The 55968-nt window shown below is 73.6% G+C and carries 53 protein-coding genes and 1 tRNA gene (1 of these 54 only partly in view); 30 read left to right on the top strand and 24 right to left on the bottom strand.

The features are described from left to right. From ACWDD7_RS27035 to fdh, 3 genes are all read left to right on the top strand, one after another. On the top strand, positions 1–617 hold the 3' portion of the coding sequence (locus tag ACWDD7_RS27035; protein ID WP_450459321.1) for a 4Fe-4S dicluster domain-containing protein. 406 nt of this gene lie to the left of the window's left edge; the window shows 617 of its 1023 coding nt (coding positions 407–1023); its start codon lies off the left edge, out of view; the stop codon is at positions 615–617. Next, on the top strand, positions 617–1636 hold the full coding sequence (gene nrfD, locus ACWDD7_RS27040; protein ID WP_450459322.1) for an NrfD/PsrC family molybdoenzyme membrane anchor subunit: 1020 nt from the start codon (positions 617–619) through the stop codon (positions 1634–1636). Before ACWDD7_RS27035 ends, nrfD begins: the two co-directional genes overlap by 1 nt. A 377-nt stretch (positions 1637–2013) precedes the next feature. Further along, positions 2014–5274, top strand: a complete 3261-nt coding sequence (gene fdh, locus ACWDD7_RS27045) for a formate dehydrogenase (protein WP_450459323.1) — start codon at positions 2014–2016, stop codon at positions 5272–5274. Between the two features lie 13 nt (positions 5275–5287). On the opposite strand, the gene selD is transcribed toward fdh, so the two are convergent. Then, positions 5288–6307 carry a selenide, water dikinase SelD gene (selD, locus tag ACWDD7_RS27050; RefSeq protein WP_351878072.1) on the bottom strand — a complete coding sequence of 340 codons (1020 nt, stop codon included), beginning with the start codon at positions 6305–6307 and terminating at the stop codon, positions 5288–5290. A gap of 34 nt (positions 6308–6341) precedes the next feature. Between selD and ACWDD7_RS27055 the strand changes: the two genes are divergently transcribed. Next, positions 6342–6434, top strand: a tRNA-Sec gene (locus tag ACWDD7_RS27055). 83 nt (positions 6435–6517) lie between these two features. Here the strand turns inward: ACWDD7_RS27055 and ACWDD7_RS27060 are convergent. Then, a complete protein-coding gene (locus ACWDD7_RS27060; RefSeq protein WP_450459324.1) occupies positions 6518–8335 on the bottom strand; it encodes a SelB domain-containing protein in 1818 nt (605 codons plus the stop codon). Next, positions 8335–9714, bottom strand: a complete 1380-nt coding sequence (selA, locus tag ACWDD7_RS27065) for an L-seryl-tRNA(Sec) selenium transferase (protein WP_450459325.1) — start codon at positions 9712–9714, stop codon at positions 8335–8337. Before selA ends, ACWDD7_RS27060 begins: the two co-directional genes overlap by 1 nt. A gap of 194 nt (positions 9715–9908) precedes the next feature. Here selA and ACWDD7_RS27070 point away from each other — a divergent pair, with 194 nt between their 5' ends. Further along, positions 9909–10115, top strand: a complete 207-nt coding sequence (locus ACWDD7_RS27070; protein WP_351880822.1) for a hypothetical protein — start codon at positions 9909–9911, stop codon at positions 10113–10115. A gap of 14 nt (positions 10116–10129) precedes the next feature. Here ACWDD7_RS27070 and ACWDD7_RS27075 read toward each other — a convergent pair whose 3' ends face one another. The 4 genes from ACWDD7_RS27075 to ACWDD7_RS27090 form a co-directional block, all read right to left on the bottom strand. Next, the gene (locus tag ACWDD7_RS27075; protein ID WP_450459326.1) at positions 10130–11170 is read right to left on the bottom strand and encodes an MASE1 domain-containing protein; all 1041 of its coding nucleotides are present in this window, start codon (positions 11168–11170) and stop codon (positions 10130–10132) included. A gap of 204 nt (positions 11171–11374) precedes the next feature. Then, positions 11375–12205, bottom strand: coding sequence for a PP2C family protein-serine/threonine phosphatase (locus ACWDD7_RS27080; protein WP_351880828.1), 831 nt, complete (start codon positions 12203–12205; stop codon positions 11375–11377). 145 nt (positions 12206–12350) lie between these two features. Further along, complete coding sequence (locus ACWDD7_RS27085; protein WP_351880831.1) at positions 12351–12671, bottom strand: hypothetical protein; 321 nt, start codon at positions 12669–12671, stop codon at positions 12351–12353. 104 nt (positions 12672–12775) lie between these two features. Continuing rightward, positions 12776–13984 (bottom strand): hypothetical protein, encoded by a 1209-nt coding sequence (locus ACWDD7_RS27090; protein ID WP_450459327.1) that lies wholly within the window; start codon positions 13982–13984, stop codon positions 12776–12778. A gap of 216 nt (positions 13985–14200) precedes the next feature. On the opposite strand from ACWDD7_RS27090, the gene ACWDD7_RS27095 reads away from it, so the two are divergent. The 3 genes from ACWDD7_RS27095 to ACWDD7_RS27105 all read left to right on the top strand — a co-directional run bounded on the left by ACWDD7_RS27095 (position 14201) and on the right by ACWDD7_RS27105 (position 17597). Continuing rightward, positions 14201–15646: a glyceraldehyde-3-phosphate dehydrogenase gene (locus tag ACWDD7_RS27095; RefSeq protein ID WP_450459328.1), complete on the top strand. Its 1446-nt coding sequence runs from the start codon at positions 14201–14203 to the stop codon at positions 15644–15646. A gap of 180 nt (positions 15647–15826) precedes the next feature. Beyond that, on the top strand, positions 15827–16396 hold the full coding sequence (locus ACWDD7_RS27100) for a TetR/AcrR family transcriptional regulator (protein ID WP_450459329.1): 570 nt from the start codon (positions 15827–15829) through the stop codon (positions 16394–16396). Positions 16397–16430: 34 nt separating this feature from the next. Then, on the top strand, positions 16431–17597 hold the full coding sequence (locus tag ACWDD7_RS27105) for a GDSL-type esterase/lipase family protein (RefSeq protein WP_450459366.1): 1167 nt from the start codon (positions 16431–16433) through the stop codon (positions 17595–17597). Here the strand turns inward: ACWDD7_RS27105 and ACWDD7_RS27110 are convergent, their stop codons facing one another. Continuing rightward, the gene (locus ACWDD7_RS27110) at positions 17598–18260 is read right to left on the bottom strand and encodes a class F sortase (protein WP_450459330.1); all 663 of its coding nucleotides are present in this window, start codon (positions 18258–18260) and stop codon (positions 17598–17600) included. 498 nt (positions 18261–18758) lie between these two features. Further along, complete coding sequence (locus tag ACWDD7_RS27115) at positions 18759–19364, bottom strand: hypothetical protein (RefSeq protein WP_450459331.1); 606 nt, start codon at positions 19362–19364, stop codon at positions 18759–18761. A gap of 309 nt (positions 19365–19673) precedes the next feature. On the opposite strand from ACWDD7_RS27115, the gene ACWDD7_RS27120 reads away from it, so the two are divergent. From ACWDD7_RS27120 to ACWDD7_RS27140, 5 genes are all read left to right on the top strand, one after another. Then, complete coding sequence (locus ACWDD7_RS27120; RefSeq protein ID WP_351877144.1) at positions 19674–20552, top strand: SCO6745 family protein; 879 nt, start codon at positions 19674–19676, stop codon at positions 20550–20552. A 198-nt stretch (positions 20553–20750) separates the two neighbouring features. Further along, positions 20751–21587 (top strand): fructosamine kinase family protein, encoded by an 837-nt coding sequence (locus ACWDD7_RS27125; protein WP_450459367.1) that lies wholly within the window; start codon positions 20751–20753, stop codon positions 21585–21587. 118 nt (positions 21588–21705) lie between these two features. Further along, positions 21706–21897 carry a putative ATP-grasp-modified RiPP gene (tgmA, locus tag ACWDD7_RS27130; protein WP_046416733.1) on the top strand — a complete coding sequence of 64 codons (192 nt, stop codon included), beginning with the start codon at positions 21706–21708 and terminating at the stop codon, positions 21895–21897. An 18-nt stretch (positions 21898–21915) separates the two neighbouring features. Beyond that, positions 21916–22899, top strand: a complete 984-nt coding sequence (tgmB, locus tag ACWDD7_RS27135; RefSeq protein WP_450459332.1) for an ATP-grasp ribosomal peptide maturase — start codon at positions 21916–21918, stop codon at positions 22897–22899. A 35-nt stretch (positions 22900–22934) separates the two neighbouring features. Continuing rightward, positions 22935–23822: a Gfo/Idh/MocA family protein gene (locus tag ACWDD7_RS27140; protein WP_450459333.1), complete on the top strand. Its 888-nt coding sequence runs from the start codon at positions 22935–22937 to the stop codon at positions 23820–23822. Positions 23823–23868: 46 nt separating this feature from the next. Here the strand turns inward: ACWDD7_RS27140 and ACWDD7_RS27145 are convergent, their stop codons facing one another. The 5 genes from ACWDD7_RS27145 to ACWDD7_RS27165 all read right to left on the bottom strand — a co-directional run bounded on the left by ACWDD7_RS27145 (position 23869) and on the right by ACWDD7_RS27165 (position 28274). Beyond that, the gene (locus ACWDD7_RS27145; RefSeq protein WP_450459334.1) at positions 23869–24843 is read right to left on the bottom strand and encodes a class I SAM-dependent methyltransferase; all 975 of its coding nucleotides are present in this window, start codon (positions 24841–24843) and stop codon (positions 23869–23871) included. Next, entirely contained in the window at positions 24822–25466 is a 645-nt protein-coding gene (locus tag ACWDD7_RS27150; RefSeq protein WP_450459335.1) for a cysteine hydrolase family protein, read from the bottom strand. Before ACWDD7_RS27150 ends, ACWDD7_RS27145 begins: the two co-directional genes overlap by 22 nt. Continuing rightward, the gene (locus ACWDD7_RS27155) at positions 25463–26563 is read right to left on the bottom strand and encodes an isocitrate/isopropylmalate family dehydrogenase (protein WP_450459336.1); all 1101 of its coding nucleotides are present in this window, start codon (positions 26561–26563) and stop codon (positions 25463–25465) included. The genes ACWDD7_RS27150 and ACWDD7_RS27155 overlap by 4 nt, the downstream gene beginning before the upstream one ends. Then, positions 26560–27096, bottom strand: coding sequence for an EF-hand domain-containing protein (locus tag ACWDD7_RS27160; RefSeq protein WP_450459337.1), 537 nt, complete (start codon positions 27094–27096; stop codon positions 26560–26562). The genes ACWDD7_RS27155 and ACWDD7_RS27160 overlap by 4 nt, the downstream gene beginning before the upstream one ends. Positions 27097–27365: 269 nt before the next feature. Next, positions 27366–28274, bottom strand: coding sequence for a GNAT family N-acetyltransferase (locus tag ACWDD7_RS27165; RefSeq protein ID WP_351877150.1), 909 nt, complete (start codon positions 28272–28274; stop codon positions 27366–27368). 270 nt (positions 28275–28544) lie between these two features. Here ACWDD7_RS27165 and ACWDD7_RS27170 point away from each other — a divergent pair, with 270 nt between their 5' ends. Then, positions 28545–29657 carry a PP2C family protein-serine/threonine phosphatase gene (locus tag ACWDD7_RS27170; protein ID WP_450459338.1) on the top strand — a complete coding sequence of 371 codons (1113 nt, stop codon included), beginning with the start codon at positions 28545–28547 and terminating at the stop codon, positions 29655–29657. A gap of 34 nt (positions 29658–29691) precedes the next feature. On the opposite strand, the gene ACWDD7_RS27175 is transcribed toward ACWDD7_RS27170, so the two are convergent. Next, positions 29692–30132, bottom strand: a complete 441-nt coding sequence (locus ACWDD7_RS27175) for an Lrp/AsnC family transcriptional regulator (RefSeq protein ID WP_351877159.1) — start codon at positions 30130–30132, stop codon at positions 29692–29694. An 8-nt stretch (positions 30133–30140) separates the two neighbouring features. Further along, positions 30141–30533, bottom strand: a complete 393-nt coding sequence (locus tag ACWDD7_RS27180; protein WP_450459339.1) for a hypothetical protein — start codon at positions 30531–30533, stop codon at positions 30141–30143. Between the two features lie 306 nt (positions 30534–30839). Here ACWDD7_RS27180 and ACWDD7_RS27185 point away from each other — a divergent pair, with 306 nt between their 5' ends. Further along, positions 30840–31319, top strand: coding sequence for a hypothetical protein (locus tag ACWDD7_RS27185; RefSeq protein WP_450459340.1), 480 nt, complete (start codon positions 30840–30842; stop codon positions 31317–31319). On the opposite strand, the gene ACWDD7_RS27190 is transcribed toward ACWDD7_RS27185, so the two are convergent. Together ACWDD7_RS27190 and ACWDD7_RS27195 are read right to left on the bottom strand one after the other, a co-directional pair. Continuing rightward, on the bottom strand, positions 31290–31529 hold the full coding sequence (locus ACWDD7_RS27190; RefSeq protein WP_450459341.1) for a hypothetical protein: 240 nt from the start codon (positions 31527–31529) through the stop codon (positions 31290–31292). The genes ACWDD7_RS27185 and ACWDD7_RS27190 overlap by 30 nt on opposite strands. A gap of 336 nt (positions 31530–31865) precedes the next feature. Beyond that, positions 31866–33407: a helix-turn-helix domain-containing protein gene (locus ACWDD7_RS27195; protein ID WP_450459342.1), complete on the bottom strand. Its 1542-nt coding sequence runs from the start codon at positions 33405–33407 to the stop codon at positions 31866–31868. Between the two features lie 356 nt (positions 33408–33763). On the opposite strand from ACWDD7_RS27195, the gene ACWDD7_RS27200 reads away from it, so the two are divergent. The 3 genes from ACWDD7_RS27200 to ACWDD7_RS27210 all read left to right on the top strand — a co-directional run bounded on the left by ACWDD7_RS27200 (position 33764) and on the right by ACWDD7_RS27210 (position 36688). After that, positions 33764–34384, top strand: coding sequence for an L-threonylcarbamoyladenylate synthase (locus tag ACWDD7_RS27200; RefSeq protein ID WP_351877154.1), 621 nt, complete (start codon positions 33764–33766; stop codon positions 34382–34384). 155 nt (positions 34385–34539) lie between these two features. Continuing rightward, positions 34540–35304, top strand: coding sequence for a dienelactone hydrolase family protein (locus ACWDD7_RS27205; RefSeq protein WP_450459343.1), 765 nt, complete (start codon positions 34540–34542; stop codon positions 35302–35304). A 184-nt stretch (positions 35305–35488) separates the two neighbouring features. Beyond that, a complete protein-coding gene (locus ACWDD7_RS27210; protein WP_450459344.1) occupies positions 35489–36688 on the top strand; it encodes a glycoside hydrolase family 64 protein in 1200 nt (399 codons plus the stop codon). Between the two features lie 65 nt (positions 36689–36753). Here the strand turns inward: ACWDD7_RS27210 and ACWDD7_RS27215 are convergent, their stop codons facing one another. Further along, entirely contained in the window at positions 36754–39186 is a 2433-nt protein-coding gene (locus ACWDD7_RS27215; RefSeq protein ID WP_450459345.1) for a M4 family metallopeptidase, read from the bottom strand. Between the two features lie 292 nt (positions 39187–39478). On the opposite strand from ACWDD7_RS27215, the gene ACWDD7_RS27220 reads away from it, so the two are divergent. From ACWDD7_RS27220 to ACWDD7_RS27240, 5 genes are all read left to right on the top strand, one after another. Further along, positions 39479–40387, top strand: coding sequence for a serine hydrolase (locus ACWDD7_RS27220; protein WP_450459346.1), 909 nt, complete (start codon positions 39479–39481; stop codon positions 40385–40387). A 46-nt stretch (positions 40388–40433) separates the two neighbouring features. Further along, positions 40434–41414, top strand: coding sequence for an alpha/beta fold hydrolase (locus tag ACWDD7_RS27225; RefSeq protein WP_450459347.1), 981 nt, complete (start codon positions 40434–40436; stop codon positions 41412–41414). Positions 41415–41503: 89 nt separating this feature from the next. Then, on the top strand, positions 41504–42220 hold the full coding sequence (locus tag ACWDD7_RS27230; protein ID WP_450459348.1) for a DUF5701 family protein: 717 nt from the start codon (positions 41504–41506) through the stop codon (positions 42218–42220). 51 nt (positions 42221–42271) lie between these two features. Then, positions 42272–43771: a metallophosphoesterase family protein gene (locus ACWDD7_RS27235; protein WP_450459349.1), complete on the top strand. Its 1500-nt coding sequence runs from the start codon at positions 42272–42274 to the stop codon at positions 43769–43771. 105 nt (positions 43772–43876) lie between these two features. After that, positions 43877–44905, top strand: coding sequence for an LLM class flavin-dependent oxidoreductase (locus tag ACWDD7_RS27240; RefSeq protein ID WP_450459350.1), 1029 nt, complete (start codon positions 43877–43879; stop codon positions 44903–44905). A 69-nt stretch (positions 44906–44974) separates the two neighbouring features. Here ACWDD7_RS27240 and ACWDD7_RS27245 read toward each other — a convergent pair whose 3' ends face one another. Further along, positions 44975–45979, bottom strand: a complete 1005-nt coding sequence (locus ACWDD7_RS27245; protein ID WP_450459351.1) for a TauD/TfdA dioxygenase family protein — start codon at positions 45977–45979, stop codon at positions 44975–44977. A gap of 135 nt (positions 45980–46114) precedes the next feature. On the opposite strand from ACWDD7_RS27245, the gene ACWDD7_RS27250 reads away from it, so the two are divergent. The 3 genes from ACWDD7_RS27250 (at position 46115) to ACWDD7_RS27260 (ending at position 48138) form a co-directional block, all read left to right on the top strand. After that, complete coding sequence (locus ACWDD7_RS27250; protein ID WP_450459352.1) at positions 46115–46945, top strand: aldo/keto reductase; 831 nt, start codon at positions 46115–46117, stop codon at positions 46943–46945. 58 nt (positions 46946–47003) lie between these two features. Next, positions 47004–47612: a DNA polymerase ligase N-terminal domain-containing protein gene (locus ACWDD7_RS27255; RefSeq protein ID WP_450459353.1), complete on the top strand. Its 609-nt coding sequence runs from the start codon at positions 47004–47006 to the stop codon at positions 47610–47612. An 88-nt stretch (positions 47613–47700) separates the two neighbouring features. Continuing rightward, entirely contained in the window at positions 47701–48138 is a 438-nt protein-coding gene (locus ACWDD7_RS27260) for a cupin domain-containing protein (protein WP_450459354.1), read from the top strand. A gap of 8 nt (positions 48139–48146) precedes the next feature. On the opposite strand, the gene ACWDD7_RS27265 is transcribed toward ACWDD7_RS27260, so the two are convergent. The 3 genes from ACWDD7_RS27265 to ACWDD7_RS27275 form a co-directional block, all read right to left on the bottom strand. Further along, the gene (locus ACWDD7_RS27265; protein WP_450459355.1) at positions 48147–50489 is read right to left on the bottom strand and encodes a SpoIIE family protein phosphatase; all 2343 of its coding nucleotides are present in this window, start codon (positions 50487–50489) and stop codon (positions 48147–48149) included. 56 nt (positions 50490–50545) lie between these two features. Next, on the bottom strand, positions 50546–51013 hold the full coding sequence (locus tag ACWDD7_RS27270) for a peroxiredoxin (RefSeq protein WP_450459356.1): 468 nt from the start codon (positions 51011–51013) through the stop codon (positions 50546–50548). 200 nt (positions 51014–51213) lie between these two features. Then, positions 51214–51738, bottom strand: coding sequence for a MarR family winged helix-turn-helix transcriptional regulator (locus ACWDD7_RS27275; RefSeq protein ID WP_450459357.1), 525 nt, complete (start codon positions 51736–51738; stop codon positions 51214–51216). A 261-nt stretch (positions 51739–51999) separates the two neighbouring features. Between ACWDD7_RS27275 and ACWDD7_RS27280 the strand changes: the two genes are divergently transcribed. From ACWDD7_RS27280 to hemC, 4 genes are all read left to right on the top strand, one after another. Further along, a complete protein-coding gene (locus ACWDD7_RS27280; RefSeq protein WP_450459358.1) occupies positions 52000–52383 on the top strand; it encodes an SH3 domain-containing protein in 384 nt (127 codons plus the stop codon). A 191-nt stretch (positions 52384–52574) separates the two neighbouring features. After that, positions 52575–53354 carry an XRE family transcriptional regulator gene (locus ACWDD7_RS27285; protein WP_450459359.1) on the top strand — a complete coding sequence of 260 codons (780 nt, stop codon included), beginning with the start codon at positions 52575–52577 and terminating at the stop codon, positions 53352–53354. Between the two features lie 116 nt (positions 53355–53470). Continuing rightward, positions 53471–54427: an ATP-dependent DNA ligase gene (locus ACWDD7_RS27290; protein WP_450459368.1), complete on the top strand. Its 957-nt coding sequence runs from the start codon at positions 53471–53473 to the stop codon at positions 54425–54427. Between the two features lie 18 nt (positions 54428–54445). Then, positions 54446–55387 (top strand): hydroxymethylbilane synthase, encoded by a 942-nt coding sequence (hemC, locus tag ACWDD7_RS27295; protein WP_450459360.1) that lies wholly within the window; start codon positions 54446–54448, stop codon positions 55385–55387. Positions 55388–55411: 24 nt separating this feature from the next. Here the strand turns inward: hemC and ACWDD7_RS27300 are convergent, their stop codons facing one another. After that, positions 55412–55936 (bottom strand): hypothetical protein, encoded by a 525-nt coding sequence (locus ACWDD7_RS27300; RefSeq protein ID WP_351876556.1) that lies wholly within the window; start codon positions 55934–55936, stop codon positions 55412–55414. Positions 55937–55968 lie beyond the last annotated feature (32 nt).

Here is a 55968-nt window from a genome sequence, read left to right on the forward strand (position 1 = left end):
CACCGGCCGGCCGGATCTCCCCGCTCTCCCCCGACGGCCGCACCGAGCTGCGCTGGCTGATGGCCTCGGACGTGTGCAAGCACTGCACCCACGCGGCCTGTCTGGACGTGTGCCCCACGGGCGCGCTGTTCCGCACCGAGTTCGGGACGGTCGTCGTGCAGGAGGACGTCTGCAACGGCTGCGGGTACTGCGTGCCCGCCTGCCCCTACGGCGTCATCGACCAGCGCGAGGACGACGGCCGGGTGTGGAAGTGCACGCTGTGCTACGACCGGCTGGGCGTCGGCATGGAGCCCGCCTGTGCCAAGGCGTGCCCGACGGACTCGATCCAGTTCGGGCCGCTGGACGAGCTGCGCGAGCGGGCGCGGGGCCGGGTGGCGCAGCTGCACGCGGCCGGGGTCACGGACGCGCGGCTGTACGGCGAGAACCCGGAGGACGGGGTCGGCGGCGACGGCGCGTTCTTCCTGCTGCTGGACGAGCCCGAGGTCTACGGACTGCCCCCGGACCCGGTGGTCACCACCCGGGATCTGCCGGACATGTGGCGGCACGCGGCGCTGGCGGCGGTGACCCTGGTGGGGCTCGCGGTGGGCGGGTTCGCCGGTCGTTCGAGGAGGGCGTGATGAGCGGACCGGACGACACCCGGGGCGGTGCCGGGGGCCGACGGCCCGGCCGGGAGGCGCCGACCGGGACGTACGCGGGGCGGCGCAGGCGGCGGCGCGGTCGGGGCGAGCAGCCGATGGTGCCGGACGCGTCGTTCTCGTCGTACTACGGCAAACCCGTGCTGAACAAGCCGACGTGGAAGGCGCTGGACATCGCCGGGTACCTGTATCTCGGCGGCCTGGCGGGGGCCTCCTCGCTGCTGGCGGCGGGCGGCCAGCTGACGGGCCGGCCGGGGCTCGCGGCCCCGGCGAAGCTGGCAGCGGCCGGCGCCATCTCCCTCTCCCTCGCCGCGCTGGTGCACGACCTGGGCCGCCCGACCCGGTTCCTGAACATGCTGCGGGTGTTCAAGCCGACCTCGCCGATGAGCGTGGGCTCCTGGATCCTCGTGGGCTACGCGCCGCTGACCCTGGCCGCCGCGGCCGCCGAAGTGACGGGCCGGTACCGGCTGGCGGGCTCGGTCGCGACGGTGGCCGCGGCCGTGCTCGGCCCCGCCGTGGCCACCTACACCGCGGTCCTGCTCTCGGACACGGCGGTCCCCTCCTGGCACGAGGGCTACCGGCAGCTCCCCTTCGTCTTCGCGGGCTCTGCCGCGACCGCCGCTTCCGGCCTGGCCCTGGTCGCCGCCCCGACCGCGCAGGCGGGCCCGGCCCGTCGGACGGCCCTGCTCGGCGCGGCGCTGGAGCTGGGCGCCTTCCGGTTGATGAAACGCGGCATGGGACTCCCGGCCGAGCCGTTCGACCAGGGCAGGCCCCGCGTCCTGCTCCGCGCCTCCGAGGCCCTGACCGTCGCCGGAACCGGCCTGGCCCTCCTCTCCGGCCGCCTCCGCGACCACCGTGTGGCGATGGCGGCCGGCGCCGCCCTGCTCACCGGCTCGGCGGCCCTGCGCTTCGGCGTCTTCCACGCGGGGGTGGCCTCGGCGGAGGACCCGCGGTACACGGTGGTACCGCAACGGGAGAGGCTTACGCGGCGCGGGAGTTGAGCTTCCGCACCGGCTCGGGCGACGAGGTCGCGGTCACCTCCGGAGGGGCCTCGAACAGGTCGGTCGGGACGGCGCGGTCGAGGACGGCGCGGGTGGTGTCGGCGGCGCCGTTCGTCAGGGCGAGCGGCCGGGACCCGGCCGCGCAGGGCTCGTACGGGCACGCGCCTCGCGTTCCTCGCGGTCGGCCCAGGACCACGTGAGGGCCGCCGCCGTGACGCCGAAAAGCGGCATGCCGACGATCACGGCCTGGCCGGTCCGGGCGGGGCATGCCCGCCGCAGCCGTTTGCCCCCGGCCGGCCCGGGTACCCCGGCGTCGCACAAGATGCCGCGGCGGCATCGCCGCGGGAGAATCGGGACGACGACTGGGAGGAGTGGCCATGGGCGTACGCACCTGGATCGACTCCTGGCCGGTCTACCGCCAGCTCACCGGGACGGACCCGCTGGGCCGGGGCGCCGCCGCGAAGAGCGGCCGCAGCGAACGGCTCACCCCCCGCGTGGCCTCGGCCGACCGGGTGGTCAAGTCCGTCTGCCCGTACTGCGCGGTGGGCTGCGGCCAGAACGTGTACGTCCAGGACGAGAAGGTCACCCAGATCGAGGGCGACCCCGACTCCCCCGTCTCCCGCGGCCGGCTGTGCCCCAAGGGCTCGGCGAGCCTCCAGCTGACCACCGGCGACGCCCGCGAGCACCAGGTGCTCTACCGGCGCCCGGGCGCCACCGAGTGGGAGCGCCTCGACCTCGACACCGCGATGGACATGATCGCGGACCGGGTGATCGCGACCCGCCGGGCGGGCTGGGAGTGGGAGGTCGACCAGACCCGCACCCGGCGCACCGTGGGCATCGCGAGCCTCGGCGGGGCCACGCTGGACAACGAGGAGAACTACCTGATCAAGAAGTTGTTCACGGCCCTCGGCGCGATCCAGATCGAGAACCAGGCGCGCGTTTGACACTCCTCCACCGTTCCCAGTCTGGGAACCTCGTTCGGACGCGGCGGCGCGACCACCTTCCAGCAGGACCTGCAGAACGCGGACTGCATCGTCATCGAGGGCTCGAACATGGCCGAGTGCCATCCCGTCGGGTTCCAGTGGGTGATGGAGGCCAAGGCGCGGGGCGCGAAGGTGATCCACGTCGACCCGCGGTTCACCCGCACCAGCGCGCTCGCCGACCTGCACGTGCCGCTGCGCGCGGGCTCGGACATCGCGTTCCTCGGCGCGATCGTCAACTACGTGCTGGAGCAGGAGAAGTACTTCCGCGACTACGTCGTGGCGTACACCAACGCGTCGATGATCCTGCGCGAGGACTTCTGTGACACCGAGGACCTGTCCGGCGTCTTCTCCGGTCTGAACAGCGAGACCCGCTCCTACGACAACGCCAGCTGGCAGTACGAGGGTTCGGAGGTGCAGGCGGCCTCCGGCGAGCGCGACCTGGAGTACGACGAGCGCACCCGGGACGGCAGTTCGGTGGCCGAGGCGGCACGCGGCGAGGCGCACGGCGCCGGCGGTGCGGTGATCGGCGAGGGCGAGCCGGAGCGGGACGAGACGCTGACCCATCCGCGCTGTGTCTTCCAGGTGCTCAAGCGGCACTTCGCCCGCTACACACCGGAGATGGTGGAGCAGGTGTGCGGCGTGCCGCAGGACCTGTTCCGGCAGGTGTGCGAGCTGGTCACGGAGAACTCCGGGCGGGAGCGCACGACGGCCTTCGCCTACGCGGTGGGCTGGACGCAGCACACGGTGGGCGTGCAGTACATCCGCACGGCCTGCATCCTGCAACTGCTGCTCGGCAACATCGGCCGGCCGGGCGGCGGCATCCTGGCGCTGCGCGGGCACTCCTCCATCCAGGGCTCGACGGACATCCCGACCCTGTTCAACCTGCTGCCGGGCTACATCCCGATGCCGCACGCGCACCAGAACCAGGACCTGGCCGCCTTCGTGGAGGCGGAGGCGGCGCACAAGGGCTACTGGGGCAACATGCGCTCGTACCTGGTGAGCCTGCTCAAGGCCTACTGGGGCGACGCGGCGACGGAGGAGAACGACTTCTGCTTCGACTACCTGCCGCGGCTGACCGGTTCGCACTCGACGTACGAGACGACGATGGCCCAGCTGGAGGGCACCTGCAAGGGCTACTTCCTGTTCGGTGAGAACCCCGCGGTGGGCAACGCCAACACCAAGCTGATGCGGCTCGGCATGGCGAACCTGGACTGGCTGGTGGTGCGCGACTTCTCGCTGATCGAGTCGGCGACGTGGTGGAAGGACGGCCCGGAGATCGAGACCGGGGAGCTGCGCACCGAGGACATCCGCACCGAGGTGTTCTTCCTGCCGGCCGCCGCGCACACCGAGAAGGACGGCAGCTTCACCAACACCCAGCGGCTGCTCCAGTGGCACCACCAGGCGGTCGAGCCGCCCGGCGAGGCACGCAGCGATCTGTGGTTCGCCTTCCACCTGGGGCGGATCATCCGGGAGAAGCTGGCCGGGTCGGCCGACGAGATGGACCGGCCGGTGCTGGACCTCGCCTGGGACTATCCGACGAAGGGCCCGCTGACCGAGCCGGACGCGGAGGCGGTGCTCGCCGAGATCAACGGCCATGACGCACAGGGCGCCCCGCTGTCCTCGTACGAGCAGCTGAAGCCCGACGGCTCCACCTCCTGCGGCTGCTGGATCTACTGCGGGGTGCGCGCCGACGGCGTCAACCAGGCCGCGCGGCGCAAGCCGGGCCGGGAGCAGGACTGGGTGGCCGCCGAGTGGGCGTGGGCGTGGCCCGCGAACCGCCGCGTCCTGTACAACCGCGCCTCCGCCGACCCCGACGGCAGGCCGTGGAGCGAGCGGAAGGCGCTCGTCTGGTGGGACGCGGACAAGGGCGAGTGGGCGGGGCACGACGTCCCCGACTTCACGAAGGACAAGGCGCCGGACTACGAGCCGGCCGAGGACGCGACCGGGCCCGCGGCGCTGTCCGGCCGCGACCCGTTCGTCATGCAGGCCGACGGCAAGGCGTGGCTGTACGTGCCGTCCGGGCTCACGGACGGCCCGCTGCCCGCGCACTACGAGCCGCAGGACTCGCCGTTCCCGAACCTGCTCTACGACCAGCAGCGCAACCCCGTACGGCAGTTGATGCCCTCGATGCCCGACAACCGCTACCAGCCGAGCGGCGACGAGCGCGGCGCGCAGGTGTTCCCGTACGTGGCGACCACCTACCGGCTCACCGAGCACCACACGGCGGGCGGGATGTCCCGCTGGCAGCCGTATCTGGCCGAGCTGCAACCGGAGTTCTTCTGCGAGGTCTCCCCGGAGCTGGCCGGCGAGCGGGGCCTGGAGCACACCGGGTGGGCGACGATCGTCAGCGCCCGCGGGGTGATCGAGGCGCGGGTGCTGGTCACCGACCGGATGGCCCCGCTGACCGTGCACGGCCGCCGGCTGCACCAGGTGGGTCTGCCCTACCACTGGGGCCCCAACGGCTACACCACCGGCGACGCGGCCAACGAGCTGCTGCATCTGTCCCTGGATCCCAACACCCATATCCAGGAGGCCAAGGCGATCGCGGTGGACATCCGGCCGGGTCGCAGGCCGCGCGGCCCGGCGGCGGTCGAGCTGGTGCGGGGCTACCGGGCGCGGGCGGGTGTCGACGAGCACACGGGCACGGAGCCCTGAGCCCCTGGGGGCTTCATTCGAGCACGATGGTGTGGGAGTCGTACGGCACCAGCTCCCCCACCACCGGCGCTCCCGGCACCTCGCCGGCGACCAGCAGCCCGCCGGAGGTCTGGGCGTCGGCCAGCAGCAGCCGGGTGTCGGCGTCGGTGGTGCCGAACTCCGTGTAGGGGGCGACCCATTCGAGGTTGCGCCGGGTGCCGCCGCTGACGTAGCCGTCCCGTACGGCCTCGCGGGCGCCGTCCAGGTAGGGCACGGCGGCGGTGTCGAGCACGGCGGTCACCCCGGAGGCCTTGGCCAGCTTGTGCAGATGGCCGAGGAGGCCGAATCCGGTGATGTCGGTGGCGCAGGTGGCTCCGGCGGCCAGCGCGGCCTCGGACGCCTCGCGGTTGAGGGCCGTCATGGTGGCGACGGCCTGTTCGAAGCGCTCGCCGGTGACCTTGTGCCGGTTGTTCAGCACGCCGAGGCCAAGCGGCTTGGTCAGGGACAGCGGCGTTCCCGGCCGGCCGGTGTCGTTGCGCAGCAGCCGCTCGGGGTCGGCGACGCCGGTGACGGCCATGCCGTACTTGGGTTCCGGGTCGTCGACGCTGTGGCCGCCGCCGACGTGGCAGCCGGCCTGGGTGGCGATGTCGAGGCCGCCGCGCAGCACCTCGCGGGCCAGCTCGAAGGGGAGCCGGTCGCGCGGCCAGGCCAGCAGGTTGACGGCGAGCACCGGCCGGCCGCCCATGGCGTACACGTCGGACAGCGCGTTGGCGGCGGCGATGCGCCCCCAGTCGTAGGCGTCGTCCACCACCGGGGTGAAGAAGTCGGCCGTGCACACCATGGCCGTACCGGGCTGTCCGGGCAGGGTGACGACGGCCGCGTCGTCGCCGGTGGCGAGGCCGACCAGCAGCGGGGTGTCACCCCCGGCGAGCTGGGGCACGGTCAGCCCGCTGACCACCTCCTCCAGCTCACCGGGTGGGATCTTGCAGGCACAGCCGCCGCCGTGGGCGAACTGCGTGAGTCGGACGGTCGTCGCTTGGCGGGTCGGTGTCATCGTGGTCTCCTGGGGCACTAGCCTGACGAGCGGTGGAGGCGTGTGGGTGCCTGGTGGCCCTCCCGGTCTTCAAAACCGAGGTGCCCGAGGATCTCGGGCAGGCAGGTTCGATTCCTGTCCGCCTCCGCTCCCTGCCGGTACCGGCGGGCGTCCCGGCCAAACGCCGGCCGGGCACGTCCCCCTCGGCGCAAGCCTGTGCGGGAACCGTCCCTACTCGTCCCCGCGTGCGGTGTCCGGGCGACGCGATCGCCCGGCGCCCCCGTTCCCCGGCCCGGGTCGGCAGCGTCTGCGCCGGTCGTCCACGCGTTCCGTGCGGCCGCGGGCGTCCAGGAACTCCAGCAGGGGTACGGCCACCCGGCGCGTGGTGTCCAGGGCACGGCGGGCCTCGCTGAGGGTGAAGGGCTGGGGCAGGGTGGCGAGGACGGCGGCGGCCTCGGCGTCCGCGCCGGGCAGCAGCACGATGCCGTCGGCGATGCGCAGCAGGGCACCGGCGCTCACGGCGGCGGCCAGCGTCCGGTGGTCGAGGCCCAGTGCGGCGAGTCGTCCTGCCTCGGGCGCGCGGAACGGGGCTCGGGCCAGATCCCGGCGTACGGCGTCCACGGACGGGGGGAGTTCGGGGCGGGAGTCGCCCGACGCGTACAACCGGCCCTGTCCGCTGCGCAGTCGGGGGCACGCCTCGGCCAGCGCGTCGACGAGGGCGCGGTCGGGGAGGCCGAGCAGCCGGCGGGCGGCCTCGGTGGGCAGACCGGGCTCCAGCGGGTGGGCGCGGGCGTGCCGTGCGACCTCCGTGACCAGCCGGTCGCGCAGTTCGTGCCAGTACGCCGCGTCGGCCAGCCAGTCGCCCGCGACGGGATCGGCGGGGGCCGGGACGCCCATGGCCGTGAGGTCGGCGCGGCGGACGAGCTTGCGGCGGCGCAGTTCGGCGGCTCCGTCGGGGCGGCCGGTCAGGGCGGCGAGTTCGGCCGCGCGCGCCCGGCCCGCGCCGCGCCGGGTCAGGCGGGGTGGCCGTACGTCGAGGACGGTGGCCCCTCGGGGTGTCCGGGTGCCGCCCGGTTCGCGCAGGACCGCGCGGTCGCCGATCCGCAGGGGCAGCGGGCGGGCGAGGGTGAGCCGGGCGGTGTCGGTGCCGAGCGGACGGACGGTCACCGGGACGGCGGCGGTGCCGATGTGCAGGGTGACCCGGCGGGGCAGGTCGGCCACCGGTTCGCCGTTCACCCTGACGTCGATCACCTCGGTCTCCCGCCAGCACTCCGGGGTCAGCAGCACCTGCCCCCGGCGCAGGCCCGTGTCGCCCTGCCCGTGCACGTTGACCGCGACGCGGGCCACCCCGCTGACGGACTCCCGGTCCTCGTGCAGGCTCTGCAGCCCGCGCACCCGCAGCACCGCCGAGCCGTCCCCGGTCACCAGCCGGTCGCCGACGCGCAGGGTGCCCGCGCCGAGCGTGCCGGTCACCACGGTGCCGTGGCCGCGCACGGTGAACGCCCGGTCCAGCCACAGCCGTACGTCGGCGGCCGGGTCGGGGGCGGGCAGCTCCGCCGCCGTCCGGGCGACCGCGGCGCGCAGTTCGTCGAGTCCCGTGCCGGTCACGGCGCTCACGGCGACCGAGGCCACCTTGCCGAGGGAGGTGTCCGCCAGCCGCTCGACGGCGTCCGCGCGCACCGGTTCGGGGTCGGCGAGGTCGCCGCGGGTCACCGCGAGGACGGCGTGCCGGACGCCGAGCGCGTCGAGGACGGCCAGATGCTCCTGCGACTGGGGCTGCCAGCCCTGGTCGGCGGCGACCACGAACAGCACGGCGGGCACGGGTCCGACCCCGGCGAGCATGGTCGGCACGAAGCGTTCGTGGCCGGGCACGTCCACGAAGGCGAGGTGGTCGCCGAGCGCGTCGAGCCACGTCCACACGAAACCCAGGTCGAGGGTGAGCCCCCGGCGGCGCTCCTCCTCGTACCGGTCGGGCTCCATGCCGGTGAGCGCCCGGACCAGGGCGGACTTCCCGTGGTCGACATGGCCGGCGGTGGCGAGGACGCGCATCACACCCGCTCCTTCCCCGTGGCCGGACCGTCGCTCGTGCGCACCGAGCGCACGGCCTGCCCGAGCCGCTCGTCGTCCTCCGGCGGCACCGCGCGCAGGTCCAGCAGACAGCGGCCGGCCTCCAGGCGCCCGACGACCGCGATCCGGCCGGTGCGCAGCGCGGCGGCGTACGGCTCGGGCAGGGAGAGCGCCGCGCTGGGCAGTCCGACCCCGGGTGCCCCTCCCCCGCCGACCGTGGCGGTGCAGTCGACGGCGCGTACGTCGATCCCGTGGGCGCCCAGCTCGGCGGCGAGCCGGTCCGCGCGGGCCCGCAGCCCGGCCGGGTCGGCGGTCAGGGCCCGCGCGATGGGAGTGGGCGGTCCGGCGAGGGTGGCCTCCAGGGCCGCCAGGGTCAGCTTGTCCACGCGCAGGGCGCGGGCCAGCGGATGCCGGGCGAGGGCGCGCACGAGGTCCCGGTCGCCGAGCAGCAGCCCGCACTGGGGGCCGCCGAGCAGCTTGTCGCCGCTCGCGGTGACGAGGGCGGCGCCCGCACGCAGCTGGGTGTCGGCGTCGGGTTCCTCGGGCAGGCCCGGGTGCGGGGCGAGCAGTCCGGAGCCGATGTCCACGACGACCGGGACGCCCAGCCCCGCGAGTTCGCCGGCCTCCGCCGCACGGGTGAAGCCGGTGATGCGGAAGTTGGACGGGTGCACCTTGAGCACGAACCCGGTGTCGGGGCCGATCGCCTCGGCGTAGTCGGCGACGGTCGTACGGTTCGTCGTGCCCACCTCGCGCAGCCGCGCGCCGGTGGAGACCAGCAGGTCGGGCAGCCGGAAGCCGTCGCCGATCTCCACCATCTCACCCCGGCTGAGGACGATCTCCCGGCCGCCCGCGAGCGCGGTGGCCGCCAGGACGAGGGCGGCGGCGCCGTTGTTGACGACATGGACGTCGCCGGCGGCGGGCACCCGCGCGCGCAGGGCGGCGAGGGCGGACCGGCCCCGGCGGGCTCGTACGCCCGTGGTCAGGTCGAGTTCGACGTCCGTGGGCCCCGCGGCCTCCGCCACGGCCTGCCGGGCGGCGTCCGAGAGCGGGGCCCGGCCGAGGTTGGTGTGGAGCAGCACCCCGGTGGCGTTGATCACCGGGCGCAGGCCGCTCGCGGTGCCGGGGAGCAGGTCCAGGACGGTCTGCGGCACGCGCTCGGGGGCGACCTTCCCGTCCCTGGCCCGCTGCTGGGCCTCCCGGACGGCCCCTTTGACGACCCCGGCCCCGAGCCGGTCCACGGCTTCGGCCAACCGGGGGTCGCGCAGGAGTGCGTCGGTACGGGGGATACGGCGGCGGGCGTCGGGCGCGTGCGGGTTCGTCCCGCCGGGGGGTGCCGTACCGGTCGTAGCACCAGCCGCCATGCGTTCCGCACCCACCGCACCGCTCCCCGCGTCCGCCGGACGCGGGGTCACCCGCTGTTCCATGCCACCCTGTCCCTCCGGTCGGCCCGCGCCGCCCCTGGCGGGGTCCGTCCATCGTCTCCCAGTGCCCCGGGTCGGCCGTTCGACACGCCGGGGACGTTGCGGCGGCCGGGGGTGGGGGTACCCGGCGTCGTATGAACGAACGCGACGACCAGCGTCAGGGCCGACAGGACCAACGGACCGCGAACCGCCGGCACGAGACGGAGCGCCGACGCGCCGCCGAGTCGTCCGGCAACTCGCCGACGCCGACCCCCACACCTCGCGACATCGCCGAGCGCAGCGCCAGGAACAGGGGCTCCGAGAAGCGGGGCGGCGGCGAAGAACCGCACCGGCACCACTGACCGGCCGGTACACCTCACTGGGTGGGCCATGAGCGGCCACCGGTGTCGTCACGGCCGCCCCTCTCGTCGGGGTCCGCCTGCGGCCGGGGCACCGGGACATCGCCGGTGGTCAGGTGTTCGAGGACCTCCGCCAGTTCCTGGCAGGCCTGTTCCACCGAGCGGCGGGTGTTGCGCTGCTCGGTGATCAGGGCCGACATCAGGAGCGCGGTGAGCGCCATGGTCCCGTTGAACGCCTGGAGCTTGGTCATGATCTCGATCGGGCTCAGCCCCTGGAAGGAGCCGCTCCCGTCCGTGGCGGCGATGGTGGCCATCACGGACGTGAACAGCGCGCAGAGCACGGCGCCCGCCAGTTCGAAGCGCAGGGCCGCCCAGATGATCAGCGGATAGACCAGGAAGAGCAGGCTGATCGAACTGTAGGCGGCCACGGGGACGAGCACGCAGGCGATGACGGTGAGCGCGGTCGCCTCCTTCCACCGGCGCAGGGACAGCGGCCGGTGGATTCCGCGCAGCGACAGCAGCAGCGGGGTGACGAGCAGGACGCCCATCGCGTCCCCGACCCACCAGGCGAGCCACACCGTCCAGAAGGCGTGCGCGGCCAGCTTGTCCGTGAGCACGAGCATGCCGACGCCGACGGTCGCGCTGATCGTCATGGCGGCCAGCGCGCCCAGGAACACCAGGGCGACGCCGTCCCGGAACCGGCTGAGGTCCATGCGGAAGCGGGCCCAGTTCAGCAGGATCGCCGCGCACACGGGGGCGGCGGTGTTGCCGAACAGGATGCCGATCAGGTCGGGGCCCGGGGGCGAGATGGTCACGATGACGCCGAGTGCGCCGAGGGTGATGCCGGGCCAGCAGCCGATGCCGAGGATCAGCAGGGCGGCGACGGAGAGACCGGTCGGCGGGTAGATCGGGGTGAAGACGGCGTTCTCCACGGACAGCTCGCGCAGCAGGCCGAGCCGTCCGAAGGCGTAGTAGAGGGCCGCGACGGCCAGCACCTGGACGACGTAGCCGCCCGGCCGGCGCAGGCGCAGTTCCGCGATACCCACCACAGCAGCCATCTCACACCGCCCGGCCCGCCTCGGCGAGGCGAGGCCGCCCCGCGGCCGGCATTCCGGGGCCGGGGCCACGTCGACGACGGGGGCTGAGGGCGCGGCGGACGAGGGGCGGGTGCGGGAGCCGCGGCTGCGAGCGGGGCCCGGGCCACGAGGGAGGCCAGGAGCGCGACGGCACGGCCCGGCCGGCCGCCGTGGTCCCGTTCGGGGTTACGGCCCTGCTCCCGGTCTGTCGAGGCTCACGACCAGTACCGCCGCGTCGTCCTCGTGTCCGACGTTCTCCGCGCCCTTGATCACGGCCGCGGCCAGCGCCTGGCTTTCCAGGCCCGCGACCGCGGCTATGCCCGCGAGGTGTACGACCTGCTCCAGGCCGTCCTCGACGTCCAGCGAGGGGCCCTCCACCACGCCGTCCGTAAGCAGCACGAACACGCCGCCGGTGGTCAGCCGGTGCCGGGTGACCGGGTACTCGATGCCCCGTTGGATGCCGAGCGGCGGGCCGCCCTCGTCGTCGACGACGCCGGACTTGCCGTCCGCCGTGGCCCACACGAAGGGGATGTGACCGGCGCGGGCGCTCTCCAGCTCGCCGGTGGCCGGGTCGAGGCGCATGAAGGTGCAGGTGGCGAAGAGGTCGCTGCCGAGGGAGACCAGCAGGTCGTTGGTGCGGGCGAGCAGTTCGCCGGGCTCCCCGGTGGCGAAGGCGAGGGCGCGCAGTCCGGCCCGGACCTGGCCCATGAAGGCGGCGGCCTCGATGTTGTGCCCCTGGACGTCCCCGATGGCGAGCCCGATCCGCCCGTCGGGCAGCGGAAAGGCGTCGTACCAGTCGCCGCCCACGTTGAGGCCGTGGCAGGCGGGCGCGTAGCGGACCGCCAGGTGCAGTCCGGGGGCGGCGGGCAGGTCCCGGGGCAGCATGCCGCGTTGCAGGGCGATGGCCAGTTCGACCTGTGTGCGCTGGAGTTCCGCGCGCTCGCGCGCCTGGGCGGTGAGCGAACCGAGCCTGGCCAGTAGTTCGTCGCCGTCGTCGGTGGAGCGCTTGCGGGGCATCGGTTCACTTCCGGCGGGAGGTGCCCTCGGGACGGCCGCCTCCGAAGAACAGAGCTGACAGAGCTGACAGAGCTGCCTGAATGAGTAGCGAACACCTAGATTTTACCTAGATCGCCCGAACTCGGCGCTGCCCGGCGGGGCCGCCTCAGCCCGCCTCGGAGTCGATGCCGGTGATCACCGCGGGCCCCAGCGGGGCGCTGCGCTCGTCCAGGCCCGCGCCGCGCAGCGCGGAGTCCGCGAGCCTGCGGGCCTCCTCCTCGGCGTGCGGGCCGGTGTCGGCCTCGACGGTCAGGCGGAGGGTGAACGTGTTGTCGTCGTTGACGTTGAGCACGTCGAGGTCCTCGCTGCTGCCCATCCGGGTGCCGTGCGGGTCGGCGGGGCGCAGCGCCCGGGTCAGCCGGGTCCGGGTGTCCGCGCGGACCCCCTCGGTGAAGGTGCCGGGGACGCTGATCAGGTAGGTCGTCATGACGGTCCTTTCCTCGGGCGTCCCCTCGACTACCCCGTTTCCCGGCCTTCGCACGGGGTGTGCGCCCCGATCGTCTTCTTACGCACCACTCACCGAATCCGCGCTCACAGCGGGGAGTGGGCCACGGCCGTCACATACGCGCCGAAGAACAGCGACACGAGGGTGAGGGCGCCGTAGACGAGGACCGCCTGGACCGGTCGCACCCGCCAGGTCCGGGCGAGGGCCCGCGCCATGGGGATGAGCAGGGGGAAGGCGGGCAGCAGGAAGCGCGGTTTGGAGGAGAAGGAGCCCGAGCCGCCGACCACGAGCAGGATCAGCACCCCGGCGAAGACGACCAGGACCAGCGGGGCCCGGTCCAGGCACAGCAACGCGAACAGCAGCACCCCGGCGGCCACGACCAGCAGCGCGACCGTGTAGACGACACCGCCTCCGTGCAGCAGCAGCGCCTTGACGAACAGGGCCGCGCCCACGCCGAAGTCGTAGCGGGAACCCCAGGCGCTCTGCACCTGGAAGTAGCCGCCGAACAGGTCGCCGACCTGGGTGCCCACCCAGAGGACATAGCCGAGGAAGCCCAGCGGGGCGAGCACGGCGCCCGCCCACAGGCCCAGCGGGACCCGGCCCCGTCTGCGCCACGCCTCGTACGCGGCCGCGAGGGCGACCGCACCGGCCACCGCGAACCCGCTGGGCCGGGCCAGGCCCGCGAGCGCGGCCAGCGCCCCGGCCGCCGGCCAGCGGCCCTTGAGGACGCAGTACAGGGACCAGACGGCGAGCGCGGCGAACAGCGACTCGGTGTAGGCGATGGTCAGTTCGACGGCGTGCGGCATGACCGCCCACAGGCCGACCAGCGCGGTGGCGACACCCCGGCCGTAGAGCAGGTGTCCGATGGCGTAGACGCCGTACGCGGCCACGCCCGCCGCGAGCCAGGCGATCAGCAGCGCCGCCTGGCCCGGGGTGAACGGCAGGACGGTGGTGAGCGCTCGGATGAGCGCCGGATAGAGAGGGAAGAACGCCCAGTCGGTCTGGACGGCGCCCTGCGGGGTGATCCACATCTTGTGGCCGTAGCCCTGGGCGGCGATGTGCAGGTACCAGCCGGAGTCCCAGGAGTGGGCGAGCGTCCTGAGGAGCGGGCGCCCGCGCAGGGCGTTGGTCACGATCACCGCGAGGACCCCGGCGAGCCGGACGGCCGCGAACAGGGCGAGGGCCGGCACCGCCCCCTCGGGGACCCCGCGCCGGACGATCCGGGGCAGGCCGAAGGGGCCGACGGGGCGGGACGGGGCGGCCGGCTCGGGCCGGGGAACGGAGGAGGTGCTCACGCAGTCGACCTTGGGCACGCCGGGTAAGACGCGCAAACCACGACTCGGGTTTCTTACACACTTCCACCCTGAATCAGGAATTACACAAGAAATGGGTGCACGTCCTTTACTCCGGCAGGCCGAACGCGTCTTCGGGCACCCCCCTGCGGACCCCCTGATGAGCCCGCGTAGGGTGTGGTTATCATATGAGCGCTGCCTAGCTCGAAAGATGGACCTGTGACTGTCAACGACGACTCGTTCACCAACTGGAAGAACCGCGAGGAGATCGCGGAGTCGATGATCCCGCTCATCGGGAAGCTGCACCGCGAGCGGGACGTGACCGTCCTGCTGCACAGCCGCTCCCTGGTGAACAAGTCGGTGGTCAGCATCCTCAAGACGCACCGCTTCGCCCGGCAGATCGCCGGCGAGGAGCTGTCCGTCACCGAGACGATGCCCTTCCTGAAGGCCCTGACCGCCCTGGACCTCGGCCCCTCCCAGATCGACCTGGGCATGCTCGCCACCCTCTACCAGGCCGACGAGCGCGGCCTGAGCGTCGAGGAGTTCACCGCCGAGGCGGTCGCCGGCGCCACCGGCGCCAACAAGATCGACCGGCGCGAGCCGCGCGACGTCGTGCTGTACGGCTTCGGCCGCATCGGCCGGCTCGTGGCCCGCCTGCTGATCGAGAAGTCCGGCTCCGGCAACGGTCTGCGGCTGCGGGCCATCGTGGTGCGCGGCGGCGGCGCCCAGGACATCGTCAAGCGCGCCTCGCTGCTGCGGCGCGACTCGATCCACGGCCAGTTCCAGGGCACCATCACGGTGGACGAGGACAACAGCACCATCGTCGCCAACGGCAACGCCATCAAGGTGATCTACGCCGACGACCCGTCGCACGTGGACTACACCGAGTACGGCATCCGCGACGCCATCCTCATCGACAACACCGGCAAGTGGCGCGACCGCGAGGGCCTGTCCAAGCACCTGCGCCCCGGCATCGAGAAGGTCGTGCTGACCGCGCCCGGCAAGGGCGACGTCCCGAACATCGTGCACGGCGTCAACCACGACACGATCAAGCCGGACGAGCAGATCCTGTCCTGTGCCTCCTGCACCACCAACGCGATCGTCCCGCCGCTGAAGGCCATGGACGACGAGTACGGCGTGCTGCGCGGCCACGTGGAGACGGTCCACTCGTTCACCAACGACCAGAACCTGCTGGACAACTACCACAAGGCCGAGCGCCGCGGCCGGTCCGCGCCGCTGAACATGGTGATCACCGAGACCGGTGCCGCCTCCGCCGTGGCGAAGGCGCTGCCCGACCTCAAGGCGAAGATCTCCGGCAGCTCGATCCGCGTCCCCGTGCCGGACGTCTCGATCGCGATCCTCAACCTCCAGCTGGCCCGCGAGGCCACGCGCGAGGAGGTGCACGACTACCTGCGCGACGTCTCGCTGACCTCGCCGCTCAAGCGCCAGATCGACTTCACCACGGCGCCCGACGCGGTCTCCAGCGACTTCATCGGCTCGCGCCACGCCTCGATCGTGGACGCCGGCGCGCTGAAGGTCGACGGCGACAACGCGATCCTCTACCTCTGGTACGACAACGAGTTCGGCTACTCGTGCCAGGTCGTCCGGGTCGTGCAGCACGTGTCCGGCGTGGAGTACCCGACGTACCCGGCGACGGCGGTCTGACGGGCCCGGCCTCGCCACACCCCGCCCCGGCGCCTCAGCGGCCGCCGACCGGAGTTTCCGGTCGGCGGCCGTTCGCGTTCCCCGAAGGGACCGGAGTCCTCCGCCCGCTGAGCGGTTTGCCAGTTTGCCTAAAGGTTTTAGGGAACTGCATAATCACCGAAGGCAAAAGGGAGGAAGCCGATGGTGCGTGTCGGTCTGACCACCGAGCGGCTGGTCCGCGCGGGCGCGGAGCTGGCCGACGAGGTGGGCTTCGAGCAGGTGACGGTGTCGGCGCTGGCCCGGCGGTTCGACGTCAAGGTGGCGAGCCTGTACTCGCACCTGCGGAACTCCCAGGACCTCAAGACGCGGATCGCGCTGCTCGCCCTGGAGGAGCTGGCCGACCGCGCCGCCGAGGCGCTCGCCGGGCGGGCCGGCAAGGACGCGCTCGGCGCCTTCGCGGACGTCTACCGCGACTACGCCCTCGCCCACCCCGGCCGCTACACCGCCGCCCGGTACCCCCTGGCCCCCGAGACGGCCGCCGCGAGCGCGGGCCCCCGGCACGCCCAGCTGACCCGGGCGATCCTGCGCGGCTACGACCTGCCCGAACCCGAGCAGACCCACGCGGTGCGCCTGCTGGGCAGCGTCTTCCACGGCTACGTCAGCCTGGAGTCGGCCGGCGGATTCGCGCACAGCGCCCCCGACTCCCGCGAGTCCTGGACGCGGATCGTGGACGCCCTGGACTCCCTGCTGCGCGACTGGCCCGCCCGCTGAGCCGACCTCTCCACACGAAACACAGGCCGACATGATGCACACCACCGCCCTCACCGCCGACCTCGTACGCGGCGCCCTCGACCTTGAGCGCACCGCGCGGGGGCTGCTCCCGCACCGGCTGCCCGCCCGTGCCCGCGCCCAGTGCGCCGACCCGCAGCTGGCCCTGGCCGAGTCCCAGCCCGCGGGCGTACGGCTGGTGTTCCGCACCCGCGCCACCACCGTCGAGCTGGACACCCTGCCGACCAAGCGGGTCTACGTCGGCGCACCCCCGCGCCCCGACGGTGTCTACGACCTGCTGGTCGACGGACGCCCGGCGGGCAGCGGCACCGCGACCGGCGGCCACACCCTCACCATCGACATGACCACGGGCGGCGCGGAGCACACACCGGGCCCGGTCGCCACCGTACGGTTCACCGGGCTGCCGGACACACCCAAGGACGTGGAGATCTGGCTGCCGCACAACGAGACCACGGAGCTGGTGGCGCTGCGCACCGACGCCTCGGTGGAGGCCGTGGCGGACCGGGGCCGCAAGGTGTGGCTGCACCACGGCAGTTCGATCAGCCACGGCTCCGACGCAGCGAGCCCCACCACCACCTGGCCGGCGCTCGCCGCGTCCCTCGGCGGGGCGGAGCTGATCAACCTGGGCCTCGGCGGCAGCGCGCTGCTCGACCCGTTCACGGCGCGGGCGCTGCGCGACACCCCGGCCGACCTGATCAGCGTCAAGCTCGGCATCAACGTGGTCAACAGCGACCTGATGCGGCTGCGCGCCTTCGGCCCCGCGGTGCACGGCTTCCTGGACACCATCCGTGAGGGCCACCCGGACACCCCGCTGCTCGTCGTCTCGCCGATCCTGTGCCCGATGCACGAGGACACACCGGGCCCCACCGCCTGGGACCTCGGCGCGCTGAGCGAGGGGCGGCTCGCCTTCCGGGCCGCCGGGGACCCGGCGGAGACGGCGGCCGGGAAACTCACGCTCGGCGTCATCCGGGCGGAGCTGGAGCGCGTCGTGCGCGAGCGGGCGGCCGGGGACGACCGGCTGTTCCACATCGACGGCCGCGAGCTGTACGGCGACGCCGACTTCGCCGAACTGCCGCTGCCCGACGGCCTCCACCCGGACCCGGCCGCGCACCGCAGGATCGGCGAGCGGTTCGCGGAGCTGGCGTTCGGCGCGGGCGGCGCCTTCGCGGCCGGGCGGGGCTGATCACACGAGGTGGGCGAAGACCACCAGGTTGTCCGTGTAGTCCTTCGCCGTGCGGTCGTAGTCGCCCGCGCAGGTGATGAGCCGCACCTCGGGGCGCGCGGCGTCGGCGTAGACCCGGTCGCTCGGGAAGTCGTCCTTGGCGAACGTCTCGGAGCTGTCCACCACGAAGTTCGCGGTACGTCCGTCGGCGCGTTCCACGGAGAACCGGTCGCCGGTGTCCAGGTCGTCGAGGTTGACGAAGACGGCCGCGGAGACCTTGGTGTCCACGTGTCCGGCGATGATCGCGGTGCCCTTCTCGCCGGGTGCGGCGCCCTTCGCGTACCAGCCGACGAGATTGGTGTTCGCCGCGGGCGGGGGGTCGAGTTGCCCCGAGGGGTCGAGCGTCAGCTGGGTGAAGGGGGCGTCGACGCCGATCTTCGGGATGACCAGCCGGGTCGGCTCGGACCGGGGCAGCGCGGCGCCCGCGGGTGACTGCCCGGTGGAGCTGGCCCCGGAGGCCGGGGTCGACCGGGGCGCCGGGAACGACCCGTGATGCCCGCCGAACACGCTGACGGTGAGAAAGAGGATCGCCACCCCCCAGAGCACCAGCCGCCCACCACGACCGGCACCTCCCACGTCCGGCTCCGGTTCGGGGGACTGCGAGGAGGACGAATCCGCCGCCATCAAAGACCACCTCACTCGGACACGGCAGCACGGGGATGGAGTAGGGGACGGGGGCGGGTCGGGATCGGGGGCGCATCCCGGCCCGTGGGAGATCGGCTCACTCGGTCCGGCCGGCGGAGGCCGGGCGGCCGGTGCGGAGGAACGGGAAGCGGCGCGCGGGTCCGGCCGTGCAGCCCGTGAGAACCGGCGCACGGGGCCAGGGGCGGGGAACCCACGCACCGGGACCGGCCCGCGGAGAACGGGTGCGGCGCGCGGGGACCGGCCTCCGGAGGACGGGAATCTGATGCGGGCGACCCGAGGCCGCGTCAACCGGCCCTCGTGGCGCCGGAGGTCCGTACGGGACCACCAGCCCCCGAAGCACGGAAAGGCCGGCCGCGGCGACACGCGGCAGGCCGGCACCCGGCCCGCGGGCGACAGGCCGCCGGCGCTCACCCGCCCGCCCCGCGAGGGCCGCGCGCCGCCGGCGCACTGCCGCGCCGACGACGTCCGTAGCCCCGGTCAGGACGCCGGTTGCGCGGCCTTCTTGCGGCGCAGGGCGTACATGGCCGCCGCGCCCACGCCGAGCACCGCGAGGCCGCCCGTGGTGACGCCGGGGTCGGCGAGCGCGCCGCCGCCGGTGTGCATGCCGCCGCGCGGCTTGCCTCCGCCGCCGTCCGAGCCGCCGCCCCAGTCGTCGCCGCCGTCGTCACCGCCCTTGCTCCGGCCGCCACCGCTGTCGTCGCCGCCGTCGTCACCGCCCTTGCTCCGGCCACCGCCGCCACCGCCACCGCCACCGCCGTCGCTCCCCTTGTCCTCCTTGTAGGACTCGGGGTCGAACCGGATGTCTCCGCCGCTGTCGGAGTGCAGGACGGTGGCGAGCGCTCCGCCACCCGTGTGCATTCCGCCGCGGGGCCGGTCGTGTCCGCGGTCGTTGTCGCCTCCGCTGCCGTTGTCTTGGTCCCGGTCGGAGCCCTTGTCGCGGTCACCGCCGGAGTCACTGCTGTGCGAGGAGTCGCCACGGCCCGAGTCGTGCCCGGCCGGGACCGCGAACGCGGCGCCGGGCGTGGCGAAGGCCAGGGCGGCCGCGGCGGCTGCCGTGGCCAGGAGGGTGCGGGCAGAACGCATCGTGTTGTCCTTCCGCCGTGACCGGGCAGCGGACGCCTCATCAGCTGGATGGACCCGGTCTCGACATGAACCACCGTCAGCGAGGCTCGCGGCTCCCACCATCCGGGCCGCCCAGCCGTGTCACCGGCCCACCCGTCTGCCCCAGTGCGCCCGGCCCGCCGCCCCTCGTCCGGGCCAATCGGACCGCCGCCGAGCCGCCGGTGAGACGTTCGCCACCCACCCTTGTTATGACAGCGGTCATAGCGCAGTCTTGTGCCGGACGGTACGACGGCACACGGCCGGCGACGGCCGAGGCGGTGGGAGGCGGCAGTGGCGGACGGGATGGCGCGGGCCCTGTGGGAGCGCTACGAACCAGTGCACGACCTGGTGTACTTCGCACCACGGGCGCACCGCGCGGCGGAGGCGCTCGGCCTGCACGGCTTCTGGATGGGCTACTTCGCGCTGCGGGCCGCCCCGCTCGGCGCGGTCTCCCCCGCCGTCGTGACGAGCTGTTTCTACGTCTTCCACCCCGCCCGCGTGGCCAGGGCGCTGCCGGACGCCTGGGGGTGCGCCGCCCCGGCGCGGGTGCTCGCGGCCCGCGAGGACGCCATGGACGCGGCGATGACCGAGCTGTTCGGACCGGAGGTCACCGGTTCCGCCGAGTTCACCGAGGCCGCCGACCTCGCCTGGCGGGCCGCGGCGGCCGCGGAGACCGCGGGCCGGGTGCTGGCCGCGGCCAACCAGGCGCTGGAACGCCCGGAACGGCCCGCGGCGCGGCTGTGGCAGGCGCTGACGACCCTGCGCGAGCACCGGGGCGACGGCCATATGGCGGTGCTGGTCGGCCAGGGGCTCGGGCCGGCCGAGGCCATGCTGCTCAAGGCGGCCGCCGGGGAGTCGGACGAGCAGTTCCTGCGCGAGACGCGCAAGTGGGAGCAGAGCGAGTGGACGGCGGCCAAGACCCGGCTGCGGGAGCGCGGGCTGCTCGCCGAGGACGGCTCGCTCACCGGGGCCGGGAGGGCGGTGCGCGCGGAGGTCGAGGCGCTGACCGACGCGGCGGCCGAAAGCCCCTGGACCGCCCTCGGCCCGGACCGCACCGCCCGGCTGGCCGCTTTGCTGGATCCGCTGGCCCGCGCGGTGGAGGAGTCGGGTCTGCTGCCGCCCGGCAACCCGGTGGGGGTGCCCTCGCGTTCGACCCCGGTCGGCGGCTGACGGTACGGCACACGCCTCGTGTGGCCACTTCGCACCACTCGCGCCGCCCGCGCGGTACCGGCGTGGTACCGGCGCGGGCGGACGGCGGCGCCGATCGGCCGAAAAGCGTCGTAGCGACGGTCGAAGTACCCCCTCCTGACCTGGGGTTGCGCGCCGTACCCTGAAGCCGTGGTCACGCGAGACGAGGATCCTGGACAGGTGGCGTCCCGGCTCACCGGGCGCCCGGTCGGTGTGGCGCGGGGGGCGTCCGGGTCGCCCGCGGAAGTGCTGCTGGACGACGGCACACCGGTGATGGTCAAGCGCGGCGACGCCCCCGGGGCGGTGCGCGCGGAGGTGGCGGGGCTGCGCTGGCTGGCCGCGGCCGGTGCCGTGCGACTGCCGGCCGTGCTCGGGCACGACGAGCACTGGATGGTCACCGAGCGGGTGGCGACCGGTCGTCCCGACGCGGAGGCGGCGCTCCGTTTCGGTCATGCACTGGCGGCCCTCCACGCGTCCGGCGCTCCCGGCTTCGGGGCGGCGCCGCCCGGCGGGCCCGAGGAGGCGTACATCGGCCGCGCGCCCATGCGCAATGTGCGGGGCGCCCGGTGGCCGGACTGGTACGCCGAACACCGTGTGCTCCCGTATGTGCGCGGCGCGGTCGAGCGCGGCACGCTGCGGCCGGACGAGGCGGCGGTGTTCGAGCGGGTCTGTGCGCGGCTGCCGGACCTGGCGGGGCCCGCGGAGCCGCCCGCCCGGCTGCACGGCGATCTGTGGAACGGCAATGTGCTGTGGGGCGCCGACGGCGAGGTGCGGCTCATCGACCCCGCCGCGCACGGAGGGCACCGCGAGACCGATCTGGCGATGCTTCAGCTCTTCGGCTGCCCCTGTCTCGAACACGTCCTCGCGGGGTACCAGGAGGCGGCACCGCTCACCGACGGCTGGCGCGAACGCGTCGGCGTGCACCAACTCTTCCCGCTTCTCGTGCACGCGGTGCTGTTCGGACGCGGGTACGCGGAACAGGCGCTGACGGTGGCGCGCGGGGCACTCGCGGCGTGAGAACGGCGCTCGGCGGAACGGCGGAAGGTCCCCGTCCGCGCCATCGTCACGCAGCGTAAGGAAACCAATCATCCGTTCGATTCGTATAAGGACGTGAAAGCCGAACCAGGGAGAGACCATGCAACCGTTCACGCTCAACTACGCGCGCCCGGCTGTGCAGTTGGAAGTCACCGTTCCGTACGCCTACGACTCCGGACTGCAGTTGAACGTCCTCCCGGACGGGCGGATCGCCGCGACGGACCACGCGACCCTGCGCGCGCTGGGAACCACGACCTCGACCGCCGGTTCCAAGACGCACTTCGATGACTGAGCCACGGACCCGCAGACGATGACCGTGCTCATCCTGACCAGTGAAGAAGACGTGACGGCGGACATGGTGGTCCTCCGCCTCGGTGAGGCCGGGGTGCCCGTCGTCCGGCTCGATCCCGCCGACCTGACCGACGGGGTCGCACTGTCGGGCGAGTACGCGCTGGGCGACCGCCACGGACACCTGTCCGTCGGCGGGCGCCTGGTGGACATGGACGGCCTGCGCTCCATCTGGGTGCGCCGCCCCGGAAGGGCGGCCGCCCGCGCCGCCCAGCCGTCTGCCTGGCTGACCGAGGAGTCCGCGCAGGCGCTGTACGGCATGCTCCGCTGGACCGACGCACGCTGGATGAACCACCCGGACGCCGCCCGCCGCGCCCGGTACAAGCCCTGGCAGCTGCACCACGCCCAGCGCAGCGGGCTCGCGGTGCCGGCCACGCTGATCACCACGTTCCCGCAGGCGGCGCGGGAGTTCGCGGCGCGCTACCGGGATCTGGTGGTCAAGCCGGTCTCCGGCGCGCATCCCCAGGAGCCGCCGCGGGCGGTGCCGACCAGCCGGGTCGCGCCGGACGCGGACTTCACGGCGGTCGCCTTCGGCCCGACGCTGCTGCAACAACACGTCCCCAAACGGGCCGACATCCGGCTCACCGCCGTCGGCGACACCCTGCTGGCGGCCCGCAAGCCGGTCGATCCGGACGCCCATCCCGACGACGTGGACATCCGGTTCGCCCCGTCCGTGTCGCCGTGGCTGCCCGTGGAGGTGCTCCCGCGGGTCGCCGACGGGGTCCTGCGCTACCTTCGGGGCGCCGAACTGGCCTATGGCGCGTTCGACTTCGCGGAGGACGCGGACGGCGTCTGGTGGTTCCTGGAGTGCAACCAGTCCGGTCAGTTCGGCTTCGTCGAGATGGACACGGGCCAGCCGATCGCCGCCACTATCGCCCAATGGCTCGCGGCGGACGGGGTTTCGCAAGACGGGTGTGCGAACACAGCGCCGGGCGCAGGCTGTTGAGGACGCGGGGAACGGTTCGGAGAGAGGAACGACACATGCGCATCGGACTGCTGGGCACGGGTCCCTGGGCCCGGGCGGCCTACGCCCCCGCCCTCGCCGGGCACCCCGGCCTGGAGTTCGCCGGGGTGTGGGGCCGCCGCCCCGAGGCGGCCGGCTCGCTCGCACAGCGGTACGACGTCACGCCGTACGCCGACGTGGACGCGCTGCTGGCCGACGTGGACGCGGTCGCCGTCGCCCTGCCGCCTTCCGTGCAGGCCCCGTTGGCGGTGCGGGCCGCCGAGGCCGGGCGGCATCTGCTCCTCGACAAGCCGCTCGCGCTGTCGGTCGCCGACGCGCGGGCCGTGGCCGAGGCGGTGGAGCGGGCGGGGGTGGCGTCGGTGGTGTTCTTCACCACGCGCTTCCAGAAGGAGCCGGAGGCCTGGATCGAGGAACAGGCCGCCGCGGCGGGCTGGTTCACGGCGCGGGCGCAGTGGCTGGGAGCGGTGTTCACGACCGACAGCCCCTTCGCGGCGTCGCCGTGGCGCCGGGAGAAGGGCGCGCTGTGGGACGTGGGCCCGCACACGCTGTCGGTGCTGCTGCCGGTCCTCGGCGACGTCACCCAGGTGGTGGCGGCGGCCCACGGTCCGGGCGACACCGTGCACCTGGTCCTCGACCACACCACCGGGGCCTCCAGTACCGTCACCCTCAGCCAGACGGTTCCGCCCGCGGCCGCCGGCACCGAGTACGAACTCCGCGGCGACTCCGGCGTCACCGTCATGCCGTCCCCCTCCGAAGACGCCGTCACCGCCCTCACCCGAGCCGCCGACACCCTCCTGACCGCCGCCGCGACCGGCCGCCCCCACCCCTGCGACGCGGCCTTCGGCCTCCGGGTCACGGAGATCCTGGCGGCGGCGGAGACACGGCTGACGGCGGACGCGGAGTAGGCCCTCGGCCCGGCCCGTCGAGGCAGAGGGGGCCGGACCGAGGGAGTCACGGGACAGGGGGCTCGCCGGGCCCGCTCCGGTCCGAAGCCGGTTCTGCCGCCCGAGGCGTCGCAACCGGCGCCTGCGCATCCCTCGACGCCGCCGCGAAGATCCAGCGGTTGGCCGCCAGGGCGTCGTTCGGTTCGGGCAGGGGGCCGCGGCCGTGGCGGCGGGTGAAGTCGTACGGGGTGCGGATCGTCACCGTCCAGCCGTGGGAGGCGAGGTCCGCGGCCGAGTCCGGGCGGGGCCCGGTGGCGAAGAGGGCGAGGAGGTCGATGCCGATGCGCCGGCGGGCGGTGGTGTAGACGGGGCTGGACCTCACCCGGGGGGACTCGATGAGGTCCTTGATCTCGTAGGCCAGGGTGCTGTCCGCCGCGCTGAGCCGGTCGATCGTCGCGACGAGGCGCCGTTCGGCCGGTGCCGGCAGGTAGAGCAGCAGGCCCTCGGCCAGCCACGCGGTGGGCGCCGCGGGGTCGAAGCCCGCGGACAGCAGCGCGTCGGCCCAGTCGTCGCGGAGGTCGGCCGCGAGGGTCCGGCGCTCGGCCACCGGGGTGGCCCGGAGCCGGTCGAGGACCGTCTGTTTGAAGGCCAGCACCCCCGCCGTGTCCACCTCGTACACCACACATCCCTGCGGCCAGTCGAGCCGGTAGGCCCGGCAGTCCAGGCCCGCGCCCAGCAGCACCACCTGACGGGCACCCAGGTGCGCCGAACGGAGCAGATGGTCGTCCAGGACGCGGGTGCGCAGGGCGAAGTACCGGCCGAGCCTCCCCCACAGCGGGTCGGCGTCCCCGTCGGGCACCTGGGTCGGGCGGACCGGCCAGCCCGCCGAGGCCGCCGCCGCGCGCACGAAGTGCTCGGCGAACGGGTCCCGGGCCAGCGCGTCGGGGCGATGTGTCTCGATCGCGCGGGCCGCGGCCACCAGCAGGGCGGTCCGGCCCACCCCCCGCGCCACCTCGTCGGTCAGCCCGGCGGCCGTGCGCACGGCACCTCCTCGGGCCGCGGGACGGGCGCGGTCCAGGCCGCCGGGTCGGCCGCGGTCGTGGTCCGGGCGCCGTAAACCACGCGCATGAACCGCAGGACGTCGTCGTACGGCAGGTGCAGGGCGGCGGTGCAGTCCGTCAGGACCGTCACCTGGAATCCCTTCTGGAACGCCGTGCGAGCGGTGGTGTCCACGCACACGTCCGCGTACACCCCGGCGAGGACCAGGTGCCCGACGCCGCGCGCGCCGAGATGCTCCTCGAAGCCCTCGCCGAGGAACGCGTCGAAACGGGCGCGCTTGGTGAAGACGCGCTCGCCCGGCGCCGGGGCGACCCGGTGGAACTCCGCGCCCCAGGAGCCCTCCAGGCACTTCGGCCGCTTGCCGAGGGCGCGGTCCCGCAACCGCCAGGCGGCGCCCTGGTGTTCGGGGTCGCCGGTGAACCGTACGAAGATCACCTCCACGTCGCGCGCCCGTGCCGCGGCCACCGCCCGGACGGTGCCCGCGACGGCCGCGTCCAGGACGGTGGGGTCGCCGCCGAAGCGGCTCAGGGCCGCCGGGCCGGTGCAGAAGTCGTTCTGCACGTCCACGACGACCAGGGCCGTCCGCTCCCCCGCCGCTGCGGTCATGACCCACCGGCCAGGGCGGTGTCCGCCGGTGTCCCGCCGGGCCCGGGCGCGTCGAGGATGCCCAGCAGGGCGTCTGTCACGGCGGTGGTGGAGTGCCGCCCGCCGAGGTCGGGCGTGGACATGCCCCGCTCGTCCAGGATGCGCAGCGCCTTCTCCACGGCCTCCACCGCGCCGGCGCGCCCGGCGTGCCGTTCCGCGACGCGCGCGGCCGCGCGGATCGTCGCCACCGGGTTGACGAGGTCCCGCCCGGCGAGGTCGTCGGCGGAGCCGTGCACCGTCTGGTACTCGGTGAGACCCGCGAGCGCGGGATCGAGGAAGACGTTCTCGGTGCAGCGGTTCTCCTGCCGGTCGGAGCCGAACCGGTCGAGCAGCATGACGTGCATGATGTCGGCCCATTCGTTCCCGGCGATCATGAGCGTGCGGTCGGGCAGGCCGTGGGTGACGAGGTCGCGGTTGACCGTGTCCGGCTGGAACAGGCCGATCTCCACGCCGAGTCGGGCCGCGAGGTCGGCCACCCAGGCGTCGAGCGCCCCGTCCAGCAGATGGAACTTGTACGCCATGACCACGCGGCCGATCCGCCCGTCCGGCCACTCCTGCCGGGCCCGGTGTACGGCGTAGCGGACCACGGCCCCGGTGATCTCCCGGCCGAAGGTCATGGTGCGGGTGACCTCGCCGGGCGTGTGCCGGTTCTCGCCGGTGTAGAAGCCCTGGGCCTGGTCCCGCACCAGCAGCAGGGAGCGTCCGTCCGCGCCCAGCAGATCCACCTTGACGGCGCGCAGCCGCTCGCGGACGAGGTACAGCGACTGCGCGTTGACGGCCGTACGGAAGATCGCCGTCGTGCCCCGCTCGGCGCGGGTGCGGCAGAACCGCTCGTAGTGGTCGGCGTCCGCGGCGGTCAGGTCGCGGATCCGGGCGATGTCCCGTTCGGCGCGCAGCGAGACGTAGGAGTGGTAGAGCCGTGGGGAGCGCTCGACCGTCACGCCGGGGTGGCCGGTGGTCAGCGCGCCGAGCACCCGCTCGAAGACGTCCGCGAGTTCGGGTCCGGTGCCCCGGCCCACGGCCAGTCCGATGACGGGGGCGGCTGGCTCGTGGGTCACCGGGTGGCGCCCGTGGTGAGGTGGTCGCCGGGGATGCCGGACTTCTCGGGGCGGTAGTAGTCACGGATGCCGTCGGCCCACGTGACCACGGGGACGCGGTCGCCGTGGACCGGCTCGAAGGCGTCGAACAGGGCCTCGATGTTGGGGCGTCGGAATCCGATGGCCGTCATCAGGGCGATGAAGTGGGGGCGTTCGACATAGCCGTCGCCGTCCGGGTCGCCCAGCGCGGCGAGGGCCTCGGCGAACTCGTCGACGGTGACGTCGAACCGCTGGGGGTCCAGCACGATGGCGTTGAACTCCTCGGGGCTGACCTGCCCGTCGCCGTCGGCGTCCAGCTCGGTGCGCAGGGTGTCCCAGTAACCCTGGAAGGCCTTGAGCATCCTGTGCTTCGCGCCGTCCCCGGCCTCGGGTACGGCCTCCACCACCCGCCTGCCCATCAGCTCGAAGTCCCCGGGGTCCAGCACGCCGTTGCCGTTGGCGTCGAACAGGGAGAAGACGAGCTCGACACGGTTGTTCGCCTCGGTGGTGGCCATGGTGTGTTCCCCTCCGGTCATGCGGTTCGCCAGAACACCACCGGGTCCCGGGCCCGGCGGCGGCTCCACTATCGGCTCGCCGCCCGCACCAGGAGAGGAAAAGGCGGCCAGGTGCCCCCGAAGGGGGGAATTCCCCCATCGCGGGCATGAAGCCCCCGCTCCTGGAAAGCGCCCTGCAGCGGGACTCCGTCGTACGGTGCCCCGCGCCTGACCGGTGAACCCCCTGGCCCCTCCCCCGCTCCTCGGCCGATCACCGCTCCGTCAGCAGGTCACCCGGCGCCGACAGCGCCCTCCGCCCAGAAGTTCAGCCGCTCCCGTACGACGGGATACCCCGCCGTGGTGAAGTGCGCGGCCATCGGGAAGTTGGACTGGTCGGTGGCGGCGGCGACGAACTCGGCGCCCTCGCGGGACAGGAAGTGGGTGCACTCGGCGAGGAGGTCGTAGGCGTAGCCGTGGCCGCGGTGCTCGGGGACGACGCCGATGAAGCCGACGCAGGGGCCCGAGGGGTTGCGGGCGGGGATGTGGATGCCGACCGGGTCGCCGGCGCGGGTGCGGGCGATCTGCCACCAGGAGCGCGGCGACGGCATCCAGTGGAAGATGTCCAGCTCCTGCTGGGCGGCCTGCTCGACCCCGCCCTCCGCGATGGCCCGGCGGGCGTGCGCGTCGAGGGTGACGGAGTGGATGCGGCGCAGGAGGCCGAGGAAGACCGCGTCGTCCGGTTCCGGGGTGAAGACGAGGCGGCCGGGACGTTCGGGTAGGCCGTGCTGCGGGGTCCAGCGGTAGAGGAAGCGCTCCACCAGCGGCGTGTAACCGGCCATGCGCGCGGCCGCGGTGCGGCTCTCGGCGGCGGCCCGCAGCCGTGGGTCGTCGCGCCAGCCGCCGGGCATGTCCAGTTCGAGCTCGTCGGGACGCCAGGGCGCGGTCCGCAGGAGTTCGGCGCCCGCCGCCTCCTCGCCCTCGGCGACGTCCAGCCAGTTGACCAGCAGCGGCTCGGTGTCCTCGGCGCGGCCCCACCAGGCGGCGCGGGCCACGGTACGGCCGTCGCGCAGCGCGATGCGCCGCCACTCGGGGCGGAAGGTCACCCGTCGGTGCCGCTCGGCGAAGGCCAGCGGGTCGGGCATGGTGTCGAACAGGTGCGCACTGCTCGCGTCGAGCGTGCGCATGACCAGATCGGTCAAGGATTCCTCCGGGATACGTGCCGCGAACGACCTCGCGGCGGGACGCGCTCCCGGTCAGGCCTGGCACACCCGGGCGACGGGGAGGGGGGAGCGCATGATGACCGTGGCCATGACTCTCGCCTCCTTCGTCCGTCTCGGGCGTGCGGCCACACGCTAGCCGGGCCGCCGAACCGGCGTCCACCGGTTTTCCGTGCCGTCCCGGTGAGCAGCGCCGGGACGGCGGGACGCGACCGACGGGCCCTCCTCCCGGTCGCGGCGTAGCGTGGGCATGTGCGATCGGTGCGCGAACGGTCGTCGCGTGGGAGCCAGGAGGACCGCGGCTGGTTGCGGGGCGCGCCGCCGCCGTGGTGGATCCGGTTGCTGCCGGTGCTGCTGCTGGTCGTGGTGACCACGGCGGCGACCATCACCCCCCACGCGAGCGACCTGGGTTTCCTGCTGGGCGCGATCCCCCCGCTGGCCGTCCTGTCGTACGGCCCGCTCGTCACCGCCCTGCTCGGCCTCCTGGTGGTCGTGGTCCTGAACGTGCCCTGGGACCATCTGAACCGGCCCGGCAACACCGATCTGCTCACCATCTCCTTCGTCGCCCTGCTCAGTGTGTTCGTGTCGTTCGTGCGCAGTCGCCGCGACGCCCAGCTCCAGGTGGAGCGTGCGATCGGCGAGGCCGTGCAGCGGGCGGTGATGCCGCCGCTGCCCGAGCGGGTCGGGCGCGTCGGGTGCGCGGGCTTCTACCGGGCCGCCGAGAACGGCACCCTGGTGGGCGGGGACTTCTTCGACGTGCGCGAGGGGCCGTCCGGCGTACGGGCGGTGATGGGCGATGTGCGCGGGCACGGGCTGGCGGCGGTCGCGACCGTGGTGTCCCTGCTGGGCGCGTTCCGGGAGGCGGTCCTGGACCAGCAGGACCTGGAGTCGGTGGCGGCCCGGCTCGACCGCCGTCTGGAGGTGGACGCGGCGGGCAGGCCGGACGGGGAGCTGTTCGCGACGGCGGTCCTGCTGGAGTTCCCGGCCGACGCGCGCACGATGCGGGTGGTGGCCTGCGGTCATCCGGCGCCGGTCCTGCTGCGCGAGGGCGACGCGCGGGAGATCACCGTGACGCCGGGCACCCCGCTGGGCATCGGCCTGGTCGGGGCCGATCCGCCGAAGGAGGTCACGGTGCCGCTGGAGCCGGGCGACCGGCTGCTGCTGGCCTCCGACGGCGTCTGGGAGGCACGGGACCGATCCGGGGTCTTCTACCCGCTGCCGGACCGGCTGGCCGCCCTCGCGGGCGCCCGCGGCGGCGAGCTGCCCACCGCCGTGTGGACCGACCTCGACCGGCTGGGGTACGAGGTCCGCGACGACGTGACGATGCTGGTCCTCGCACCGGACCCGGGCCACCCGCCCGCCTGACCGCCTCGGTCCGCCCGCGTCCCGTGAGGGGCAATCAGCCCACGTCCCACAGGAAGCGGTGGGTGTGGATGCCGAAATACGGGAAGGACCGGATCTCGCGGACGCCCTCGATCGGGCGGACCACGTCGTTGACGAAGTCCAGCAGTGCCTTCGGACCGGACGCCACCACCTCGGCGAACAGGTCGAAGCCGCCCGAGGTGAGCACGGCGTACACGACCTCGGACCGCTCGGCGAGGGCGTCGGCGACGGCGCGCGGGTCGCCGTCCACGCCGATCCCGAGCAGGGCCATGGCCTGGCCGCCCATCGCCATCGGATCGGTGACGCCGACCACCTGGACGGCCCGGGAGTCCAGCAGCCGCTGGAGCCGCTGCCGGGCCGCGGAGGGGGACAGGCCCACCTTGGGACCGAGGTCGGCGTAGGCGATACGGCCGTCGGTCTGCAACTCGCGCAGGATGGCCCGGTCGATGTCGTCCATGGCGGACATCATCCCTCTCGGCTCGTCCCGCCCTGGAACGGGGTGAGGGGGATGCCCGCCCCGGAGCGTTCGCACAGCCTGCCCGTCCGCGCGGACGCCTGGTCGGTGAGCATGTGTTCGAGGAGGGCGCGGGCGAACCGGATCGCCCAGCGGTCGGCGTCGGTCGCGGTGAGCGAGGGCCTCCTCGGTGACCGCCGTCGGCAAGGGGTCGACCGCATCACGGCGGTGTCGCCGAGGCGGAAGTCGATGGACGCGTGCCCGTCCGCATCGGTCAGCCGGACGCCGCGCCCCGGCCGGATACCGGGGTCGGCCCCGGCGTACGCGGCGCGTGAGCGCGGGGTGCGACGCTCGGCCCCGGCGCTCTCCCGGGCCGGGAGGGTGCGCAGACGGGTGCGGTCCAAGGAAAAACCTCGCCGGAGCCAGGCGACGGAACGACGTGGGACGACGACCGGAGCGGCACCCGTCTCCCCAGCAGCCGCGTGAAGCGATCGCGACAGCACTCGAATCATTCGCCTCTCCCGCCCTTGCCCCTCGGAAGAAGTGACGCGTCCCCCTCGGTCGACTGACGAACCGGCACCCGGATTTCGAACACATCGCCATAAACGCCACGCCGCGCCACCCCTTCCGCAGCATAGAAATATCTACGAGCATGCATATGCCGGGTTGCTGTGCGGACGCACCGAGTGCCCGAGAACGCGGAGCAGTGCATGACGAACACGATGTGGATGCGGGGCGTGGAATGGCTGGCGGCATCGGCGGCGGATCCGCGCGCCTGCAAGTGGGAGTGGGACCACGGGGAGGGGATCGCGCTGCTGGAGGCGGGGCGCTTCTGGGACATGCTCAGCGTCCCCGAGCGGCTCGGCATGCTCACCCTTGACCTGCTCTGGCGGCCCGCGCTGCCGGTGCCGGGCCCGACCCTGGTGGACCTCACGGCGCGCCGGGTCGGCTTCTTCCTGCCGCCCGACCCCGCCGGGGGCTGGGTGGGCGCGGGGCTGCGCTACGCGACCCGGGGCTCCTGGGTCGCCGTACCGCCGCCCTACCGGCCCGCCCGCTCCCTGGAGTGGCTGGTGCCGCCCGACGGCACCGGCACCCTGCACTCCCCCGGCACCCTGGAGGACGCGTTGCAGCAGGCCAACGGCACACTGGCGGTCCTCGCCTCACCACCGCGCGGGCCCCGGGAGCCGTGACGGCTCGTCCGGTACGGCGCCACGGGACCGCTCGGGTCCGGGCCGGGTGCGCAGGGCGAGGCCCGCGAGGTCGGCGAGACCGGCGAGGGAGGTCCAGGGCACCTCGGGGCCGGTGGGCACGGTCCGGCCCTGCGCCCGCCATTCGGCGACGAGCCGGTCGTAGATGGGCTCCCGGGTCCGCGACGCCCGGACCCCCTCGACGCGCTCCATCCGATCCCCCCGCGGCATCCGGTCCTCCCAGCGGCTCCTGCCGGGGCAACGTTTCGCGCCTGCCGGTGGTACGCCCGGCGCGGCGGGCTCACCGGGTCGGGTGACGGCATCGCTCGAACGGGGCCTTCCGCCCGTCGGACAAACATCCCGCGCGGGACGGACGGGCGCGGGGGGGAGCGGGCGACGCGACGCCGGCGCGGCAGGACTCACACGCCGAAGAGAACACGCGGGGCCCCGACCGGCCCCCCGTCCCGGTCGTGCCCCGCTGCAAGTGAACCTACGTGCGAGGCACGGTCCGTACCAGCGCACCGGTGCCCGGCACAACGCGCGTAGCACTCACCGGTGCACAACCGCGTCCGCTTGGTCCGGGTTCGCCGGGTCGAGGGCGGGGACCGGGAGTTCACCGGTGACGAGGTGGGCGAGGACGACCTCGTACAGATCGGTGCCCCCGGACAGCAGCCGGCGCTCCAGGACGGGTTCGGCGGCCCGCACGTGCTCCCGTACGGTCTGGGCGTGCACACCCCGCGCCTCGGCGGCGGGCCCGGCGTTCGCGTCGGCGGCCAGCCAGGCGCGCAGGGTGCCGCGCAGGTCCCGGCCGTCGCCGTCGAGACGGCCGAGCAGGCCCTGCGCCCAGCCGCGCAGCGCGTCGCCACCGAGCAGGTCCGCGAACGTCACCGGCGCGGCGGGGGCGTTGCCCTCGGGGTCGTACGGACCGTGCGCCGCCTCGGTGTTGAGCGCGATGTGCGCCACGGCGCGGACGGCCAGGGCGGAGAAGTCGGCGCCGAGCAGCGCGGCGACCCGGTCCATGCGGGCGCGCACGGTGTTGCGGCTGACGCCGAGCACCTTGGCCGTGCTCACCGCGGTGAACTCCAGGCCCAGCCGGGTGGTGGCGAGGAGTTCGGCGCGCACGTGGTACGGCAGTGTGTCCAGCGGACGCAGCAGGGCGGCCGACCAGGCGTGCAGCGCGGCCGGGTCCATCAGGCGGGCGGGGCGGGTGCGTTCGGCGTAGACGGCGGCGCGCTCCGGGCTGAAGCGGGCCACGGCGAGCGCGGTGACGGCCTGTCCGTAGGCGGTGGCGGTCAGGGCGAGGCGCTGACGGGGGCTGCCGCCGAGATAGGTGCCGGGCCGGACGGCGACCAGGGAACGCAGCCGCTCCTCCACCTCGGCGGCCGGGCCGAGCACGATGACGTGTTCGTCCACCGCCGGGCAGCGCACCACGAGCGCGCCGCCCCTGGTGGCCGCCCCGCAGTCCTCGGCGAGCCGGTCGCGTTCGCCGGCGCTGCCCTCGATGACGTACACACGGGCGGTGTCGCTCTCCAGCAGTCCCGGCCACAGTCCCGCGGCGACCCGGCGGGCGGAGACGGTGTCCTCCACCATCAGCAGTTGCAGGATGGCGAGGCGCAGGTCGGCGGTGGCCTGCCGCAGCCGGTGGTCGGCGTGCGCCAACTCGCGTTCCCGCAGGAGGAGTTCGAGCACGCCCGCGGTGTGGCCGAGGATCTCGGTGGTGTGCCGGTCGAAGGGTTCCCGACGGGCCACGGCCAGCACGGCCGAGGCGGCCGGGTCCGGTCCGAGATGCCGTATCCCGACCAGGCGCACATGCCGGGTGCCGTCCTCCAGCGCGGCGGCGGAGACCCGGCCCGCGGCCACGTCGGCGACGACGGTGGCGTCCAGGGCCAGCCGTTCCCCGGCTTCGGCGAGGAGGCCGCCGCGCGCCTCCTGGAGCCGCACCGACGCGCCGGCGCTCCGGGCGAGCCAGGCGACCAGCCGGTTCAGGTCGCGCCCCGCGGGGCGCAGCTGGTCGAGCAGCTCGCGCGCCCAGGCGCCCTCGGTCCCGTACGACGGCCGGGACACCGGCTCCTCCTCCATTCGGCGGGCCACGCGTCCCTCTCCTGTCGTCCATGTCGGCCTGGTGTTCAGCGGGACGTTACCCGACAGTCGGCCTTCCCGCCCCATCCGGCCGTGCATGGCTCGGCAGGCGGCCAGGGGGGTGCGGCCACCGGCGGAGGCACTGCCTCCGGGGCCCAGGGGGAAAGGCTCCGGACGGCTCAGGGTTCGGGCGCCGGGGGTCGGGGACACACCGGAGTGCTTCCCGCGGGCATCCGGGGTCCTGATGTCTGTGACGAGGGTCCGTTCGGGTGGGAACGAGGGGGCGTGCGGGCCGGATCGGGGGGCGTGCGCGACAGGCGGCGCCCCTGCTGCCCGCGTCGTCCGCGGAGACGGCATAAGCTCGGTGGATGGCGAAGTACTTCGACGTGCACCCCGAGAACCCGCAGGCACGCAGCATCGCGCAGATCGCCGACGCGGTGCGGTCGGGGGCACTCATCGCATACCCGACCGACTCCTGCTACGCGCTGGGCTGCCGCCTGGGCAGCCGGGACGGTGTGGACCGGATCCGTGCCATCCGCCAACTGGACGACCGGCACCACTTCACGCTGATGTGCCGGGACTTCGCCCAGCTCGGGCAGTTCGTGCGGGTGGACAACGACGTGTTCCGGGCCGTGAAGGCGTCCACGCCCGGCAGCTACACCTTCATCCTCCCGGCCACCCGCGAGGTCCCGCGCAAGCTGATGCACCCGAAGAAGAAGACCGTGGGCGTGCGCATCCCGGACCACGTGGTCACCCAGGCGCTGCTGGCCGAGCTGGGCGAGCCGCTGCTGTCCAGCACGCTGCTGCTGCCGGGCGAGGAGGAGCCGCTGACCCAGGGCTGGGAGATCAAGGACCGCCTCGACCACGTGGTGGACGTGGTGGTCGACTCCGGGGACTGCGGCACCGAGCCGACCACGGTGGTCGACTTCTCCAGCGGCGAGGCGGAGATCGTCCGGCGCGGCGCCGGGGACACCTCGCGCTTCGAGTGAGGCGGGGGCACCCCGGCGGGACCGGTCGCAAGGGCGTGGATCTTGCGTGGCAGCATGAGAGCCGCCGGACGCACCCCACGCGTCCTCGCAGCACACCCGGCGTACCCGCGGCCCGGCGGGACACCCGCCGACCCTTCCCCAGGAGGCCTGTCACCATGACCGACGTACAGGGCGCATCCGTCGACGTCACCACCGCGGACGGCACCGCCGACGCCTACCTCGCCCATCCCGCGGACGGCGAGCCGCATCCGGGCGTGCTGTTCTACCAGGACGCGTACGGCCCGCGCCCCCAGCTGAGGTCGATGGCCGACCGGCTGGCGGCCGCCGGGTACACGGTCCTGCTGCCCAACGTCTTCTACCGGCACGGCGGCAAGCCGTTCGGTGAGCTGCCGGAGTTCATCGACCCGTCGGCCGACCCGACCATCTGGCGGCGCATCCGCCCGGTGATGGACTCGCTCACCCCCGAGCAGTCCCGGCGGGACGCGGACGCCTATCTGGGCTTCCTCGCGGACAACCCGTTCGTCGCCGACGGCCCGGTCGCGGTGACCGGCTACTGCATGGGCGCCCGGCTCGCCCTGCGCACGGCGGCCACGCATCCCGAACGGGTGGCCGCGGCGGCCGGCTTCCACGGCGGCAGGCTGGTCACCGACGCCCCGGACAGCCCGCACCGCGGCGCCGGAAACGTCACCGCGGAGCTGTACTTCGGCTTCGCGGACCAGGACGCCTCCATGCCGGCGGAGCAGATCCGGGAGCTGGAGCAGGCACTGGACGCGGCCGGGGTGCGGTACACCTCCGAGGTGTATCCGGGCGCGCAGCACGGCTACACGCAGGCCGACACCCCCGCCTACGACCGGCAGGCCGACGAACGCCACTGGTCGGCCCTGCTGGCCCTGCTCGACCGCGCCTTCCGAACCTCCTGAACCGTCCCGCACCGGCCCACGGCGCCCGCCCCGTGGTGGGCGCCGGGCGGTGACGGCGAACCGGAAGTCCCGCCCCACTCGTTGACACGGGTACGACGACGGCATCACGCTGAGAGCGCTCTCACGCAGGTACGGACCAAGACGAGAGGTCCGTACGACCCCGACCCCCACACGGAGGTGGAGAGTGCCGTACGTCCCGGCTCACCGCGCACTGCCGTTAGCCGCCGCCACCGCCCTCGTCGGCGGAGCGCTCGCCCTCGGCGTCCCCGGACACGCCACGGCGGCCGTGCCGGACACCATCGCACTGACCGTCACCAACGACTCGGGCCGCTCCGAGCCCGTCTACCTCTACGATCTCGGCACCCAGCTGTCCTCCGGGCAGCAGGGCTGGGCCGACGCCAACGGCGCCTTCCACGCCTGGCCCGCGGGCGGGAACCCCCCGACTCCCGCGCCGGACGCGGCGATTCCCGGTCCGGCCGCCGGGCAGTCGACCACGATACGCATCCCGAAGTTCTCCGGCCGGATCTACTTCTCCTACGGCCAGAAGCTCGTCTTCAAGCTCACCACCGGCGGGCTGGTCCAGCCGGCCGTGCAGAACCCGTCGGACCCGAACCACGACATCCTCTTCAACTGGTCCGAGTACACGCTGAACGACGCCGGGCTGTGGCTCAACAGCACGCAGGTGGACATGTTCTCGGCGCCGTACTCCGTCGGGGTGCGCCGCGCCGACGGGAGCGTCAGCACCACGGGGCAGCTGAGACAAGGGGGCTGGTCGGGGTTCTTCGGCGCCCTGCGGGCCCAGCCGGGCGGCTGGTCCGGGCTGGTCCAGACCCGCGCTGACGGCACCGTGCTGCGCGCGCTGTCGCCGCTGTACGGCGTGGAGACCGGCGCGCTGCCCGCGAACGCGATGGACGACTACGTGAACCGGGTCTGGCAGAAGTACACGACGTCGACGCTGACCGTCACGCCGTTCGCCGACCAGCCCGGCAAGAAGTTCTACGGCCGGGTCTCGGGGGACGTCATGAACTTCACCGACTCCTCCGGCGCGGTCGTCACCAGCTTCCGGAAACCGGACGCGGACAGCGTGTTCGGCTGCCACAAGCTCCTGGACGCGCCCAACGACGCGGTGCGCGGGCCCGTCTCCCGTACGCTGTGCGCCGGCTTCAACCGCTCGACCCTGCTGGTGAGTTCGCAGGCGCCCGACAACACGCCGGGTGACTTCTACCAGGACGCGGTGACCAACCAGTACGCGCGGGCGGTGCACGGGCAGATGGCGGACGGCAAGGCCTACGCGTTCGCCTTCGACGACGTCGGCGACCAGGAGTCGCTGGTCGACGACGGCGACCCGCAGCAGGCGTATCTGACGCTGGGCCCGCTGAGCTGACGACATGAGAGGGTCCCGCTCCCCGGCCGGGGAGCGGGACCCTCGTGTTCAGGTCGTGCGGGTGATCAGCTGGTGGTCAGGGACGTGTCGTCCACGACGAAGCTGGTCTGGAGCGAGGAGTCCTCGACACCGTTGAACTTCAGGGTGACCGTCTGGCCCGCCAGCGAGGACAGGTCGAAGGTCTTCAGGACGTAGCCCGAGTTGGCGTTCAGGTTCGAGTACGACGCCAGGGTGGTCGAGCCGGCGGTGACCGTCAGCTTGTCGTACGCGGTGCTGGTGGTGGTCTCGGCCGTGTCGACGTGCAGGTAGAAGGACAGGGTCGCCTTGCAGCCCGCGGGGATCGTCACCGACTGGGACACGGTGTCGGTGTGCGAGGAGCCGTAGCCGTCCATCCAGGCGTAGTACGAGCCGCCGTGGGCCGCCTCACCGGTGCCGTTGGTGATGACACCGCTGGACGCGGTCCAGCCGGTGCTGCCCGACTCGAAGCCCGGGTTGGCCAGCAGCTGCGACGAGGAGCAGCCGCCACCGCCGCTGGCGCTGACCGTCCAGGAGAAGGTCGCGGTACCGGTCGCACCGGTGGAGTCCGTCACCGTGACGGTGGTGCTGTAGGTCCCGGCCGCGGACGGCGTACCGGAGATCACACCGGTGGAGCTGTTGATCGACAGACCGGTCGGCAGACCCGAGGCGCTGTAGGTGAGGGAGCCGCTGTTGGTGCTGCTCGCCTGGACCTGGAGGCTGACCGCCGTGCCCACGGTGGAGGACTGGCTGCCCGGGTTGGTGACCGTCACGCCGCTGCTCGGCGGGGTGATGTGGCTGCCGACGTTGATGCCCGCGAAGGCGTTGCCCACGGCCGCGTACTGCGCGGAGTTGGCGCCGTACAGCGCGGAGGCCGCGTTGAGGGCCGCGGTGCGGGCACCGGCGTAGTCGGTGCTGGACGTCATGTACGACGTCAGCGCCTTATACCAGATCTGGAGGGCGGCGTCCCGGCCGATGCCGGTGACGGCGACGCCGTCGGAGGTCGGGCTGTTGTAGGTCACACCGTTGATGACCTTGGTGCCGCTGCCCTCGGACAGCAGGTAGAACATGTGGTTCGCCGGACCCGAGGAGTAGTGCACGTCGAGGTTGCCGACGCCCGAGTACCAGCTGTCCGCCGAACCGCCGTCCTTGCTCGGCTTGTCCATGTAGCGCAGCGGGGTGCCGTCGCCGTTGATGTTGATCTTCTCGCCGATGAGGTAGTCACCGGGGTCCGAGCTGTTGTTGGCGTAGAACTCCACGCCGGTGCCGAAGATGTCCGAGGTGGCCTCGTTCAGACCGCCGGACTCACCGCTGTAGTTGAGGCCCGCGGTGTTGGAGGTGACACCGTGGCTCATCTCGTGGCCGGCCACGTCCAGCGAGGTCAGCGGGTCGGCGTTCCCGGAACCGTCGCCGTACGTCATGCAGAAGCAGCTGTCGTCCCAGAACGCGTTCACGTACGCGTTGCCGTAGTGGACGCGGGAGTAGGCGCCGACACCGTCGTTCTTGATGCCGCTGCGCCCGAAGGTGTTCTTGTAGAAGTCCCACGTCTCCTGCGCGCCGTAGGCGGCGTCCGCGCCGGCGGTGGCGGCGTTGGAGTTGGTGCCGTCGCCCCAGGTGTCGCTGGTCTGCGAGAACAGCGTGCCGGTGCCGGAGGTGCCGTGGTTCAGGTTGTACGTCTTGTGACCGCCGCGCGTGCCGTCGGTCAGGGTGTACGACGAGCCCGACTGGGTCGTGGTCAGCGAGACCTGGCCGCTGTAGTAGGTCTTGCCGACGCCGGTCTCGATGCCCTGGTACCGGTACAGCTCCTTGCCGGTGGTGGCGTCGGTGATGACGTGCAGCTTGCTCGGCGTGCCGTCGTCCTGGAAGCCGCCGATCACGGTCTCCCAGGCAAGCTTCGGGGTGCCGTTGCCGGCCCAGATCACCTTGCGGGCGCTGTCGGCGGCGGGCTTGGCGGCGTCGAGGGCCTTGGCGGTCTTCAGCGCCTTGCTCTCGGCGGCCGACTTGGCGACGGTCGCGGTGGTGGAGGACACCGCGATCTTGTGCTTGTTGTTGTACGTGGCGCTCACGGTGCCGGCCGCCAGCGAGGCGGGCGGCGTGTGCACGATGAGGTCGCCGCCGAGGACGGGCAGGCCGTCGTAGGTGCGCTCGTAGCGGGTGTGCAGCGTGCCGTCGGCGTCCTTGACGACGCTCTTGGCGACCAGCTTCTCCTTGGCGCCGAGGCCGAGGGTGCGGGCGGTGTCGGCCGTCTTGGCCTGGGCGCTCTGGATCAGGGCCTTCTGCTGGGCCGGGCTGAGCTTGGCTTCCAGGGCGCCGGTGCGCAGGGGGCTGAGGTGGTGCGCGGCGGGCGCGGCGGTCGCGGGGACCGCCTGCATGCCGACGGCGAGGAAGGCCGCGGTGGAGAGCAGCGCGGCTCCGACCTGCGCCCGCCTGGAGGGACGTCCCTGGGGAAGACGTCCGTGAGAAAGGGATCTGTGGGGTCTCACTCTTACTCCTCCTGCGGAGGCCGCCGGGTCGCGGCCTGTGAAGGACCGGACAGCAGGGTCTGTTGTCCGGTGGGTGGTGCTGTGCGGGGACCGTGATCCGTGTTGCGCTCGTGGGGGATCAGCGTGCGCTGGGAGAATGACAGCCTTGACCCGGCCATGTCACCAGCCCGGAGGTCAATCGAGGGTTTTCCCTATGACGTCGCTGTGTGCTTCTTCAGCGGCCAATTCACGTTCATGAAACAACGGTTGAGGCCCCTGTGACACAGGGCGCCGCCCTGGGAAGATCGGTTCCATGGTGGACGACGAGGTGCGGGCGGTCTTCGTCCGGGCGGGCTGCACGGGCGCACTGCTCGTACAACCCCTGTACGAGGACAAGGAGTTCGGGCTGAACGCCGATCAACTGGTGGTGCCGGCCTCGGTCGTCAAGGTGCTGGTCGCGCTGGAGGCCGAGACCTGGTTCGCCGAGGGCCGGCTGGACCCACGGGAACCGGTGGCGCTGAGCGCGGCCGGGCGCACTCCCGGCCCGGTGGGGGTGTCGCTGTTCGAGGACGACGCGGTGCTGTCCTGGCGGGACATGGTCACACTGATGCTGACCATCAGCGACAACCCGAGCGCCGACGCCCTGACGCGCCGTCTCGGTGTCGACGCCCTGAACACGACGGCCGCGAGGCTCGGGCTGGGGAACACGGTGGTCCGGTCCGATCTGCGCACCATGCTGGACTCGATCGGCGAGGACCTCGGCCACGCGGGCTGGGCGGACCTGGTCGCCTGGTCGGACCGTGCGTCGGCGCCGGAGTCGGCGCGGACCGACGCACGGTTGCCCGCGACCCGCGCGCTCACCCCCGGCGCGGGCACCCGCACCACACCGCGCGACATGGTCACGCTGCTCCGGCTCGTCTGGACCGATCAGGCGGGACCGCCCGCCGCCTGTGCCCGGGTGCGGGCGCCCATGGCGCGGCAGCTCACCCGGCACCGGATCGCGAGCGCGTTCCGGCCGCCGGTGCGGGTGGCGGCCAAGAGCGGGGGGCTCGTCGGAGTCGTACGCAATGAGGTCGGCGTCGCCTCCTGTCCGGACGGCCGCCGGTACGCGGCCGCCGTCTTCACCAGGTCACGGCCGGGAGCGGACGACGCCGCGGTCAATGCCGCGATCGGCACGGCGACCGCGCGCGCCATCGCCTCGTTGCACCGGGAAAAGACTTGAAACCACATCCTTCGATCCACCCCTTGACTGCCCACAGGAGGGCGCGATGACGCACGGCACGCACTTCACGCATCGGCTGGTTCCCGCTCCGGCCGGACGGATCCATCTCGTGGAGCAGGGCAGCGGGCCGCTGGTCCTGCTCGTGCACGGGTTCCCGGAGTCCTGGTACTCGTGGCGCCACCAGTTGCCGGCCCTCGCGGCGGCCGGATACCGCGCGGTGGCCATCGACGTGCGCGGATACGGCCGTTCCTCCAAGCCGTCCGCGACGGACGCGTACCGGCTGGTCGAACTCGTGGAGGACAACGTCGCGGTGGTCCACGCGCTCGGCGAGGAATCCGCGGTGGTCGTCGGCCACGACTGGGGCTCGGCCATCGCCTCGGGCTCCGGTCTGCTCAGGCCGGACGTCTTCCGGGCGGTCGGCATGCTCAGCGTGCCGTACACCCCGCGCAGCGAGCCCCGGCCCACCGAGGTCTTCGCCCATATGGGCGGCGGGGAGGACGAGTTCTACATCTCCTACTTCCAGGAGCCGGGCCGCGCCGAGGCCGAGATCGAACCAGATGTACGAGGCTGGCTCGCGGGCTTCTACCGGGCCCTGTCCGCCGAGACCATGCCCGGTCCCGGCGACCCCGCCCCGTACTTCGTCAGTCCGGGCGGCACCCTGCGCGAGCGCTTCCCCGCCGGCCCGGCGCCCGCCTGGCTCGGCGAGGCGGAACTCGACCACTACGCAGGGGAGTTCGAGCGGACCGGCCTGACCGGACCGCTCAACCGCTACCGCACCATGGACCGCGACTGGGCGGACCTCGCCGATCACAACGGCGCTCCCCTGACGCAGCCGTCCCTGTTCATCGGCGGCGCCCTGGACGCCACCACGTCCTGGCTGTCCGAGGCCATCAAGGCGTTCCCCGTCACCCTGCCGGGCCTCGTCTCCTCGCACCTCCTCGACGACTGCGGCCACTGGATCCAGCAGGAGCGCCCCGAGGACACCAACCGCCTGCTCATCGACTGGCTCGCCGAGCTGCCCGCCTGAGACGCGACCAAGGCCGTGCCCGCGGGAATCATCCGGCGGGCCGGCTCGTTGTGCGTGGGTCCGTCCACATCGAAGCCCTTGGGAGCAGTGTGTCCGAGACCGCGTCAACCATCCCTTCGTTCCCGCCGCTTCCGCCCCTCGGCACGCAGGCCGAGCGGCTGATCGAGAGCGGGGTGCCGGACATCGCCGGACTGTCGCCCGCCGAGATCCGTGACGTCGCCGGGCGCGCCGAGGCCGTCATGGGCGGCACGGGCGCCCTGCTCGCCGTCCACCCGGACCGGGCCCCCGCCTCCGTCCTCGCGCCGCTGCTGCGCCGGGACGGCAAACCGGGTTTCGTCGTCGTGGACATGCCCGACGTCGACCGCTTCGCGCCGCTCGACACCGTCGCGCTGCCCGAGGCACCGCTCTACCTCCTCACCGGCCTCGACCGCGGCGACGACCTGGCCAACCGGAGCCCTAACGAGGCGCTTCCCACCCTCACCGCGCGGTCCCGCACCCCGCTGCTGGTCACCGAGGGCATCCACTGGGTGCTCCAGCAGCCGAACGCCCTGGAGCGCAACCACTGCTTCATGACCATCGGCTCCCGGCTGCGCAAGGCCGACGGCGCCCTGGACTCGCGTACTCCTGCCCTGTGGATCAGCAACGGCACCGGACGGGACGGCCGTGAGCGTCGTGATGCCCCCAAGGTGGGCTGGTGCTGGGCGGGCAACCGGCACACCTGGCTGGGCTTCGCGTCGGCCGCGGCCCGCGAGACGGCGGACCGGATTCCGGCCGCTGTGAACGGGGTTGCCGACGCGCGCCGTTGACCCGCGCCCCCGGCCTCCCGCCGCTGGTCGGCGCGTTGTTACGGTCTTCGCGTGTCTGACTCCTCTCGTGATACCGCACAGGGCGCCGGCTGGGGCTCGGCCGAACCGGGTGCCTACAAGCAGCTGATGCCGGCCCAGGTCGAGAAAGTGTCGTGGCTGAACCCCCGACTGCTGTGGGCCGCCCGCAACGGGGTGCTGGCCTCCTGGTTCGGCGACCCCACCGGCCGCACCCGCGGCCGGTGGGTGTCCCGCAGGCAGGCCGCGGGGGTGCCCGCCGACAAGGTGTTCCGGCGGGAGGTGCCGGACGGGTTCTCCTTCATGGTCATCGGGGACCCGGGCGAGGGCGGCGACTCCCAGTACGCGGCCGTGCCGGGGTTCCTGAAGATCGGTCAGGGCACCGAGTTCGCGGTGATCACCAGCGATGTCATCTACCCGGTGGGCAGCGCCGACGACTACCGGGACAAGTTCTTCCGGCCGTACCAGGACTACCCGGCGCCGATCTACGCGATACCGGGAAACCACGACTGGTACGAGGACCTCGGCGCCTTCATGCGCGTCTTCTGCGCCGACACCCCGCCGCTCGGCCCCGCGCCCCGCCCCCGCCCGCTGAGCCGCGCCTGGTGGCAGGCGCGGCTGTGGCACCGGCCGCGCCCGGCCGACGGACAACACCTCGACGCGGCGAGGACGTTGCGGTCGGCGCCCGAGCAGCAGGCCGAACAGCCGGGTCCCTACTGGGCGTTGGACGCCGGACCGGTGCGGATCATCGGCATCGACACCGGCCTCCTCGGCACCCTCGACGCCGAACAGGGCGCCTGGCTGCGCGAGGTGTCCCAGGGGCCGCGGCCGAAGATCCTGGTCACCGGGTCACCGCTGTACGTCGACGGCGAGCACCACCCGTGTCCCATCGACGGCGGCGGCACCGTGGACGACATCGTCCGGGACCCGGAGCACCACTACGTGGCCGCGATCGGCGGCGACATCCACAACTACCAGCGGTACCCGGTCCAGGTGGACGGCCGCACCATCCAGTACGTCGTCTCGGGCGGCGGCGGCGCGTTCATGCACGCCACGCACACCATCCCGCGGGTGTCGGTCGGCGGGGTCACCGAGCGCGACTTCCGCTGCTACCCGCTGCGCGGCGACTCGCTCGCGTTCTACAGCCGTCTGTACGCCCGCCGGCTGCGGCTGCGCCGCCTCGGTCTCAGCGAGTCGGAGGCCACGGCCGTGATCGCCGAACGCCTCGGCATCGAGCCGGGCCGGGCCCCGGCGTCGGACACCCGGGTCACCCGGCGCACCCGCCTGGTCGCGAGCCTCCTCGGCGCCGGCGGCCGCCCCGACCGCACCTCGCGCTTCCGGCTGCCGGTGCGCAAGATGTACACCCAGCTCTTCTCGCCGTCCTCCGTCACCTACACGCCGCCCTTCTTCAAGTCCTTCCTGCGCCTGGACGTCGACGCGCAGGAGCTGCGCATCCGCTGCTTCGCCGCGACCGGCAACCGCCCGCAGGAGCTGGACCCGCCGTTGGAGGACGAGGTCGTCATCCCCCTGAAGTGACCCCGCCGGACGGTCCGGGCCCCTCCGCCGAAAACCGGTCACACAGTTGTCACACTCGGCTGCCACACTCGAAGCGGAACCGCTGTACGACCGCTGGAGGAGCCCGTGCCGTCCGCCCCACGCCCTCTGCGCAAGCTGGGCTTCCTCACGATCGGCCTGTTCGACCCGGCGGACCCGGCCCGGGGCCACGAGTCCACGCTGGAGATCATCGAGTTGGGCGAGCGGCTCGGCTTCGACAGCGCCTGGGTCCGCCACCGGCATCTGCAGTACGGCATCTCGTCCCCGGTCGCCGTCCTCGCCGCCGCCTCGCAGCGCACCCGCCGCATCGAACTGGGCACCGCGGTCACCCCGCTCGGCTGGGAGAACCCGCTGCGCCTCGCCGAGGACCTGGCGACCGTCGACGTCCTGTCCGGCGGCCGGCTGAACCCGGGCGTCAGCGTGGGCCCGCCGACGCACTACGACCAGGTGAAGGACGCCCTCTACCCGGACACCGGCGACACCGAGGACTTCGGCCACGAGCGGGTACGGCGACTGCTGGACCTCGTGCGCGGCGAGCCGGCCAGCGACTTCAGCGGGGTCGAGGGCTTCGAGGTGTTCAGCGATGTGGTGCAGCCCCACTCCCCCGGGCTCGGCCGACGGCTCTGGTACGGCGGCGGCAGCCTCGGCTCCGCTCGCTGGGCGGGTCTGCACGGGATGAACTTCCTGACCAGCAGCGTCGTCAAGGCCGAGGACCCGGAGGGGCCGCCGGACTTCGCGGAGACACAGCTGTCCCTGATCCGTGAGTTCCGGGCGCACCACCCCGACGGCGAGGCCGCCCGGGTCTCGCAGGGGCTGGTGGTGATACCCACCGACTCGGCGACACCCGAACAGCGCGCCAGATACGCCGAGTTCGCGGCTCAGCGGCTGCCCCGCACCACCACCCCGCAGGGCCCGGCGCGGCTGCTGTTCGCGCCGGACCTGGTCGGCACCTCGGCGGAACTGGCCGAGCGGCTGCGGGCGGACGCCGCGTTCCGGGAGGTCGACGAGGTGGCCTTCGCGCTGCCGTTCACCTTCGCGCACGAGGACTACGTACAGATCCTCACCGACATGGCGACGAAGCTGGGACCCGCGCTCGGCTGGCGACCGGCGGGCTGATCGTCGTACCGACCGACCTCCGGTCCGGCAGCCCGGTCGGCCGGCGCCCCGGCCCGGTGCCGTGCCGGCTCACCAGCGGCCGGCCTCCGTGCCCGTGACCGGTTCGGACGGGCGGCCGTCCACACCGACCGGCACCTCGCCGTGCAGCATCACCCGGTGCATGATCCGGGGCGCGCCGACGTGGGTGTGGTCGCCGGGCGCCAGATGGATGGTGGCCCGGTTGTCCCAGAAGGCGACGCTGCCCGGCTCCCAGCGGAAGCGGACCGTGTACTCGGGGCGGACGGCCTGGTCGAGGAGCATCCGGAGCAGGGCCGCGCTCTCCGGGCGGGAGACGCCGGTGATCTGCTCGACGTAGTAGCCGTTGACGAACAGCACCCGCTCCCCGGTCTCCGGGTGCACCCGCACCAGGGGGTGCACGGAGGCCACCTGATGGTCCAGGAGGTGGCGCAGGTACGCGTCGTCGCCGGGGCGGGGCTGGTAGCCGACGCCGAGCCGGTGCTCGGCACGCAGGTCGTCCACGAAGGCGCGCACGGGGGCCGAGAGGCCGGCGTAGGCGGCGGCCAGGTTGGCCCAGGTGGTGTCGCCGCCGTAGGGCGGGACGGACTCGGCGCGCAGGATCGTCGCGGTCGGCGGGTCGACGCGGGCGCCGTGGTCGCAGTGCCAGCCGCGCAGCAGGGTGGGCCGGCGGCGCGCGAGCCATTCCTCGTGGTCCATCCCGTACCGGCCGCCCAGTTCCAGCCGGTCCGCCGTGGTCTCCACCTCGGGGAAGTCCGGGGGCGAGGCGCCGCCGCGACGACCGAGGACGACGGGCTCGCCGAAGCGGCGCGCGAAGGCGACGTGCCCGGCGTGGTCCAGGCGCTGCTCCCGGAAGAACACCACCTTCCAGCGCAGCACGGCCCGCCGGATCAGGTCCACCACGGCGTCGTCGAGGGGCCCGGCGAGGTCGGCACCGGTGATCTCGGCACCGATGTGCCCGGCGACCGGCCGCACCTCCACGCCCCCGGCCCGCATGTCCACGCCCGCGGCCCGCTCCGGCCGCTCCCGCCGCCTCGCCGCGGCCCTGTCCGTCGTCATGCGCGCGCTCCGGTGCTCACCCGTACCGGCCCGGGCCCGTGCCGTCCGCCGGCCTCTTCGCGCCCGTCCGGTTGATCACCACTCACCCTATCCATGAGGCTGGAGGCACGACACTGCCGAGCGGAAGGTCCTCGCATGAACCGCGTACCGGTGCACACGCTCAACGACGGAACGACGATCCCCGCCCTGGGCCTCGGCACCTGGCCGCTGGACGACGCGGCGGCCGAGCGCGCCGTACGCGGCGCCCTGGGCCTCGGCTACCGGCTGGTGGACACCGCCGCGAACTACCGCAACGAGACCGGTGTGGGCCGGGCCCTCGCGGCCGCCGGGGTGCCCCGCGAGGAAGTGGTGGTGACGACCAAGCTGCCGGGCCGCCACCACGGCTACGAGGAGACCCTGGCCTCCTTCGAGGAGTCCCGGCGGCGGCTGGGCCTGGAGTACGTGGACCTGTACCTGATCCACTGGCCCAACCCCCGGGTCGGCAAGTACGTCGACTCCTGGAAGGCGATGATCAAACTCCGGGAGGACGGGCTGGTCCGCTCGATCGGCGTCTCGAACTTCACGCCCGAGCACATCGTGCGCCTGGAGAAGGAGACCGGGGTGCTGCCGTCGGTCAACCAGATCGAGCTGCACCCGCTGTTCCCGCAGGAGGAACTGCGCGCCTTCCACGCGGACCAGGGCATCCTCACCGAGAGCTGGAGCCCGCTGTGCCGGGGCGGCCATCTGCTGGCCGACCCGGAGGTCACCCGGGTCGCCGCCGAGCACGGCGTGAGCCCCGGGCAGGTGCTGCTGCGCTGGCACGTCCAGTTGGGCGCGCTGCCCATCCCCAAGTCCGCCGACCCCGAGCGGCAGCGCGCCGACCTGGACGTCTTCGGCTTCGCGCTGGACTCGGACCAGATGGCCGCGATCGCCCGGCACGCCCCGCGCAGGCTCGGCGGGGACCCGGAGACGCACGAGGAGTTCTGAGACCCGCGGGTGAGGGGTACCCGGGGCGCGTGAGGCGGACGCACGGAAGGAGCCGCACGTGTCGGGAGAGGACCGGCTGCGGACGTACCGCGGCAAGCGCGACTTCGAGCGGACCCGGGAGCCCTCGGGCGGGCAGCCGGCCGAGGGCGGCGGGCGGCCCCGTTTCGTGGTGCAGATCCACGACGCGCGCCGGATGCACTTCGACTTCCGGCTCCAGGTGGACGACGTCCTGAAGTCCTGGTCGGTGCCGAGGGGCCCGTCCGGCGACCCCGGCGACAAGCGGCTCGCCGTGCCCACGGAGGACCACCCGCTGGCGTACGAGGACTTCGAGGGCGTGATCCCGAAGGGCGAGTACGGCGGCGGCACGGTGATCGTGTGGGACCGGGGGACGTACGAGCCGCTGAGCCATGACCCCCAGGGGCGGCCGGTGGACTTCGCCGAGTCGCTGGAGCGCGGGCACGCCACGTTCCGGCTGCACGGCGCGAAACTGCACGGTGAGTACGCCCTGACCCGCTTCCGCGGCCGGGACGGCGAGGACGCCTGGCTGCTGGTGCGCAAGGGCCCGGCAGGGAAGACCGGGCACGGCGCCCCCGATCCCCGGCGGGCCCGCTCGGTGCGCACCGGGCGCACCCTCGCCCAGGTCGCGGCGGACGGCATCGAACGATGACGGCCCGGATTCCCCGATTCCGGCCCCGCCGGGCCCGACCGGAGCCTATGTTCGCGCCGACATCCATCGCTGCCTTGGAGGCATCCGAATGCGCACAGCACTGCGCGGCGCCGCCCTGATCGCCGCCGTGACCGCCGCCACCACACTGACCTGCGGGACCGCCGGGGCGACCCCGCCGGGTCCCGGGGTGACGGCCCGCACGATCAGTGAGCGGACCGTCGGGGGCACCGACTACACCCTGCGGGAGATAACGATCCCGCCCGGCCAGAGCACCGGCTGGCACTTCCACGACGGCCCCCTGTACGGCGTGGTGCGGCAGGGCACGCTGAGCCACTTCGGCTCCTCCTGCGCCTCCGACGGGGTGTACCGCACCGGCCAGCAGATCCAGGAGCCGGCCGGACCGGGGAATGTGCACATAGGCCGCAACCTCGGTGACACCGCGGTCGTGCTCGACGTGCTCTACGTGCTGCCCCACGGCTCCCCCTTCTCCGAGGACGCCGCGAACCCGGGCTGTTCCTTCCAGTAGGCGGCCGCTCAGGCGTCGGGGAGCGGCTGTTCCGCCCAGATGGTCTTGCCCGCGGCCGTGTGCCTGCTCCCCCAGCGCTGGGTGAGCTGCGCGACCAGCAGCAGCCCCCGGCCCCCCTCGTCGTAGGCGTGCGCCCGGCGCAGGTGCGGGGAGGTGGAACTGCCGTCGGAGACCTCGCAGATGAGGGCGCGGTCGCGGATCAGTCTGAGCTGGATGGGGGTTTCGCCGTAGCGGATGGCGTTGGTGACGAGTTCGCTGACGACCAGTTCGGTGACGAAGGCGGCCTCCTCCAGCCCCCAGGCGGCCAGTTGTTCGCCGGCCGCCTGCCGGACCACGGCCACCTGGGCGGGGTGGGCCGGTACGTCCCAGGTGGCGACCCGGTCGGCGCCGAGGACACGGGTGCGCACCAGCAGCAGGGCCACGTCGTCGTCCGGCTGGTCGGGCAGTACGGCCTTCAGGACCCCGTCCGCGAGGGCGTCGAGGGAGTCGGCCGAGGCCCCGACGGCGCGGCGCAGTTCGTCGTCGGCGCCGTCCGCGTCGCCGTCGCGGTGCGCGACCAGGCCGTCGGTGAAGAGCGCCACGACGGAGCCCTCGGGCAGCTCCAACTCCGTCGCCTCGAAGGGCAGTCCACCGATGCCGAGGGGCTGCCCGGCGGCCATGGGCACGAGTCCGGCGTCCTCGCCGGGCAGGACGAGCAGCGGGGCCGGATGGCCGGCGGAGGCGAGCGCGAGCCGGCGCGAGACGGGATCGTAGACCGCGTACACGCAGGTGGCGCCGATCTCCGCGACCTCCTCATGGCCGTTCTCGGCGGCCAGGTGGGTCACCAGGTCGTCGAGGTGGGTGAGGAGTTCGTCGGGGGGCAGGTCGACGTCGGCGAGTGTGCGCACGGCGGTGCGCAGCCGGCCCATGGTGGCCGAGGAGCTGATGCCGTGGCCCACCACGTCGCCGACGACCAGGCCGACCCGGCCGCCGGAGAGCGGGATGACGTCGAACCAGTCGCCGCCGATGCCGGCCTGCGAGCCGCACGGCAGGTAGCGGTGGGCCACGTCGAGCGCGGCCTGCCCGGGCAGTCCGCTCGGCAGCAGGCTGTGCTGGAGGGCGAGGGCGGTGGTGTGTTCGCGGGCGAAGCGGCGGGCGTTGTCGATGCAGACGGCGGCGCGGCTGGCCAGTTCCTCGGCGAAGACGGCGTCGTCGGCGCCGTAGTCCTCCGGATGGGCGAGCCGGACGCAGACCACGACGCCCAGGATGGTGCCGCGGGCGCGCAGCGGTACGGCGATCATGGAGTGGACGCCCTCCCGGAAGGGCCGGCCCTCGGGCGCGCGCTCGTCGCGGTCCGCGAGCCAGGCCCGGAAGCCCGGATCGCCGGCGTGGCTGAGCACCGCGCGGCCCTCGCGCAGCGCGAGAGCGGGAGGGGCGGGCGGCCGGTAGACCTGCGTCTCGCCGACCCGCACGGCCACGCCGGGACTGGCCGGCCGGGTGGACTTGTAGGCGACGCGGTGCAGCTCGACGTCGTCCGTGGGGAGCATCGGGGGCTCGTCCGCGCCGAGCACCCAGTCGAGCAGGTCGACCGTCGCGAAGTCGGCGTAGTGCGGGACGAGGACCTCGATCAGTTCCTCGGCGGTGCGCGCCACGTCCAGGGTGGTGCCGATGTGGGTGGCCGCCTCGTTGAGCAGGGCGAGCCGGCGTCTGGCCCAGTACTGCTCGCTGCTGTCGTAGGCGGCGATGGCGACCGCCGTCCGGGTGCCGGAGGAGTCGTGCAACGGCCACATCTCCAGGCTCCAGAAATGCTCCCGGTTCAGCGCGGGCGCGACCGCGAAGTTCTCGTAGCGCACGGGCGTGCCGGTCTCGGCGACCTCGCGGAGATGGCGGAGAAAACCCCGGTTCTCCTCGATGTCGGGCACGGTGTCCGGGAAGAACCGGCCGGTCAGCGCGATCTCGGGAACACCGAGGACCTTGCAGGCGGCGTCGTTCGCGCGCAGGTAGCGCTGCTGGAGGTCGAACACGGACATCGACATGGACGCCTGTTCGAATGCCTGTGCGGCGAGTGCGGAGCCGGGTGGTTCGGCCGTGACCGCGTAGCCCGCGGACCGTCCGTCGCCGCCGTCCATGGGGCAGACGGTGACGGCCAGGTCGACGCGGTGGCCGTCGCGGTGGCGCAGGGTGAGGGTGCCGTACCACGCATCGGCCCCTGCGGTACGCGCGTCGACCGGGGGTTCCCCGGCGAGCAGATCCGCGGCGGGACGGCCCACGACCTCCTCGGCCGGGTGGCCCGTGAGCAGCCGCGCGCCTTCGCTCCACCCAGTCACCCTGCCCTGAGTGTCGATGACCGCCACGGCGGCGACACGGTCCATAAGGCCCAGGATGATCCGATTGTCGCGGCTCCTCAAGCGCGGGGCCGCGACCGCGGTCAGGCCCGGTGGGCGCGCAGGGCGGCCAGGGCCTTGTCGGCGTGGGTGTTCATGCGCAGTTCGCTGCGGACGACCTCCACGACGGTGCGGTCCTCGGCGATGACGAAGGTGACGCGCTTGGTGGGGGCGAGGGTGAAGCCGCGCTTGACCCCGAACCGCTCGCGGACCGCCCCGTCCGCGTCGGACAGCAGCGGCATGCCGAGGGTGTGCCGCCCGGCGAACTCCCGCTGCCGGTCGACGCCGTCGCCGCTGATGCCGACGGGCCGGGCGCCCAGGGCGGCGAACTCGGCGGCGAGATCGCGGAAGTGGCAGGCCTCGGCGGTGCAGCCCGGAGTGAGGGCGGCGGGGTAGAAGAAGAGGACCACGGGCCCGTCGGCGAGCAGTTCGCCGAGGCTGCGGACGGTGCCGGTCTCGTCGGGCAGCGCGAAGTCCTCGGCCTTGTCGCCGACCTCGACGCGTTCGCTCATGACCGGGCCTCCGTGACCGTGGCGTCGACGACGGCCGGAGCGGACCGGCGCGGGGCGACCCCGGGGGTGGCGGGCGGCGGGAGCGGGCTTTCGCAGCGGGGCACGGTTCCTCCTCGGATGGCCTGCCGCCGGATATTACTGGACGGTAGACCGCCGGGTGGCCCCTTCGCGCGACTTCCCCACGGCCTTCGCCCGGGGGCTCAGCCCTCCCCGACCACTCCCTGGGCCTCCTCCCCCGCCTCCGCCTCCGCGGAGTACGCGAGGAAGTCGTCGACCATCCGGTGGAAGAGTGTGGCCAGCTGCCGCAGCTCCTCGGGCCGCCAGTCGGCGAGGGCGAGCTGCATCTCCCCGGCGCCGGCCTCCCGGATCCGGGCGACGGCCAGCCGGCCGGCGTCGGTGAGCCTGATCCGCTGGGCGCGCCGGTCGTCGGGGTCCGGCACCCGGGTGACGTACCCCGCCCGCTGGAGCTGCTGCACGGTCCGGGTCACGTGCGAGGCCTCCACACCGAGACGGTGCGCCACCTCGCCCGGCCGCATCGGCTCGCAGTCGGCGATCTGCCGCAGCAGCGCCACGGCGGCCCGGTCCAGCGGCACGTCGGCAAGGGCCCGCAGCCGGTCGTGGTGCCGGGTGCGGGTGCCGAGATAGGTGACGCGGGTGAGGGCGCGCTCGATCTCGGCGGCCTCCGGGGAGGCCGCGGGCCGGCCGGACGGCGAGGGCGCGGGCATGCCGCCAAGTCTACGCGGACTTCGCGCGACCCGGCCCTTTCCGTCCCGGCGGTGCGAACGGCACGGTCCGAGCCGCTCCGGCACGCCGGAGCGATCCGCCGCACCCCCGCCGGACCAGGCGGGGAAGGCCCCGTCGCCCGTCCCCCGGGACGTCCCACGCCGTCCCAGGGGACACGGGAACGGCATGCTGACAGCCGGTCACGGCAAGGCTGGCGGCGTGGTCACGGTTCGTGGTCACGAGATCGACAGCCGGAGGTTTCCATGATCCGACGGGCCCTCAAGACCCTTCTGCCGGCCGCCGCCGCGGTGCTCGCGCTGCTGCCCGTGACGGCCGGTGCCGCCGCGGCGGGCACCGCCCCCGCGCACCCGGCGGCAGCCGTCGCCGCCCCGCGGCACCCCGTCCGCACGCACCCCTACCTCACCGGCCGGGTCGTCACCCGTCACGTCCGGCTCAACGTCCGCTCCGGTCCGGGCACCGGCTACCGGGTGGTCGGCCACCGGAACACCCGCCGGCTCATCTCGGTCAGCTGCAAGACCTACGGCTCCCGGGTGCACGGCAACCACGTCTGGTACCGGCTCCCGCACCGCCGGGGTTACGTCTCCGCCCACTACGTGACCACCAACCGGTACGTCCCCTGGTGCTGACGGCCGTCCGCCGCACCGCCCACTGACCGCCGAGGGCCTGTCCGGGAGCCGCGTCCCGAACAGGCCTTCGGCACGAGGGTGCTTGACCCGCCCCATACCTCGTCCGGTGTTGCAGCCCCCGTCCGGCAGGGAAGCCATTCCGGCAACAGGGGCGAACCGCCCATAGGGGAATGGGAGTCGAGGAACGCACGATGCGGCACCCCCAAGGATCGACCGCGCCGGACGAGTCGCTGGTGGTGAGACTGCGCGAGCTGAAGGACCGTACGGGGCTGAGCCTGGCGGCGCTGGCCGCGCGCACCCCGTACAGCAAGTCCGCCTGGCACCGCTATCTTTCGGGCGGCAAGCGGCCGCCGCGGCCCGCGGTGGAGGCCCTGTGCCGGCTGGCCGACGCCGACCCCGCCGCCGTACTGGCACTGTGGGAGGCGGCCGACGGTCCCGCTCCCCCGGGCCCGTCCGAGGAGCGCGCCGAGGCCCGGCGCTCCTCCTGGCCGCCGCGGTGGCTCCCGGTGTCGGCGCTCGCGCTGTTCGGCGCGGCCACCGCGGTCGCCGCCGCCGTGGCGCTGTCCGGGCGCCCGGGATCCGCGCCCGTGGCCCGGCCCATGGGCGAGGCGCCGCGCTGTCACCGCACCTCCTGCCAGGGAGAGTTGCCCGACACCTCCGTCTGCGCCCGGGACGCGCAGACCAGGAGCACGGTCACCGATCCGGCCTATGCCGTACGGCTGCGCTACTCGCCGTCCTGCGGCACCGCCTGGTCGGAGGTGCGGATGCGCAGCCCCCGGGCCCGGGAGGTGTCGGTCCGCGCGGGCGACGACATCCTCTCCGCGAGCTATCCGGCCGATGATGTGACCAGCGTCAACAGCCCGATGCTCCCGGTGGGTTCGCCCCGGGGCGTGGAGGCGTGCGCGGAGATGGGCGGGAAGGTGGCGTGCACGGGGCTGGACGCGGGCAGGCCGCCGGGCGACCGGGGCTGAGGGGGCGCCCGGGGGCAGCCCGTTCAGGGGAACCGGCGGCCGAAGGCGCGTGAGGGGGCGGCCGGCGGTCGACATCTTCTGCCGTGACCGCCGTAGCCCTGCCGTTGATCGCGCCCATGCTCGCCACGCCCGGCTCGCTGCCGCCCGCCGCACAGGACGCGCGCTGGTCGTACGAGACCAAGCAGGACGGGCAGCGGGTGATGGTCTACCTTCCCGGGGACGGCACCCTGGTCCTGCGTGCCCGCTCGGGTGAGGTGATCACCGGGGCGTATCCGGAACTGGCGCCGCTCGGCGGCGCGCTCGGGGACACGCCCGCGATCCTCGACGGCGAGGTGCTGGCCCTGGACGCGGACGGCCGGGCCGACTTCCAGCTGCTGCAGAGCCGGATGGGCCTCGCCCACGCCCCCGGGCGGGCCGCGCGCCGGGCCGCGCAGGTACCGGTGCATCTGGTGCTCTTCGACGTGCCGTTCCTGGTGGAGCCGCTGCTGCGGCAGCCGTACGCACGGCGCCGGGCCCGGCTGACGGAGCTGGGCCTGTCCGGGCCGTACTGGTCGACGCCCGGCGCGGTGACCGGGCACGGCGCCGAGGCGCTCGCGGCCACCCGGGAACACGGCCTGGAGGGCCTGGTGTGCAAGCGGCTGGACTCGGTGTACGAGCCCGGGGTGCGCTCCCGCGCCTGGATCAAGATCCGCAACACGCGTGCCGAGGACGTGATCGTGGGCGGCTGGCTGCCCGGCAAGGGGCGGCTGACCGGGCTGCCGGGCGCGGTGCTGGTGGGCCAGCGGGACGCGGACGGCCGGCTGCGGTACGTCGGCGGGGTGGGCACCGGCTGGAGCGAGGCGGAGCGTACCCGGCTGGCGGAACTGCTCGCGGAGGCGGCGAGCGAGCGGTGCCCCTTCGCGCCGGCGCCCCGCGTCCCGGGCGCCCGCTGGGTGCTGCCCCGGCTGGTCGGCGAGGTCGGCTACAGCACCCGCACCCGGTCCGGGATGCTGCGTCAGCCGTCCTGGCTGCGGCTGCGCCCGGATCTCGCCCCAAAGGACTCGGCGGCGGACCTGCCCGGGGACTCGGCATGAGGCCCGAAGGTCTATCGTGTGCGCATGCCGGTTCCCGAACTGATCCGAATCGTCTCCCGTGACTCGCCCATGGCCCTGGCCCAAGTCGAGCGGGTCCGCGCCGAGTTGGCCGCCCTGCACCCGGGGGTGCGCACCGAGGTCGTCCCCGTGAAGACCACCGGCGACAAGTGGCTGGGCGATCTGGCCCAGGTCGAGGGCAAGGGGGCGTTCACCAAAGAGGTGGACGCGGCGCTGCTGGCGGGGGCCGCGGACCTCGCGGTGCACTGTGTGAAGGACGTGCCCGCCGACCGGCCGCTGCCCGCCGGGACGGTGTTCGCCGCGTTCCTGAAACGGGACGACATCCGCGACGCGCTGGTGCACCCGGGCGGGCTCACCCTGGACGAGCTGCCGGCCGGCACCCGGATCGGCACCTCCGCGGTGCGCAAGATCGCCCAACTGGCCGCCACCCACCCGCACCTGGAGTGCGTGCCGTTCCGGGGCAACGCCAACCGTCGGCTCCAGAAGCTGGCCGAGGGCGAGGCGGACGCGCTGCTGCTCGCGGTGGCCGGCCTGGAGCGCATCGGCCGCACCGATGTGATCAGCGAGGTGCTGTCCCCGGAGACGATGATGCCGCCGATCGGCGCGGGCATCCTCGCCCTTCAGTGCCGGGAGGACGACACCGAGCTGATCGACGCGGTCAGCGGGCTCGGCGACCCGGACACGTACCGGGAGGCGACGGCCGAGCGGATGTTCCTGCATGTGCTCCAGGGACACTGCAACAGCCCGATCTCCGGGTACGCGCGCGTGGACGGCAGCGGTGAACTCTCCCTGCGGGCCTGCGTGTTCACGCCCGACGGCAAGACCCGGCTGAACGCCCACGAGTGGGCGGGTCGGCTCGACCCGGCCACGCTCGGCACCTCGGTCGCGGTGGCGCTGCTGCGGCAGGGCGCGCGGGAGATCATCGACGGCATCCCGCACTGAGCGGTACCGGGGAGCAGCCGGGGCTCAGGCGGTGCCGCGCTCCGTCTGCTCCTTCAGGAAGGCGCTGACCTGGTGGGCCAGGTCGCCCTGCCCGAGACCCACGGGGGCGGGCTGCGTGCCCGCCTCCTGGACGTCGGTGCCGCCGGCCCACAGCCGGCGCTCGGTCCACTCCTCGTCCACCCGCAGTTGCACCTGTACGTCCACATGGCTCAGCGCGGCCTCGGGGGCGGCGGCGTAGAGGACGGCGGTGGCCCGGCGCAGCGGATAGACGTCGAAGCCCTCGATGAACTGCGAGTTGCGCCAGTCGATGAACGCGCCCTCGCCGTCCGGGCCGACGCGGACGTCGATCTGCCCGTCCTCCAGGTGGACGCCGAAGTGCCGCGTGCCGCGGTTCTCGATCGTCACCCGGACACTGAAATACGTCAGCCCCGCCGCGGCGTCATCGCGTCCGCGCGGCGGTTCGGCCGCCTCCAGGCGGTGGACGCGGACCCGCAGACCGGCATGCTCCTCGTACTCCTGCCAGTCCCCGACCACGTTCGGCTCGTACACAGTGCCCCTCTCGACCCCGAGTGTCTATCTGT

It is taken from the genome of Streptomyces sp. NPDC001056 (assembly GCF_053598955.1).

Bases quoted from the DNA above. Each gene is read 5' to 3' on its own strand.
- nrfD (WP_450459322.1), top strand. From the start codon at position 617: ATGAGCGGACCGGACGACACCCGGGGCGGTGCCGGGGGCCGACGGCCC.
- selD (WP_351878072.1), bottom strand. From the start codon at position 6,307: ATGACACCGACCCGCCAAGCGACGACCGTCCGACTCACGCAGTTCGCC.
- ACWDD7_RS27060 (WP_450459324.1), bottom strand. From the start codon at position 8,335: ATGCGCGTCCTCGCCACCGCCGGCCATGTCGACCACGGGAAGTCCGCC.
- selA (WP_450459325.1), bottom strand. From the start codon at position 9,714: ATGGCGGCTGGTGCTACGACCGGTACGGCACCCCCCGGCGGGACGAAC.
- ACWDD7_RS27070 (WP_351880822.1), top strand. From the start codon at position 9,909: ATGAACGAACGCGACGACCAGCGTCAGGGCCGACAGGACCAACGGACC.
- ACWDD7_RS27075 (WP_450459326.1), bottom strand. From the start codon at position 11,170: ATGGCTGCTGTGGTGGGTATCGCGGAACTGCGCCTGCGCCGGCCGGGC.
- ACWDD7_RS27080 (WP_351880828.1), bottom strand. From the start codon at position 12,205: ATGCCCCGCAAGCGCTCCACCGACGACGGCGACGAACTACTGGCCAGG.
- ACWDD7_RS27085 (WP_351880831.1), bottom strand. From the start codon at position 12,671: ATGACGACCTACCTGATCAGCGTCCCCGGCACCTTCACCGAGGGGGTC.
- ACWDD7_RS27100 (WP_450459329.1), top strand. From the start codon at position 15,827: ATGGTGCGTGTCGGTCTGACCACCGAGCGGCTGGTCCGCGCGGGCGCG.
- ACWDD7_RS27105 (WP_450459366.1), top strand. From the start codon at position 16,431: ATGCACACCACCGCCCTCACCGCCGACCTCGTACGCGGCGCCCTCGAC.
- ACWDD7_RS27110 (WP_450459330.1), bottom strand. From the start codon at position 18,260: ATGGCGGCGGATTCGTCCTCCTCGCAGTCCCCCGAACCGGAGCCGGAC.
- ACWDD7_RS27115 (WP_450459331.1), bottom strand. From the start codon at position 19,364: ATGCGTTCTGCCCGCACCCTCCTGGCCACGGCAGCCGCCGCGGCCGCC.
- tgmA (WP_046416733.1), top strand. From the start codon at position 21,706: ATGCAACCGTTCACGCTCAACTACGCGCGCCCGGCTGTGCAGTTGGAA.
- tgmB (WP_450459332.1), top strand. From the start codon at position 21,916: ATGACCGTGCTCATCCTGACCAGTGAAGAAGACGTGACGGCGGACATG.
- ACWDD7_RS27140 (WP_450459333.1), top strand. From the start codon at position 22,935: ATGCGCATCGGACTGCTGGGCACGGGTCCCTGGGCCCGGGCGGCCTAC.
- ACWDD7_RS27150 (WP_450459335.1), bottom strand. From the start codon at position 25,466: ATGACCGCAGCGGCGGGGGAGCGGACGGCCCTGGTCGTCGTGGACGTG.
- ACWDD7_RS27160 (WP_450459337.1), bottom strand. From the start codon at position 27,096: ATGGCCACCACCGAGGCGAACAACCGTGTCGAGCTCGTCTTCTCCCTG.
- ACWDD7_RS27175 (WP_351877159.1), bottom strand. From the start codon at position 30,132: ATGGACGACATCGACCGGGCCATCCTGCGCGAGTTGCAGACCGACGGC.
- ACWDD7_RS27185 (WP_450459340.1), top strand. From the start codon at position 30,840: ATGACGAACACGATGTGGATGCGGGGCGTGGAATGGCTGGCGGCATCG.
- ACWDD7_RS27190 (WP_450459341.1), bottom strand. From the start codon at position 31,529: ATGGAGCGCGTCGAGGGGGTCCGGGCGTCGCGGACCCGGGAGCCCATC.
- ACWDD7_RS27200 (WP_351877154.1), top strand. From the start codon at position 33,764: ATGGCGAAGTACTTCGACGTGCACCCCGAGAACCCGCAGGCACGCAGC.
- ACWDD7_RS27205 (WP_450459343.1), top strand. From the start codon at position 34,540: ATGACCGACGTACAGGGCGCATCCGTCGACGTCACCACCGCGGACGGC.
- ACWDD7_RS27220 (WP_450459346.1), top strand. From the start codon at position 39,479: ATGGTGGACGACGAGGTGCGGGCGGTCTTCGTCCGGGCGGGCTGCACG.
- ACWDD7_RS27225 (WP_450459347.1), top strand. From the start codon at position 40,434: ATGACGCACGGCACGCACTTCACGCATCGGCTGGTTCCCGCTCCGGCC.
- ACWDD7_RS27245 (WP_450459351.1), bottom strand. From the start codon at position 45,979: ATGACGACGGACAGGGCCGCGGCGAGGCGGCGGGAGCGGCCGGAGCGG.
- ACWDD7_RS27250 (WP_450459352.1), top strand. From the start codon at position 46,115: ATGAACCGCGTACCGGTGCACACGCTCAACGACGGAACGACGATCCCC.
- ACWDD7_RS27260 (WP_450459354.1), top strand. From the start codon at position 47,701: ATGCGCACAGCACTGCGCGGCGCCGCCCTGATCGCCGCCGTGACCGCC.
- ACWDD7_RS27265 (WP_450459355.1), bottom strand. From the start codon at position 50,489: ATGGACCGTGTCGCCGCCGTGGCGGTCATCGACACTCAGGGCAGGGTG.
- ACWDD7_RS27270 (WP_450459356.1), bottom strand. From the start codon at position 51,013: ATGAGCGAACGCGTCGAGGTCGGCGACAAGGCCGAGGACTTCGCGCTG.
- ACWDD7_RS27275 (WP_450459357.1), bottom strand. From the start codon at position 51,738: ATGCCCGCGCCCTCGCCGTCCGGCCGGCCCGCGGCCTCCCCGGAGGCC.
- ACWDD7_RS27280 (WP_450459358.1), top strand. From the start codon at position 52,000: ATGATCCGACGGGCCCTCAAGACCCTTCTGCCGGCCGCCGCCGCGGTG.
- ACWDD7_RS27285 (WP_450459359.1), top strand. From the start codon at position 52,575: ATGCGGCACCCCCAAGGATCGACCGCGCCGGACGAGTCGCTGGTGGTG.
- ACWDD7_RS27290 (WP_450459368.1), top strand. From the start codon at position 53,471: ATGCTCGCCACGCCCGGCTCGCTGCCGCCCGCCGCACAGGACGCGCGC.